Genomic DNA, 52,462 nt, shown 5'->3' with positions numbered 1-52,462 from the left:
GGACCCGGCGCTGGTCAACGCCTTCACCGCGGCCGGCGCGCCGGTGGCGTATCTCGACGCGCCGGAGTTCGCGAAGTTCTTCGAGGAAGACAGCGCGCGGCTGCTGCGCGCCGTCGCCCGCATCGGAAAGGTCGAATAGCGATGAAGTCGGAGGTCATCGACTGGCTGGCGACGCAGCAGGGCGCCATGCTCGAGACGCTGCGGGAGATGGTGGATACCGACGGCGGCAGCTACGACAAGGCGGGCGTCGACAAGGTCGGCGCCCAGGTCGCGCGCTTCATGGCGCAGCACGGCATCCCCGTCGAAACCCTGCCGCAGCAGAGGCACGGCGACTGCATCCGGGCTGTCCTGGATGACGGGTCCGGCGTCAGCGGCGGCAACACCCGGCAGAACATCCTGCTGATGGGCCATCGCGACACGGTGTTCCCGAAAGGCGAGCCGACGCGCCGGCCCTTCACCATCGAGGGCTCGCGCGCCTACGGTCCCGGCGTCGCCGACATGAAGGCGGGGCTGGTGATGAACATGTTCGTCCTGGCGGCCTTCCGGAAATTCGGCGGCGCGCCCGGCCCGCTGGTGGCGCTGTTCACCGGCGACGAGGAAATCGGCTCGCCGGAGGGCCGCCCGGTGATCGAGGCGGAGGCGAAGGCCGCGCGCGTGGTGTTCAACTCGGAACCCGGCCGTCCCAACGGCGGCATCGTCACCGGCCGCAAGGGCGGCGTCTTCATGGCCTTCGACGTGGAGGGCAAGGCGGCGCATTCCGGCGGCAACTTCGAGGCTGGCATCAGCGCCATCGGCGAACTCGCGGCCAAGGTCACCGCCATCCACGCGCTGACCGACCTGGCGCGCGGCATCACGCTGAATGTCGGGCTGATTTCCGGCGGGCAGAGCGTCAATACCGTGGCACCCTGGGCGCAGGGCCAGATCGACCTGCGCTATGTCGAACCGGCGGACCGGGAGGAGGTGATGGCGAAGATCCACGCCATCATTGAGAAGTCCTTCATCCCCGGCACGCGCAGCACGCTCGCCATCCGCGGCGAGTTCCGGCCGCTGACGCAATCCCCGGACTCGGCCCGGCTGTTCGCCAGCTACCGGGAGGCCGCGAAGGCGTCCGGCTTCGATCCCTCCGGCGAATTCTCCGGCGGCTGCGCCGACAGCGGCTTCACCGCGGCGATGGGCGCGCCGACGCTGTGTGCCGTCGGTCCGGTCGGCGGCAAGGCGCACACGCCGGAGGAGTATCTGGAGATCGACAGCCTGGTGCCGCGGGCGCAGGCCGTCGCACGCGCGATCCTGGCGCTCGGCCCGGCCTAATCCTCGATCCGTCGCCAGCCGTGCAGCAGCGCGCGGCTGGCGCGGTCGAAGGTGAATAGGTTGCCGCCGCCCTCGCCGGGCTGGTCCTCCGCCCGGCTGATCGGCACGCGCTTCAGGTGGCACAGCAGCAGCGCGCCGACGCCGCCATGCGCCACGATCGCGACGTGGCCCGGCGGCGCCTGCGCCAGCACCGCCTCCACGGCGGCCACGATCCGCGCCTGCGCATCCACCGCGCGTTCCCAGCCGCGCACGCTGTGCTCCGGCCGGGCGAAGAATTCATTCGCGGTCGCCTCGAACTCGGCCCGCACCAGGTAGCCCGTGGCGCTGCGATCGTTCTCGCCCAGCGCCTCCGCCTGGGAAAAGCCGAGCCCGAGATGCGCGGCCAGGATCGCCGCCATGTCGGTCGCCTTGCGCTCCGTGCTGCTGAACACGGCGCCGACCCCGGCGACCCAGGGCCGCGCCAGCATCGCCCGCGTCCGCGCCAGGCCGCGCGGCGAAAGGGGCCAATCCGGCACCGGCACTGCGGGGTCGATCGCGACCTCCGGATGCGTGATGAAGTGGACTTCCGCCATGGCGCCCGCGAAAATAGGTCCACCGTTCCTACAAGGATGACAGCGTGTCGCGAAGCCCCGACAGGATGCCCCCGGCCGATGCGCCGAAGCTGCGCACCATCGCCATGCCGGCCGATGCCAACCCCTCCGGCGACATCTTCGGCGGCTGGCTGATGGGGCTGATGGACCTGGCGGCCGGCAACGCCGCCGGGCGCCGCGCCCGCGGCCGGGTCGCGACCATCGCGGTGGAGGGCATGAAGTTCCACATGCCGGTGCTGGTCGGCGACGAGGTCAGCATCTTCGCCGAGGTCATCTCCGTCGGCCGCACCTCCATGCGCATCGATGTCGAGGCCTGGCGGCGGGAGCGGTCGGAGGAACAGATGTGCCTGGTGACGGAGGGCGTCTTCACCTTCGTCGCCATCGACGAGCACCGCAAGCCGCGCCCGGTCCCGACCCAATGATCCGGCACCACGTCATCCGCTGGTCCGAATGCGACGCCTACGGCCACGTCAACCACGCCGCCTACCTCACCCTGTTCGAGGATCTGCGCGTCGCGCACTGGCAGGAATTGACCGGCGCGAAGCTGGCGGCAAACACGCCCGGCCCGGTCGTGGCGCAGATCGAGGCGCGCTACCTGCGCGGCGTCGGCTTCAACGAGGCGGTCACGCTGACCTGTCGCACCGTCTCCTTCCGCCGCACCTCCTACATCCAGGACTATGCGCTGCTGCGGGACGGCGTCGAATGCTGCACCGCGCGCGCCGTCTGCGTCGTCACGCGCCAGGACAGCGGCGAGAAGGTGCCGCTGACCCCGGAATGGCGCGCCGCGCTGGAAGCGCAGGGCGCCGTGGCGGAGTAGGCGCTCAGCCCCGCCAGGGCCGCCGCTGCCACAGCCCCTGCAGCGTCGCGTGGTCCGCCCGCATCATGGCGCGGTAGTCCTGGCCCACCAGCGGCCGCAGCGGCAGGCCGGTGCGCTCGGCGTCGGCGAGCAGGGCCGGGTCGGCCAGCGCATCGCGGAACGCGGCTTCCAGCGCCAGGCGGATCTCATCCGGCAGGCCCGGTGGCGCGCCGATGCCGCGGGCGGAACCGCCGAGCACGTCGTAGCCCTGTTCCTTGAAGGTCGGCACCTCGCCGGTCGGGGCCCAGCGCTGCGGGCCGCCCTGCGCCAGGCAGCGGATGCGGCCTTCCTTCAGCAGCGTCACGCCCTCGCTCATGTTGAAGCTGCCGACGGGCAGGCTGCCGCCCAGCACGTCCCGCTGCACCGGCGCCGTGCCGTTGTAGGGCACGTGCAGCAGGCGCACGCCGGCGGCTTCCTCGAAGCCGAGTTGCAGCAGATGGTCGTCGGAGCCGATGCCGGCGGTGCCGACGCCGATGCCCTCCGGGTCGCGCCGCGCCGCCGCCTTCAGGTCGTCCAGCGTGCGCCAGGGGCTGTCGGCGCGCACCCAGAAGCCGCCCGGATCGTCGACCACATTGGCGATGTAGGTGAACTCCTCCGGCTTGTAGCGCGGGGTGCGTTCCACCGCGATCGCGTGCATCGCCGTGTTGGTCAGGGCGCCGAGCGTGTAGCCATCCGGCGCGGCGTTGAACAACGCCTCGAACCCGATCTGCCCGGCGGCGCCGGGGCGGTTGACGATGGCGAAGCGCGCGCCGCGCAGGCGCGGCGTCACGAAATGCACGATGGGGCGCACCATGTTGTCCACGCCGCCGCCGGGCGGGAAGGGGACGATGACCTCGATGGCGCGGTCGGCGGGCCAGGCGGCCTTGGCGACGCGCGGGGCGGCCAGCGTGGCGGCGGCGGCACCCAGCAGGATGCGGCGGGTGGTCATGGCGGGTCCCTCCCAGGACGATTTCGGGCAGCATGACGCCCGGCGCGGATCGACGCAAGTGTCTGATGTGGAAGCAGAAATCGTTCCATCAGGCGGAACGTACGAGGAGCAGCCCGCGGTTTCGTCAATGAAGGATTTACCAATCGGCGCCACAGACTGGGCGTCTTGGCCAGGTGCCGTGCGTCGGCCGCATCATGGCGGCAACGCAGGAGATCCCCGATGCCCCGCCGATCCGCCGCCCTTTTCGTGTTGCTGGCCCTGGCCATCGCCGGCCCCGCCGCGGCCGCCACCCCCTTCGCCTGCCGTGTCGGCCCGCAGGCCGATGACAGCTTCCTGCTCGCCGAGCGCTTCGAGATGGCGGTGCGGCCGGAGGCCGGGCGCACCGAATACCGGCTGCTGGTGCAGAACCCGCACCCGCATCCCGCCGCCGTGCTGACCGGCATCACGCTTCACGGCCTGGTCTCCTCGCCGGCGGAGCCGGTGCTGGTGCCCCCCGGCGGGCAGGCCTCGGTCCTCATCGGCTGGTTCCCGCACGACATGTCCGCCGGCCGCCGCGCCCCGCCGATGATCGAGGAGGTGCGCGCCGGAATGACCATCCCGTTCTGCGAGGTGCTGGCACCGGACCACGGCCATGTGGCGATGCCGACGGCACCCCGGCGCGGCGCCCTGCGGGGCTAGCCCGCCTCGCGGTCCCGGCGCGTCGCCTCCAGGTCGTCGGCGATGAAGGCGCGCAGGATCTCCACCAGGGGCTCGGAGCGGGTGAAGCCCAGGCCGGGGGCGCGGGTGGCGGCGAAGGCGGCGGGCCAGCCGGCGACGATCGCCTCGACCTCCGCATCCGGCACGCGGCGGGCGAGTGCGCGGGCCTCCGGCCCCGCCACCTCCTCCAGCGCCCGCAGCATGTCGGCGATGCTGGCGGACAGGCCGGGTGGGTTGATGCCGCGGTCGCGGCCGAGCGTCGCGCTGTCCAGCGCCGCGGCATGCGCCAGCCATTCCACCGCGCGGCGCGGCGAACAGATCCAGACGCGGAAATCCTCCGCCACCGGATACTGCGCCGGCAGGCCCAGCAGCGGCTCCCGCACCACGGCGGAGACGAAGGAACTGGCGGCACGGTTCGGCCGCCCGGGGCGCACCATCACCGTCGGCAGGCGGATGGACACCGCATCGAGGAAGCCGCGCCGCGTCGCATCCGCCAGCAGCAACTCGCCGATCGCCTTCTGCGCGCCGTAGCTGTTGGTCGGCATCTGCCGCCCCTCATCCGGCACCATCGCGTCCTGCCCGCCATCGAACGAGGCGACCGAGGAGGTGAAAACGACGCGGGGCGGTGCGGGCAGGCGGCGACACGCCGCGATGACCGCCTGCGTGCCCGCGATGTTGACCCGGATGCCGAGGTCGTAATCCGCCTCCGCCGCCGCGCTGACCACCGCGGCCAGGTGCACCACCAGGCCGGTGCCGGGCGGGATCGCCTCGGCCAGGGTCGCCGCGTCGGCCACGTCGCCGGCCAGGCAGCGCACCGGGAAGGGCGCCTCCAGCGGCGCCGGCTGGTGCAGGTCGAACAGGGTCAGGGCCGAGATCGGCCGCCCGCCGACCGCGCCATCGGCCGCGAAACGCGCCGCCAGCCGCCGGCCGAGAAACCCGCCGCCGCCCAGGATCGTGACCTGCATGCCCCATCTCCTCCACTTCGCGGCGGCAATCTGCCCGCCGGGCGGTGCGGCGCCAAGCCGCGCCGATTGCCGCCGGAGGGCCGCCGCGCCAATCTCCGCCGCATGATCCCCGAACGCCCCTTCCGCATGATGCTGAACCGCCGCCACGGCACCCCCGGCGTGGTGGTGCTGCCCGAGGGCGGCTTCCGCCGCGCCCGCGCCGAGATCACCAGCTGGCCCGGCTATGTGCCGACGCCCCTGGTGCCGCTGCCGGAGGTCGCCGTCGCAGCCCGCGTGGCCGAAGTGCAATGGAAGGACGAGGCCGAACGATTCGGCCTCGGCAGCTTCAAGGCGCTCGGCGGTGCCTATGCGGTGGCGCGGCTGCTGGTCGGCGAACTCGCCCGCCGCGGCGTCGCCAATGCCGTCACCACGGAGGAACTGGCGCAGGGCGCGCACCGGGACGCCGCCCGCGCCATCACCGTCACCTGTGCCACCGATGGCAACCACGGCCGCTCCGTCGCCTGGGGCGCGCAACGCTTCGGGGCGCGCTGCGTCATCTTCGTGCATGAGACCGTCAGCCAGGGCCGCCGCGACGCCATCGCGAAATACGGTGCGGAAATCCGCGTCGTCCCCGGCACCTATGACGATGCGGTGCGGGAGGCCGCGCGCACGGCGGAGGCGGAAAACTGGTTCGTCGTCTCCGACACCTCCTACGAGGGCTACACCGAAATCCCGCGCGACGTGATGCAGGGCTACCGCCTGATGGCGGAGGAGGCGGCGGAACAGATGCAAGGCAGCGCGCCCACCCACGCCTTCATCCAGGCCGGAGTCGGCGGCGTCGCCGCTGCGGTGGCCATCCAGCTTCGCGCCAGCTTCGGTCCGGATGTGAAGGTGGTGGTGGTGGAGCCCGAGAAGGCCGCCTGCCTGCTGGCCAGCGCCGAGGCCGGGGAGGCGGTCTCCGTGCCCGGTGACCTGGACACGCTGATGGCCGGCCTGGCCTGTGGCGAGCCGAGCCTGCTGGCCTGGCAGGAGCTGGAGCGCAGCGCCTACGCCTTCATCTCGGTGCCGGATGAAAGCGCGGTGGACGTGATGCGCCTGCTTGCCCGCCGCACGCCGAAGCTGGTGGCCGGCGAAAGCGCCACTGCCGGCCTTGCCGCGCTGCTGCTGGTGGCGGCCGAGCCGATGTCGCGCGCCATGCTGGGGCTGGACGCGCAAAGCCGGGTGCTGCTGTTCGGCACGGAGGGGGCGACGGATCCGGACCTCTACGCGAAGTTGGTAGACAAACCGGATTGACGTCGCATTGTTGCGTTGCGAAGCGGGAACCTCGGCCACGCCCCCGCGCTGGCCCTGTTCCTGACGACAACGGAGCTTCCCGCATGAACCGCCGCCAGCTTCTCGGCGCAACGGCTGCCGCCCTTGCCGCCCCCCTCGCACGGCCCGCCTTGGCCCAGGCCAACTGGCCGTCGCAGCCGATCCGACTCGTGGTCCCCTTCGCCGCCGGCGGCCCGACCGACATTCCCGCCCGCCTGTTCGCCGAGGAACTGGGCCGGGTCCTGCCGCAGCGCATCATCGTGGAAAACCGCACCGGCGCCGGCGTGGTGGTCGGCACCGATGTCGTCGCCAAGGCGAATGACAACCACACCTTCCTCTACACCACCGTGGCGCATGCCTCGCTGCGCGCGCTGTTCCCGCGCCTGCCCTTCGACCCGGTGGCGGATTTCGTGCCGGTGGCGCTGGTCGGCGTCATCCCGATGCTGATCACCGTCGGCAAGGATGTGCGCGCGACCAACCTGCGGGAACTCCAGGCGGCGCTGAAGGCAGATCCGGGCGGCATGACCTATGCCTCCTCCGGCAATGGCGGTGCGCTGCACCTGGCGACGGAACTGATGCTGCGCAGCATGGAGGCCCGCGCCCTGCACGTGCCCTATCGCGGCACCGCGGCCGCGATGCCGGACGTGCTGAACGGCACCATCCCGATCATCGTCGATGTCTCGACCAGCGCGCTGCCCTATGCCCAGCGCGGCGAGACCAAGGCGCTTGCGGTGATGGACAGCACGCGCCTGCCGCAGTTGCCGAATGTGCCGACGACCGCAGAGGCCGGCTTCCCGGGCCTCGAGGCCTTCACCTGGCACATGGTGATGGCGCCGCGGAACACGCCGGCGCAGGTGGTGCAGACGGTGAACCGCGCCTTCATGCAGGTGGCCGCCCAGGCTTCCGTGCAGCAGCGCCTGTCCGACCTCGCCATGCGGCTGGTCACCGACAGCACGCCGGACTCCGCCGCCGCCTGGCTGCGGGAGGAAACGGCGAAGTGGACCGGCCTGATCCAGGAAGCCAACATCCGGATCAACTGAGCCGAAGGGCCGGCGTCCGCCTCCAAGGTTGACGCCGGCCCTCGCTCTCCCAACACTGGTCCCATCCAGGAACGTAACGGGCCACCAGGGCCCGGGGGAGAGCATCACCATGACCAACCCGCCCTTCAGCCGCCGCACCCTTCTCGCCGCCGGCACCGGCCTGCTCGCGGCACCCGGCCTGATGCTGCGCCCCGCCGCGGCGCAGGCGGCCTGGCCGACGCAGCCGGTGCGCATGGTGGTGCCCTTCGCCGCCGGCGGCCCCACGGACGTGCCGGCCCGCCTGGTGGCGGAGGAGATGTCGAAGGCGCTGCCGAACCGCGTGGTGGTGGAAAACCGCACCGGCTCGGGCGTCGTCATCGGCACGGACACCGTGGCGAAGGGGCCGCAGGACGGCTCCATGCTGCTCTACACCACCGTCGCCCATTCGGTGACGCGGGCGATGTTCCCGAGCCTGCCCTTCGACCCGATCGCGGATTTCACGCCGATCGCGCTGGTCGGCCAGGTGCCGGTGATCCTGCTGGTGAACCCGAGCTTCCCGGCGCAGAACCTGCAGCAGTTCATCGCGGAGCTGCGCGCCAACCCCGGCAAGTACGACTACGCCTCCTCCGGCCAGGGCGGCGCGGTGCACCTGGCGACGGAGCTTTTCATGCACGCCGCCGGCGGGCTGAAGGCGAACCACGTTCCCTATCGCGGCTCCTCCGCCGCGCTGCCGGACGTGCTGTCGGGCCGGGTGCCGATGATCTTCGACATCGCCGCCTCGGCGCTGCCCTATGTGCGGTCCGGCCAGTTGCGGGCGCTCGGCATCAGCACCAAGGCGCGCTCCAGCCTGGCGCCGCAGATCCCGACCATGATCGAGCAGGGCGTCGCGGGCTACGAGGCCTATACCTGGCACATGGTGATGGCGCGCAGCGGCACGCCGGCGCCGGTGATCCAGGCGGTGAACCGCGCGGTGAACGCGGCGGTGAACCTGCCGCATGTGAAGGAACGCCTGACCGGCTTCGCCATGCAGGTGGTCACCGACAGCACGCCGGACTCCGCCGCCGCCTACCTGCGCAGCGAGATCGCGGTGTGGGAGCCGCTGGTGCGCGCGGCCGGCATCACCAGCGGCTGATCGGGCTGCCGGGCCGGGTCATTCGACCCAGTCCGGCGCCACCAGCAATCCGAGCAGTTCCACCAGGGCGCGCCGCTCCGGAGCGACCTTGGGCTCTGGCCACAGCAGGTTCAGCGTGCCGACGCAGGCGCCGCGCAGCAGCACCGGCACGTTGACGACGCTGCGCAGGCCGAGGCCCAGGATCAGCGCGTGGTCGTCGAAATGGTGCCGGATGGCCGCCTCGCCCTCGCCCACGAAGACTGCGCGCTCCAGCAGCACGATCCGGCCCCAAGGCGTGTCCCGCTTCGGCTTGGCGCCGCCGACGGGATAGGCGCCAGGGTCCGAACTGAACAGCCGCCGCACCGTCATCGCCGCCGCGTCGAAGCGCATCGCGGTAACCAGGCCCGGCCCGGTCGCCTGCCGCGCCACCTCTGCCGCCGCATGGAGAAGCGGCAGCTTCCCATCCTCCCGCGCCGCCGCCGCGAAACGGGCGGCCAGCACAGCGACCAGCTCAGGCACTGGTCATGCCGATGTTCAGCTCGCGGATCACCCGGCTCCACTTCGCGGCGTCCGCGGCCAGCACGCTGCCGAACTGCGCCGGCGACTGGTTCACCACCTCGACGCCGATCGCCGCCATGCGGTCGCGCACCTCCGGCTGCATCAGCGCCTTGTTGATCTCGCCGTTGATCTGCGCGACCAGATCGGCCGGCATGCCCTTCGGGCCGAGCGCGCCGTACCACACCGCCATCTCGTAGCCCGGCAGCGTCTCCGCCACCGTCGGCACCTCCGGCAGCAGGGTCGAGCGCCGGCCCTCGGTCACCGCCAGCAGCTTCAGGCGGCCGTCGCGGACATGCGGCAGGGTCTGGGTGCCGGCGCTGAAGAACAACTGCGTCTGCCCGCCCACCGTGTCCTGCACCGCCGGCGCGCCGCCGCGATAGGGCACGTGCACCATCTCGATCCCCGCCATGCGCGCGAACATCTCCGCGCACAGGTGGTTGGTGGAGCCGGGACCGGCCGAGGCATAGGCGATCTTGCCCGGATTGGCCTTGGCGTAGGCGATGAACTCCGGGACCGTGTTCGCCGGCACGCCGGGGTGGATCACCATGGTGTTCAGCACGAAGGCGAGCAGCGCGATGGGCGTGAAGTCATCCACGCCATGGAACGGCATGTTGTTGAACAGCGCGTCGTTCATCGCATGCGTGCTCATCGAGCCGAACAGCAGCGTGTAGCCATCCGGCCGCGCCCGCGCCACGGCGTTCGAGCCGATGTTGCCGGAGGCGCCGGAGCGGTTCTCGACCACGAAGGGCTGGCCGGTGGCGCGGCGCAGCGGCTCCGCGACCACGCGGGCCAGGATGTCCGTGGTGCCGCCGGCGGCCCAGGGCACGGTGATGGTCACCGGCCGGCTCGGGTAGCGGTCCTGCGCCCGCGCGGCCGGGATGCCGAGGGAGGCGGCCATGGCGGCGGTCAGGGCGGTGCGACGGGTGGTGGCGAAGCGCTCGGTCATGGGGCGGATCCTTTGTACGGAAATCAGGCGGCGCGGCGCGAGGAGGCGGTGCGGCCGCCGGCATCGGCGCTGGTGGCCTGGATGGCCTGGTGGACGGTCTGCAGATGGTCCCACATCGCCCGGTGGGCGGCGGCGGCGTCGCGGTCGGCAATGGCCGCCGCGATGGCCAGGTGCTGGGCGGCGGAGTGCTGGCGCAGCGCGGCATTGGCGATCAGCCCCCGCAGCCGGCCCCACTCGGTGCCGGCGCGGCAGGCCTCCAACTGCTCGAAGGCCTGGCGCAGCAGCGGGTTGTGGCAGGCGAACGCGACCGCCCGATGGAAGGCGGCGTCCCAGCGGCCCCAGCTTTCCTGGTCCTGCGTTTCGGCACCGCGCCGCGCGCAGCGGCGGATCGCCTCGATGTCGGTCGGCGCCGCCTTGATGGCGGCGAGCCCGGCCAGCGCCGGCTCCAGCGTGCGCCGCGCCTCCATCACCGCCTGCGGATCGCCGCCGACGGTGCGGAGACTGGCGGCGGGCGCCTCGCCGAGCCAGGTGCCCTGGCCGACGCCGCGCCACAGCCGGCCTTCGAGCTCCAGCGCCTGGAGCGCATTGCGCAGCGCGCGGCGGCTGAGGCCGAGCCTGGGGGCAAGGTCGCGCTCCGGCGGCACCCGGTCGCCGTCCCGCAGGCCCTCCGCCCGCAGGTAGTCCTCCAGCCTGGCGCGCGCTGCGCTATCCGTCTGCATGGGACCAGAGTAGTATTGGTACGCGCCGCTGTGAAGTACGTAACGCCCGTGGTGCGCAATGTGTGGAACCAATGTAAGATTGGTTCGGTAGGGAGCGCCATGTTCACCACCCGCCCGGAACTGCGCGGCACCTTCGGTGCCATCGCCACCACCCACTGGATCGCCAGCGCCGTCGGCATGTCCGTGCTGGAGCGTGGCGGCAACGCCTTCGATGCCGCCGCCGCCGCAGGCTTCGTGCTGCAGGTGGTGGAGCCGCATCTGAACGGGCCGGGCGGCGAGGTGCCCATCATCCTCAAGCGCCCGGACCAGGACCTGCCGCTGGTGATCTGCGGCCAGGGCCCGATGCCCATGGCGGCGACGCCGGAACGCTTTGCCGAACTGGGCCTGGCGCAGGTGCCCGGCACCGGGCTGCTGCCCTCCGTCGTGCCGGGCGCCTTCGACGCCTGGATGCTGCTGCTGCGCGACCACGGCACCTGGACCCCGCGCGCCGTGCTGGAAGCCGCCATCGGCTACGCCGAGGATGGATACCCCGTGCTGCCCCGCGTCGCCGCCAGCATCCTGCCGGCGCGCCATTTCTTCCCCGCCGAATGGCCCAGCTCCGCCGAGATCTGGCTGCCGGGTGGGGAGGTGCCGCGGCCGCGCAGCCTGCTGCGCACTCCCAGCCTCGCCGCCACCTACCGCCGCATCCTCGCCGAGGCCGAGGCGGCCGGCGCCGACCGGGAGGCGCAGATCGAGGCGGCGCGCGGCGCCTTCTACCGCGGCTTCGTGGCGGAGGCGGTGGACCGCTTCTACCGCACGGCGGAGCTGATGGATTCCTCCGGCCGCCGCCATGGCGGGCTGCTGACCGGCGACGACATGGCCCGCTACGCCGCCCGCACGGAGGCCACCACCAGCCGCGACTACCACGGCCTCACCGTGCACAAGACCGGCCCCTGGGGGCAGGGCCCGGTGCTGTTGCAGGCGCTGGCGCTGCTGGAGGGCTTCGACCTGGCCGCCATGGACCCGGCCGGCGAGCGCTTCGTGCACACCATCGTCGAGTGCATGAAGCTGGCCTATGCGGACCGGGAGGTGTTCTACGGCGACCCGGACGCAGTGGATGTGCCGCTCGATATCCTCCTGTCCGACGCCCATGCCGCGACGCGGCGCCGCCTGGTGACGGACCAGGCCAGCCTCGAACTGGTGCCCGGCGACCTGCCCGGTGCCGCGGCGCGGATGGCGGAGGTGATGGCGATGTCGGGTGCGGAAACCCCGGTCGGCCTCGGCCATGGCGAGCCGACCTTCGCGCCGCTGCCGGTGGAATGGGGCGACACCGTGCATCTCGACGTGGTGGACCGCTGGGGCAACATGGTCTCCGCCACGCCCTCCGGCGGCTGGCTGCAAAGCTCGCCCGCCGTGCCGGGGCTGGGCTTCGCGATCTCGACGCGCGGCCAGATGTGCTGGCTCGCGCCCGGGCATCCCAGCACGCTGCGCCCAGGGATGCGCCCGCGCACCACGCTGACGCCGACCCTGGTGACCCGCGACGGGGAGGGCTACCTCGCCATGGGCACGCCGGGCGGCGACCAGCAGGACCAGTGGACGCTGGCGGTGCTGCTGCGCCACCTGCATCATGGGCTGGATTTGCAGGCCGCCATCGACCAGCCGCTGTTCACCAGCCGGCACTTCCCGCAATCCTTCTACCCGCGCATCGCGGAACCAGGCCGCCTGCTGGTGGAGGAACGCTTCGGGCCGGAGGTGATCGGCGCCCTGCAACGCCGCGGCCACCTGGTGAAGGTGGAGGGACCCTGGTCGCTCGGCCGCGTCTGCGCCACCGGGCGCCGCGACGGGCAGGTGCTGGCGGCCGCCACGCCGCGCCTGATGCAGGCCTACGCCATCGCCCGATAGACCGCGCCTGCGAGGCTTTCTTTTCGCCGGCCGTATCCATCGGCGTCCAGCCGGCGAAGTGACGGCCGGAGGAGTGCCCGCATGACCCTGTCCCGCCGCCACCTGATCGCCGCCGCACCGCTGCTCGGCCTCACCGCCCCCGCTGTCGCGCAGGACGCGCCGCTGCGCTTCGCGGTCGGGCCGTTCCAGCCCACGGCCGGCGACACAAGGCGGGCCTACGAACCGTTCTTCGTCCACCTCGCCGCTTCCCTCGGACGCCCCTACCGGCTGACCGTCACCGCCGACTGGGCCGGCATCGCCGTGGCGCTGGCGACGGAACAGCTCGATGGCGCCTGGATGGGCCCCTGGGGCCTCGGCACCCGATGAGACTCTTTCGGCGGAAATCGCCGCGACGGGCGCGGAGGGCGTGCTCGCCGGCCATTGCGGCCTGCCCTTCACGCGCCTGGTCGGCGAGGCGCTGTGGCACAATGCCGGCGCCATCGGCATGCCCGCCGATGACGGCACGCCGCGCGCCTGGTTCTCGGTGCTGACGCCGCAGCCTGCGGGACTTCGCATCACGCATCACGCGCTGGACTACGACCATGCCGGCGCCGCCGCCGCGATGCGCGCGGCCGGGCTGGCGGAGGGCTACGCCGCCGCGCTGTGCAGCGGCCACTGGCCGTCCGAGGATGTGCTGCCGCCCGAGGAACGCGCGCAGCGCGGCCAGCGCCTGGCGCCGCCGGATGTCGTGTGGCCGGACCTCAGGCGCCGAGCCGCGTGATCGCCTCCGCGATCGCCGCATCGGCCGGGGCGATCACCACCTGGCGCAGCCCGGCCGGGTTGCCGGGCTGTGGCGGCGCCGGCTGCCACTGGCACAGGAAGGGGCGGGCGCGCTGGTTCTGGCCGCGCTCGTCGAACCGCACGCCCCAGCCGCAGGCGGTGGCACCCTCGGCGATGTCGGTGGCGAGGATCGCGGTGCGGATGCGTTCTGCCTCCGCGCCGCCGGCACGCGCTGCCTCCGTGCCGCCGGCACGCGCTGCCTCCGTGCCGCCGGCACGCGCTGCCTCCGTGCCGCCGGCACGCGCCGCCTCCGTGCCGCCGGCACGCGCCGCCTCCGTGCCGCCGGCCCGCGCCGCCTCCGTGCCGCTGGCACGCGCCATCGCATCCAGCACCACCCGCGTGCCGGTGAAGCAGGCCAGCCCGTGGCCGGACCGGGGCTCGGCGCCGTAGCGGCGCAGATAGGCCTCGGCGAAGGCGCGCGCGCCGCCGGCCATGCGCTCGTTCACGCCGGAAGGCGTCAGGTCGGCGCTCATCGCGCCGGTCAGGCCGGCGCCGATGCTGCGGCCGGTCTCGACCAGGCCGTAGCCATTGGCGGTGCCGATCACCATGCGGGGTCGCCAACCAACCTCCGCCAGGGCGCGGAACAGCAGCGCCTCGTCGCCCGGCGCGCCGGTGTGCAGGACCACCTCCGCATCCACCCCGCGCAGCCGCTGCACCAGGCCGTTGAGGTCCGTGGGCCGCGGCGCATAGGCGGCGCGCTGCACCTGGGTGAAGCCGAGCGCCGCGATGGCGCCCTGCTGTGCCGCGCCCACGGATTGCGACGCCGGCGCATCCTCATGCGCGATCGCCAGCCGCATCGAGGCCGGCGGCCGGCCGATGGCCTGGGCCAGCAGCGCCACGCCCGCCACCGCCGTCGCGGCGAAGTCCGTGGCGCTGGGGGAGATCCGGAACACCCAGCGGAAGCCGCGCTCCGTCACCGCATCGCCGAGCGCCGCCAGTTCGATGAACGGCACGCCGGCCAGTTCCGCGACCTGGGAGGCCGGCAGGGCGATCGAGGTGCCGAAGCTGCCGAGCAGCGCCGCGACGCGGCCCTCGCCGCGCGTCAGGCGCCTTGCCTCGTTGGTGGCGGTCGCCTCATCGGGCGCATCGGCGCGCAGCAGGCGCAGCGTGCGGCCAGCGACGCCGCCGGCGGCATTGCGCTCCTCCACCGCCAGTTCGACGCCGCGGAAGCACTCGTCGCCGAACAGGGCGAGCGGGCCGGTCAGGGGGAAGATGGCGCCGAGCCGGACCTCCGGTGGGGTCGCCTGCGCCAGTGCCTCGCCGAACTGCGCGGCCAGGGCGAAACCCGCGAGCCCGCCCACGGCACCTAGGCCGGCGCGGCGGCCGAATCCCTGCATCCTGCGCGCCTCCTTCGGGCTGCCGTGCCAAGTTTCCCACGTGGCAGGCCGCGCGCACAACCCCGTTCGGCGGTGGCGGCCGGCCTTGACGCGCGCCGCCGCCGCGTGGTCCCTCGGGCGCCGAGTGCAAGGAGCCTGCCATGTCCAGCCTGCCCGCCGAGATGACCCAGATCGACCATGGCCAGGGTGGCGGGCCGGAGGTTCTGGTGGTGGGACGCGGCCCGGTGCCGGCGCCGAAGCCGGACGAGGTGCTGATCCGCACGGAGGCCATCGGCGTCAACCGCCCCGACGTGGCGCAGCGCTCCGGCAGCTATCCGCCGCCGCCCGGTGCCAGCCCGCTGATCGGCCTGGAATGCGCCGGGGAGGTGGTTGCGGTGGGCGATGCCGTGCGCCGCTTCAAGCCGGGCGACAAGGTCTGCGCCCTGACCAATGGCGGCGCCTATGCCGAATACTGCGCGGCCCCGGAGGCCCAGGCGCTGCCCTGGCCCCGCGGCTTCGATGCGCTGCGCGCCGCGGCGCTGCCGGAGACCTACTTCACCGTCTGGGCCAACCTGTTCGGCCATGGAAGGCTGGCCGCGGGTGAATCCGTGCTGGTGCATGGCGGCACCTCCGGCATCGGCGTCACCGCCATCCAACTCGCCAAGGCCTTTGGCGCGACGGTCTATGCCACCGCCGGCAGCCCGGAGAAGGTGGCGGCCTGCCTGGAATTGGGCGCCGACGCCGCCATCGACTACCGCGCCGAGGATTTCGCCGCCCGAATCAAGGAACTGACCGGCGGCAAGGGGGTCGACGTGGTGCTCGACATGGTCGGCGCGCCGTATTTCGCGAAGAACATCCGCAGCCTGAAGCTGGATGGAAGGCTGGTGCTGATCGCCTTCCTGAACGGCCACGAGGCGGAGAAGGTCGACCTGCGCCCGATCATGGTGAAGCGCCTGACCGTCACCGGCAGCACCATGCGCCCGCGCACCACGGCGCAGAAGGGCGAGATCGCGCAGGCGCTGGAGGCCAAGGTGTGGCCGATGCTGGAAGCCGGCCAGGCGCAGCCGCGCATCTTCCGCACCTTCCCCCTGGCCCAGGCGGCGGAGGCGCATCGCCTGATGGAAAGCAGCGCGCATATCGGCAAGATCATGCTGACGGTCGGTTGAACCTCTGGTTCTTCTTCGCCGCGGCGCTGGTCCTGCTGGCGCTGTCCACCCGGCTGCGGGACCGCGGCTGGCGCCGGGCGGGGCAGGGGGCGGCGGTGCTGCTGGCGCTGGCCGGCACGCTGCTGCTGACCCGCCGCCCCGGCACCGCCTTCCCGCTGCCGGGCTCCCGTCCTCGCCCCTGGTACCAACCCTGAGGCCCCGTCCATGAACCTGCACTTTTCATGAACCTCCATCGCCTGCTGCTGCAACGCCACGCCCAGGGCCGCCCGGTGCGGGTCGCCGTGATCGGCGCCGGCAAGTTCGGCTCGATGTTCCTGCACCAGGCGCCGCGCACGCCGGGGTTGCACGTGCTCGGCATCGCGGACCTGTCCATCCCGCGCACACGCGCCAACCTCGCCCGCATCCACTGGTCCGAGGAAGCCGGTGCCGCGCCCGATGCCGCGACCGCCGCCCGCACCGCTGCCACCTGGCTGACCGAGGACAGCCTGGCGCTGATCGGCGACCCGCATGTCGAGGTGGTGGTGGAGGCCACCGGCGACCCGGCCGCCGGCCTGCGCCATGCCCGCCATGCCATCCGCAACGGCAAGCATGTGGTGATGGTCAACGTCGAGGCGGACGTGCTGGCCGGCCCGGTCCTGGCGCGGGAGGCCGCGGCGGCCGGGGTGGTGTATTCCATGGCCTATGGCGACCAGCCGGCCCTGGTGGCGGAGCTGGTGGACACCATCCGCACCGGCGGCTTCCAGGTGGTTGCCGCCGGCAAGGGCACCAAGTACCTGCCCGCCTACCACGCCAGCACGCCCGGGACGGTGTGGGACTTCTACGGCCTGACGGCGGACCAGGCGCGGGAGGGCGGGATGAACCCGCGCATGTTCAACTCCTTCCTCGATGGCACGAAGTCCGGCATCGAGGCCGCGGCCATCGCCAATGCCACCGGCCTCGCCCCGCCAGAGGATGGGCTCGCCTTCCCGCCCGCCGGCACCAGCCAGTTGCCGGACCTGCTGCGCCCGCACGACGAGGGCGGCATCCTGGCGCGCAAGGGTGTGGTGGAGGTGGTGTCCTCCCTGACCCGGGAGGGCACCGAGATCCCGGACAACCTCCGCTGGGGTGTCTATGTGGTGTTCGAGGGCGACACCGACTACGCGCGCCGCTGCTTCGCCGAATACGGCGTCGCCACCGATTCCACCGGACGCTACGCCGCGCTGTGGCGGCCCTACCATTTCATCGGGCTCGAACTCGGCGTCTCCGTCGCCTCCGCGGCCCTGCGCGGGGAGCCGACCGGCTGTTCGGAGCGCTGGGCCGCCGATTGCGTCGCCATCGCCAAGCGGGATTTGCGGGTTGGCGAGGTTCTGGACGGGGAGGGTGGCGCCACCGTCTGGGGCAGATGCATCCCCGCGGCACGGTCCCGCGCCCTCGGCGCCGTGCCGATCGGCCTGGCGCATGGCGTGACGCTGGCGCGCGCGGTGCCGCAAGGCGCGCTGGTGACCGAGGCCGACCTGCGGCCGCGGCCGGCGGGGGCGGAACAGGCGCTGGAGATGCGCGCCGCCTTGCAGACCGCGTCCAAAGATTGACGCTGTGTGAAATGTCAGCGTCCTGTGGCTCCGGCGGACTAGTCCCGGCGCGGCCCGGACGTTTAGGTTAAGCGCAATGCCCATGGCGTCCGCCTTCCGGCTGCTTTTCGCAGCCGTCATCCTGTTCGGCGGTGCCTGGCCCATCACCAAGGCTGCGCTCGCGGATGCGTCGCCGCTGTGGTTCGGCACCGGACGATCCGCCCTGGCGGCCCTCGGCGCCGCGATCCTGCTGGCGGCGCTCGGCCGGCTGCGGCTGCCGGCGGCCGAGGATCGCACGGCGGTGCTGTTCCTCGGCCTGTTCCAGCTGGGGGGCTTCTTCGCGCTGACCCACCTGGCGGTGGCGCTGGTGCCGGCCGGGCGCACGGCGGTGCTGTCCAACGTCGTGACCTACTGGCTGATCCCGCTTTCGGTGCTGGTGCTGGGGGAGAAGGTCTCCACCATGCGCTGGGTCGCCGCCGGGCTCGGGCTGGCCGGGGCGGGGGTGCTGATCGGGCCCTGGTCGGTGGATTGGTCCGACCGCAGCGTGCTGCTCGGCCATTTCATGCTGGTGCTGGCCGGGCTGCTCTGGACCATCGCCATCATCGCCTCCCGCAAATGGCCGCCGCGCACGCCAATGTTCGACCTGCTGCCCTGGTGCTTCGGCATCGGCGCGCTGATGCTGGCGCCCATGGCCCTGATCGTGGAACCGGAGGGCGGCGTCGGGCTGAGTTCCTGGCCGCACCTTCTCTATATCGGGCTGTTCGCCGCCCCGATCGGCACCTGGTGCGTGATCGAGGCCGGCCGCAAGCTGCCGGGTGCGGTCGCATCCGTCGGCTTCCTGATGGTGCCGGCCTTCGGCGTGCTGGTCTCCACGCTGTGGCTCGGCGAGCCGCTGGGCTGGGATGTGCTGGTGGGCGGCGGGCTGATCTTCGCCTCCGTCATCCTGGCGGCGCGCGGATGAGGCTCGTCGTCACCGAACAGGGCGAAGGCCCGCCGGTTGTGCTGCTGCACGGGCTGTTCGGCGCCGGGCAGAATTTCGGCACGGTGCAGAAGGCCCTGGCGGCGGAGGGCTTTCGGGTGCTGGCGCTGGACCTGCGCAACCACGGCGACAGCCCGCATGGGGCGGAGATGGGCTATGCCGCCATGGCCGGGGATGTGGCGGAGACGCTGCGGGCGGAGGGTGCCTGGCCCGCCGCCATCATCGGCCACTCCATGGGCGGCAAGGTCGCGATGGCGCTGGCGCTGGCCGAGCCCGAGGGTGTCTCCCGCCTGCTGGTCGCCGACATCGCCCCGGTCGCCTATCCGGCGCCGCAGTTCACCGCCTATCTCCACGCCATGCGCGCCCTGGACCTGCCGCCCGGCCTGACCCGCCGGCAGGCCGATGCGGCGCTGGCGCCTGCCGTGCCATCCGCGCCGCTGCGCGCCTTCCTGCTGCAGAACCTGTCCTTCGATCAGGACCCGCCACGCTGGCGCATCGGGCTGGAGAATATCGCGGGCGGCCTGGGCGACATCGGCGGCTGGCCGGACCTGCCCGGCCGGTACGAGGGACCGACGCTGGTGCTGGCCGGCGAGGCCTCGGACTACATCCAGCCCGAGCATTGGCCCGTCTTCCAGCGCCTGTTCCCCGCGGCGCGCCTCTCATCCATCAAGGCCGGCCACTGGCTGCATGCGGAGAATCCGCAGGCCTTCCTCGCCTCGGTGCGCCGCTTCCTTCAGCCATAGCCCAGCCGGACCAGGGTGATTTCCGGCGGCACCCCGACCCGCACCGGCAGGATCGAGGTGCCGAGCCCGCCGGACACCACCAGGTGCTTCGCCTCCTCCACCACATGCCCGTAGGCGTAGCGGTTGCCGTAGCGGGAGGGCACGTAGGGCGAGAAGCCGGCCAGCCGCACCTGCCCGCCATGGGTGTGCCCGCACAGCGTCAGCGCCACCCGGTTCGCCGGGACAGTCGGAAAAATGTCCGGCTCGTGGCACAGCAGGATCACCGGGTCCTGGTCCTGCACCGCGCCCAGCGTCCGCGCCAGGTCGTTGGCGCCGAGGAAGCGGCCGTCATCCGTCTCCCGGAACGCCCAGAGGCTGCCGCTGCCGGCGACCCAGAAGCCGCGGCCGCCGAAGCCGGTCTTCACCGCGGCATTGTGCAGCACGGAGATCCCGGCATCCGCCAGCACCCGCGCGGTGCGCGGCACGCCGCGGCGCAGGCGCTGCACCTGCGGGTCGTCCCACCAGTCATGGTTGCCGAGGATCGCGTGCACGCCATGTGGCGCGCGCAGGCCGCGCAGCACGGCGGCGGTCTCCTCCACCGGGATTCCGCGGGTGCCGAAGCCGCCGGCGCCGCGGTAGTCGCCGAGCAATACCACCAGGTCCGGGTTCAGCGCATTGGTGGCGGCGACGATCTCCGCCACCCGCTCCAGCGGCATCTGCGGTTCGCTCGCGTGCAGGTCCGCGAGTGCTGCGAGGGTGATGGGCCGCCCGGCCGGCCAGTTCGGCGGGTCCAGGCGGTACTCGGCAATCGCCAGCCGGTAGGCGGGTTCGATCCAGAAGCCGTACATCCCGGCGGCGCCACCCAGCACGGTCAGCCCGCCGAGGGTGGTCAGCAGGGCGCGACGGGTGGTCATCATCGGCGGGTCCGGTTGCAGGCTGGCGCGGGCGGCCAATCTGCCCGGGCATGATGAACGAGGAATTTCCGGCCGACCGGGCCGCCGCGCAGCGGCTGCTGGCCGAATTCGCCCCACGCATGGGAGCGGATTACGCCCGGGGGCGCAACAGTGACCCGGGCCCGGGCCGGCGCCGCGACGTCTCCCGCCTCTCGCCCGCGCTGCGCCATCGGCTGGTGACGGAGGCCGAGGTGGTGGGCACGGCGCTGGCGGTGCATGGGCCGGAGCGGGCGGAGAAGTTCATCCAGGAGGTGTTCTGGCGCAGCTACTGGAAGGGTTTTCTCGAGCTGCGGCCCGGCCTGTGGCGGGACTACCGCACGGCGCTGCACGCCGATCTTGCCCGGCTGGACGCCGATGCGGCCCTGCGCGGGCGCTACGAGGCGGCGGTCGCGGGCACCACCGGGATCGACGGCTTCGATGCCTGGGTGGCGGAGCTGCGGGAGTTGGGCTGGCTGCACAACCATGCCCGCATGTGGTTCGCCAGCATCTGGATCTTCACGCTCGGGCTGCCCTGGACGCTCGGCGCCGATCACTTCCTGCGCCATCTGCTGGATGGCGATGCGGCGTCCAACACGCTGTCCTGGCGCTGGGTCGCGGGCATCCAGACCCAGGGCAAGCATTATGTCGCCCGAGCCGAGAACATCGCCCGCTTCACCGGCGGCCGCTTCAACCCGGCGGGGCAGCTCGACGAGACCCCGCTGCCGCTGGAAGCGCCGCCGCTGCCGCCGATCCGGCCCCTGCCACCAGCTTCCGCGATGCCGGCAGGCCCGGTCGCGCTGCTGCTGCATGAGGACGACCTGCACCCGGAAAGCCTGCTGCCACTCGGCCTGCGCGTCGCGGCCCTTGCCGGCATCGCGGTGCCGGAGGCACGCTCGCCGCGTGGCTGCGCCCCGTTGGTCGCCCGCCATGTCCGCCAGGCGCTGGCCGATGGCCTCGGCCGCGCCGGCCGGCAGTTCGGCATGCCGGGCGAAGACTTGGCGCCGGAGGGCATTGCCGGATGGGCCGCCGGACACGGCCTGCCGGTGGTGGTGCCGCAGGCGCCGGTCGGCTGGACGGCGGATGCGCTGGCCGGCCTCGGCCTGCCGCTGCACATCATCCGCCGCGACTGGGACCAGCGCTGCTGGCCGCTGGCGACGCAGGGCTTCTTCAAGTTCCGGGAGCGGATTTCCGGGCTGATCGCGGCGATGCAGCCTTCGACCCCTTTGGAGCTTTCTTCGACGTCCCTTTCGGGACGACCTTCGGCTTGAGCTTCGCCGCATCCGCCGCGCGCCACAGATACCAGGCGGCGACGGAGCGCCAGGGCGCCCAGGCCTCCCCGATCGCGGCGAGGTCCTTCGGCTTCGGCTGCGTCTCCAGCCTGGCGGAAACCCGCCAGCCCTCCCGCACCCCGAAATCATCGACCGGCAGGACATCCGGACGGCCGAGCGTGAAGATCAGGAACATCTCCACCGTCCAGCGGCCGACGCCGCGGATGGCGACCAGGCGTTCGATCAGCGCCTCATCCGACAGTCGCGCCGCGACCTCGCTGGTCGGCACCAGCCCGCCCACCGCCTTTTCCGCGATGTCGCGGATGGCGGCGACCTTGTTGCCGGACAGCCCGCAGCCCCGCATCGCCTCCACCGGCGTCAGCAGCACCTGCGCGGGCGGCGGGAAGTCGTGCCCCGGATACAGCGCGATGAAGCGCCCGAGAATCGCCTCCGCCGCCTTCCCGTGCACCTGCTGGTGCGTAATGGCGCGGACCAACGCCTCGTAGGGCTCCCGCACCGCGGCCTCCAGCGTGCAGGGGCCGACCTTGCGGATCACGGCCTTCAGCACCGGGTCGCGCCGCAGATGGCGCAGCGCGACCGGCGGAGCGAAGGCGCCAGCCATCAGCGGAAGACCAGGTTCGGCAGCGCCATGGCGATCCATGGCACGTAGGTGATGATCATCAGGCAGGTGAAGATCACGCCGATGAACACCGGCAGGTAGCGCATCATCTTGTCGACGCTGGTGCCGGCGACCTGGGCGGCGGCGAACAGGTTCACGCCGAAGGGCGGCGTGATCATGCCCATCGCCAAATTCACCACCATGATGGTGCCGAAATGCACGCCATCCACGCCGAAGCGCGTCGCGGCTTCCTGCAGCAGCGGTGCCAGCACGATGATGGAGGCGCCGGTCTCGACGAACATGCCGATGAAGAACAGGAACATGTTCACCGCGAACAGGTACATGGCGGAGCTGTCGAAGGTCGCGACCAGCCAGGCCGCCGCGGCATCCGGCACGCCCTGGCGGTTCAGCAGCCAGGAGAACACGGCGGCGCAGGCGATGATGAACAGGATGACGCTGCTGCTGATCACCGACTTGCGGAAGATCGGCACCAGGTCGCGCGGCTTGATCTCGCGATGCAGGAACATGCCGACGATGATGGCGTAGGCCACGGCGACGACGCTGGCCTCGGTCGGCGTGGTGATGCCGCCATAGATGCCACCCAGCACCACCACCGGCATCAGCAGCGCGAAGCCGGCCTGCTTCGCCGCCACCAGGAAGGACAGGCGGCCGACGCCATCCTGCTTGCCCCAGCCCTTGATCCGGCACCACACCAGCACCGTCACCACCAGCGCGCCGGCAATCAGGATGCCCGGGCCAAGGCCGGCGATGAACAGCTCCGGGATGCTGGTCTGCGTCGTCACGCCATACAGGATCATCGGGATCGAGGGCGGGATGACCACGCCGAGTTCCGCCGAGGTCGCCTGCAAGGCGGCGGCGAAGGGCACCGGGTAGCCGGCGCGGACCAGGGCCGGGATCATGATGGCGCCGACCGCGAAGGTGGTGGCGACGGAACTGCCGCTGACCGCGGCGAAGATCATGCAGGTCACGACGCAGGTCGCCGGCAGCCCGCCCTGGATGCCACCGACGATCGACCGGGCAAATTCAACCAAGCGGCGGGAGATGCCGCCGACCTCCATCAGGTTGCCCGCCAGGATGAAGAACGGGATGGCGGCGAGCGGGAACTTGTCGAGCGAGACGAACAGCTGCTGCGCCGCCACGATCAGCGGGAAGGAGGTGAAGCCCTGGATGCCGACGATGGCGGCGACGCCGATGGCGATGGCGACCGGCACGCTGAGCGCGAACAGCACCAGCATGACGGTGAGCATGGTGAGGCTCATACGGCGGACTCCAGTTCGCTGTCGCGCCGGTCAAGGAAATGCGCCACCGCGCCCACCATGGCGAAGACCGCGCCCACCGGGATCGCGGCATAGCCCCAGGACATCGAGACCTCGAGCCCCGCCATCTCCTGGAACTTCACCCGCCCGGCCATCAGCCAGCCGAACCAGAACATCACGCCGAGCAGGGACAGGGTGCCGGCCAGCGACGCCGCCTCGATCGCGCGCCGCATGCCGCCGCGGGTCAGGCGGTGCGCCATGTCGATGGACACCACCGCGCCGGCGCGCAGCGCCACCGCCAGGCCGACGAAGGCCATCCAGATCAGCGCGGTGCGGACCAGCGCCTCCGACCAGATGGAGGGTGTTTCGGTCGCGAAGCGCGCCACCACCTGCCACAGCCCCGCGCCGAAGGCGACCACCAGCGCGCCGGCCGCGACCAGCGTGGCGAGGCCCGTGACATAGCGGTCGACCAGCAGGACGCCGTTGCGCAGCGCCGCGCGCGGACCGCCGTCGCCACTTCCGGCCCACAGCGCCAGCACCACCGTCAGCAGCGTCGCCGCGGCCGTGACCTGCAAGGGCAGCAGGTTCATCGCATTCATCGGAACGTCCCCTCGGACACGAAGAAGGGCGCGGGACAGGCCCGCGCCCCTTTCAAGGCGGCTCGGTCAGGCGTGGTTCAGTTGGCGCGCCAGTCGCGGATGCGGCGCAGCGTGGCGGCGTCCATCGTCCGCTCCCACTCGGCGAAGGCCGGCGCAAGGGCGGTCTGGAAGGCGGCGGTATCCACCTGCGTCACCACCGTCATGCCGCGGCTCCGCAGCGTGGCCACGCCGGACTGCTCATCGGCCGTCACGCGGTCCCGGTTCGCCTTCTGCGCGGCACGGGCGGCCTCGTTGAAATGCGCGCGGTCGGCGGCATTCAGGCGGTTCACTGCATCCGGGTTGCAGATCATGACGGAGGGCGAATAGACGTGGTTGGTCAGCGTCATGTAGCGCTGCACCTGGTTCAGGTTGTTCGCCACGATCACCGAGATCGGGTTCTCCTGCCCGTCGACCGTGCCCTGCTGCAGCGCCGGCACCAGTTCGGAGAACGCCATCGGCGTCGGCAGCGCGCCGAGCGTGGTGAAGGCGCGCATGTGCACCTGGTTTTCCATGGTGCGGACCTTCAGCCCGCGCAGGTCGGCCGGGGCGTTCACCTCGCGCCTGGAGTTGGTGAGGTGGCGGAAGCCGTTCTCGGTCCAGATCACGCCCATCAGGCCGCGCGCGGGGAAGCGCGCCAGCACCGCCTGGCCGATCTCGCTGTCCAGCACGCCGCGGGCATGGGCGGTGTCGCGGAACAGGAAGGGCACGTCGAAGATGCGGACTTCCGGCACGAAGTTGCCGACCGGGCCGGTGGAGGTGAACAGGCATTCGATGGTGCCGATCTGGGCACTCTCGATCATCTCGCGCTCGTTGTCGTTGCGCTGCGGCACCACGCGGAAGCGGCCGTTGGTCAGGCGCTCGAAGGCCTCCTTGAAGGCGGCGGCGCCGGCGCCGGTGTGGCTGTCCAGCGGCAGGGCGTGCTGCACGGTGAACTGCGTCTGCGCCGCGGCCGGGGCGGCACCGATGGTCAGGGCCAATGGGGCGAGCATCGGGGCGAGCAGTGCGGAAGCCAGGGCCAGGCGGCGGGACAAGGTCATGTGAAAGGCGTCTCCCCAATCCGGGCGGCCATTCGCGGCGCCCGTTAAGAGAAGTCGTATAGGAGACTCAGGGGTTGCGCTTCAACCCGGTCCGTTGCGCGGCCGGCCGATGGACGGCCAGCTTGAAGCGCGCCCGTGGTCGCGCCAGCTTCCACCATGCGCCTGGCTGCCAGCGCGGCCAGGGCGGAGGACCTGCCATGGACCCCAAGGAAAAGCTGATCCTCGACCTCGTGGGTTGGATCGCCGCAGCACCACGCCCCTATGCCGAGGTGATGGGAGGCTGGCGCACCTCCTGCCCCCGCGTGCCGGTGTGGGAGGATGCGACGGATCGCGGCCTGCTGGCCTGCGAGGCGCGGGATGGCGGCCTGTTCGTGGTGGCGACGACGGCCGGCCGCGCCGCGGTCAGCCCAGCAGCGCCACGCTGAGCCAGCCGACCAGCACCACGCCCACCAGCGACGGCAGCAGCAGCCGCCAGATCTGCGCCGGCCGCGTGCCATCCGCCAGCAGCCCGCAAATCAGCGCCGTGACGGCGAAGGACATCCCGGCCCCGGCGGCGCCGGCGAAGTTGTGCACCGCGGGTGCCAGCAGCGGCGGCAGCCCGGCCGCCTGGCCCAGCGCCGCCTGCACCGGCATCAGCGCGGCGTTCGAGCCGACATTGCTGCCGGTGACCAGGCCGGAGGCCAGCCCCAGCACCGGCACCGCATAGGGCGCGAGCGTGCCGAGGCTGTCCGCCGCCGCGACGGCCAGCGCGCCGGAGATGCCGGAGCCGGTCATCCAGCGCGCCAGCACCACATACAGCAGCATGGCCAGCGCCGGCCGGCGGGCGCGCAGCAGGGCGGACCACGCCCGCGCGCCACCCTGCGGATGCCGCAGCAGCAGGGCGCCGGCCACCAGCCACAGCACCACCGCCACATGCGTCAGCGGGAAGGCCGGCAGGTCCGCATAGGGCCGGAAGGCTGGCGCGCCGGCCCAGGCGCGGGCCAGCAGCAGCGCCGCCGTCAGGCCGAGATAGGGCGCCAGCGCCCGGCCCGCCCGGCGCCAGCCCGCGGCGTCGCGCGGCGGGTCCAGCCGCCACAACGCCAGCAGCAGCGGCAGGCCGGCGGCGAGGATGCCGACGACCTCGAACGGAAACAGCGCGTGCCCCGCCACCAGCAGCGCCGCGATGGCGGCCAGGAAGCCCATCTGCGCCAGCTTCTCGCCGGCTGGCACCGCCACCCCCGCCGCCGCGCAGAGCCGCCACAGCACCGGCCCCATCAGCAGCAGCCAGGCGGCGTTCGGCCAGGCCGTCAGCGCCGCCACATCCTGCGCCGGAAGCCCGATCAGCGCCGCGCCCAGCGCGGTGCCGGGGCCAAGCCCGCCCCAGGGCACCAGGGTCAGCGCCAGCAGCGCCATCGCACCGAGCGGCGCGCCCGCCAGACCCATGCCGCGCAGCGCGGACAGCGCGAAGACGGCGCCGACCGCGAAGCCGGTGACGCTTTCCATGAAGGCGCCCATCAGCAGCGTCGCGACGAAGATGCGCCGTGGCGTGGCGGCCTGCGCGGATTCCGCCGCCGGGCCGGCGACGGCGGCGTGGAACAGCAGGCCGCCGATCACCACGCCGATCGGCATCGCCGCCAGGAAGGCCCCGCGCAGCGTCTCCGCCACCAGGAAGGGCAGTGCCGGGCCATCGAGCGAGGCGAGCACCGCCGGCACCGTCGCGGCCAGCGCGGCCAGCACCGCCGGCACCGGCCCGGCGCGGCCGGACAGCAGCAGGCCCACCAGCAGCAGCAGCGGCGCCGCCTGCAGCAACAGCATCATCGACCTGTCCTTGTCCGTGGCGGCCCATCGCGCCACCCTGCGGCGGCATGTCGCCACCCCTGATCTACGCCGCCTATGGCAGCAACCTCGACCACGCGCGGATGCGCGGCCGCTGCCGTGGCGCGGAACCCGCCGGCAGCGCGCTGCTGCAAGGCTGGCGCCTGGTGCTGCGGCGCTACGCCGATATCGAGCCGGACCCGCAGGCCACGGTCCCCGTCGGCCTCTGGCGCATCCGCCTCGGCCACCTGCCGCGGCTGGACCGGTTCGAGGGCACGGCGCTCGGCATCTACGAGCGCCTTCGCGTGCCGTTGCCCGAGGGTGGCGAGGCCTGGATCTATGCCGGGCGCCGCCTGCGGCCCGGCCCGCCGGAGGCCTGGTATGTGGAGCATCTGCGGCGCGGCTACCGGGAGTTCGGCTTCTCGCCGGCGCCGCTGGACGTGGCGCTGGGCGCCTCCGGCTTCACCGGCTGAGCCCGACGCGCCAGTATCGATTCGCGCCGCGTGATGTACAGCGCGGAGCCCACGATCAGCGCCGTGCCCACCGCCAGCCACCAATCCGGCACCTCGGCGAACAGCAGCACGCCGGTCGCCGCCGCGAAGACCAGGCGGACATAGGAGATCGGCGCCAGCACGCTGGCATCCACCATCCGCAGCCCGGTGATCCACAACTGCATGGCAAACGGTCCGCACAGCCCGCACAGCACCAGCAGGCCAAGATTGCCCCAGCCCGGCCAGGCCAGCCCCGGCAGCGCCACCGGGAGCGACACGGCAACCGAGACCACGCCGATCCAGAACATGATCGTGCCGGTGCGCTCCGTGCGCGACAGCGACTTGGTGGTCAGCATGATGACGGCGCCCATCAGCGCCGAGAACAGCGAGGCCGCCAGCGGCAGCCCGATCTCCACCGCGCCCGCATCGCCCGGCCGGACGATGGCGACGACGCCGCCGAAGCCCACCAGCGTGGCGCTCCAGCGCCGCCAGCCCACCTTCTCCCCCAGCATCGGCCCGGCCAGCGCGGTGACGAACAGCACGGAGGTGAAGGACAGCACCGTCGCCGTGGCCAGCGGCAGGCCGGCGAAGGCCAGGTAGTAGGTGTACCAGGACACCACGGAGAGCAGGCCGCGGAACAGCTGCATCGGCAGCGCACCGGTACGCGGCAGCGAAGGGTCGCGCGCCAGCGCCGGCAGCGTCCAGGCGAGCTGTCCGATCGAGCGCGCCAGCACCATCGTCGCCAGCGGCACGCCCTCGATCGCCTTCACCAGCGTGGTTTCCAGGTTGAAGACGAAGCCGGCCGCGATGGCCAGCAGCGCGGCCTGGGTGAATCGGCTCAACGCCGCCGCGCCTCGGCGATGGTCACCACCATGGCGCCGCCGAGGATGATGGCGGCGCCGATCCAGCCGAACAGGTCCGGCACCTCCCCGAACAGGATCCAGCCCGCCGCGGCCACCACCACCAGGCGCAGGTACTGGAAGGGCGCGATGGCGGAGGCCTCGCCGTGGCGCAGCGCCTCCGTCACCAGCACGATGATGCCGGGCATCACCGTGGCGACCACCAGCATTAGTGCGACGTCGAGCACATCGAGCGGCACCCAGGCGCGGATCGCCAGCGGCAGCATGCCGCCGAAGGTCACGACGCCGACCCAGGCGAGCACCGTCATCGTCGAGTCGGTGCGGGTCAGGGCGCGGCTGGTCAGGGTGATGCCGCACCAGGCGATGGCCGCGCCGATGGCGGCCGCGGCGCCCAAGGCATCGATCTCCGCGCCCGGCCGCAGCATCACCGCGACGCCCAGCAGCCCCGCGATGGTGCCGAACCAGCGCCAGCGATCCACCCGTTCGCCCAGGATCGGCGCCGCCAGCAGCGTGGTGAACATCACGTTGGTGAAGGACAGCACCGTGCCGGTCGCCATGTCGAGCCGGCTGAAGGAATAGTAGTACAGCCCCCAGCAGACCAGCGAACTGGTGCCGCGCAGCAGGTGCATCGGCAGGCGGCGCGTGCGGAACACGGCAAGCCCGCTGCCGGCGATGCGCGGGGCGACCCACAGCAACTGCCCGAAGGCGCGGGATGCCAGTTGCAGCTCCACCGGGATGCCGCGCGTGGTCATCCAGCGGATCATCAGAACCTCCGCCGCAAACAGCAAGGCGGCGGCCGACATCAGCGCGGCGCCCTTCAGATTCCCACTTCGGTCCGGGCGCATTGACGCGGGGCTGGTCCTGTTTAGCCTGATGCACAGGGTGGGCTGGCACCGCCACGCGGCGCAAGGGCGCGGCGCATGCCAGGGGCGCATATCAGGGAGTGATGGCGATGGTGCAGGACCCGATCCTGGTCTGGGGCGCGGGCGCCATCGGCGGCACGGTGGGCGCGCATCTGGTGCAGGCCGGGCATCCGGTGGTGTTCTGCGACGTCGCGGCGGACCATGTCGCCGCCATCGCCGACCCGGCGCGCGGCCTGGTCATCGAGGGTCCGGTCGCGCAGCTTCGCATCACCGCGCCGGCCGCCACGCCGGAGGCGGTGCAGGGCGTCTTCCGGCGCGTCTTCCTGTGCGTGAAGACGCACGACACCGAAGCCGCCTGCCGGCAGTTGCTGCCGCATCTGGCACCCGATGGCTACGTGCTGTCGCTGCAGAACGGGTTGTGCGAGCGCGTCATCGCGGAGGTCTGCGGCACGGGGCGCACCCTCGGCGCCTTCGTCAATTTCGGTGCCGACTGGCTGGAGCCGGGGCGCATCCTCTACGGCAACCGCGGCGCCGTGGTGGTGGGCGAGCTCGATGGCACGACCACGCCACGCGTGCAGGCGCTGCATGCGCTGCTGCGCGAGACCTTCGAGCCGGACGCCGTGCTGACGCCCAACATCTGGGGCTATCTGTGGGGCAAGCTGGCCTATTCCAGCCTGCTCTACGCCCAGGGCCTGGCGGAGAAGGGCATCGCCGATACCTTGGCCCGCACCGAATTGCTGCCGCTGGTCCGCGCCCTGTGCGGCGAGGTGATTGCGGTCGCCCGCGCGGAAGGCGTGACGCCGCTCGGCTTCAACGGCTTCGCGCCGGACGCCTTCGGGCCGGGCGGGACGGAGGCGGCGGCGCGGCGCTCCATGCAGGCGATGGAGGCCTTCAACCGCCCCAACGCCAAGACCCATTCCGGCGTCTGGCGCGACCTGTGGGTGCGCCGCCGCGCGACGCCGGCGGATGCGCAGATCGGCGCGGTGCCACCGATCGGCCGCACGCATGGCCTGGCCTGGCCGACGCTGGAGCGCCTGATCGCCATGATCCACGACTGCGAGCGCGGCACGCGCCCGATGTCCGACGACAACCTGACGGAGTTGATGCGGTGAATATCCAATTCGAAGGCGTGGTGGTGGCCGTGACCGGCGCGGGGCACGGGTATGGCCGCGCCATCGCGCGCGGCTTTGCCCGGCTCGGCGCCCGGGTCTTCGCCTGCGACCTCTCGGCCGAGGAGCTGAAGGAGACGGCCGATTCGGAAGGCCAAATCACCACCGCCGCCTTCGACCTGACCGCCAAGGGCGCCGCCGCCGGTTGGATCCGCGATATCGAGTCGGCCAGCGGCGGGCCGGTCGGCGTGCTGGTCTGCAATGCCGGCGGCGTGCGCGGCCAGTCCAACCGCCCGATCGAGGAGGTGCCGGAGGAAGACTGGCACGCCATCTTCGACATCAACGCGCACAGCGCCTTCAACCTGGCCAAGGCGGTGGCGCCGGGCATGAAGCGGGCGAAGGCGGGGCGCATCGTCACCATCAGCAGCGGCGCCGGGCTGAAGGCCAGCCTCACCGGCATCCAGGCCTATTGCGCCAGCAAGCACGCGCTGGTCGGGCTGACCCGGCAATTGTCCCGCGAATTCGGCCCCTTCGGCATCACGGTGAATTCCGTGGCGCCCGGCTTCGCGCTGTCCAATCCCGCGACCATCCGGCAATACGAAAGCTACGGCGAAGCCGGCCAGAAGGCGCTGCTGGACCGCATCGCCATGCGCCGGTTGGGCGAGCCGGAGGATATCGCCAACGCCGTGATGTTCCTCGCCTCCGCCCAGGCGGGTTGGATCACCGGCCAGGTGCTGCCGGTGGATGGCGGCACCTGAGGCCGGCGCCTATCGCTGCCGCTGGCCCTGCTGGCGCGCCCGGTCGCGCGCCGCGGCCTCCGCCGCCTGCTGGCGCAGCCGCTGGGTCCGGGTCAGCGGCACGCCGTTGGTCGCGGTGGGGGAGGACAGGTCCTGCCGCATGTCCCAGGTCTGGCCATGCACCGCGCCGCCGGTCGGGCCGTTGATCGGCGAGCTCTGCGCCGCGGCCAGGCCCGGCGCGGACAGGACAAGGATCATCGCGAGTCGCAGCATTCCGGCAGCCCCATCTCAATTAAGCGGAGACTACCATAATTAGGGAACGTTTCGCCAATCTCAAGAAAGCCGCTCCAGCAGCCCCGCGAACAGCCGCGCCCGCGGCACCAGGCTGCCGATGGCGATGTGCTCGTCCAGCGTATGCGCCCCGGCCCCCGCCACGCCCAGCCCGTCCAGCGTCGGGATGCCCATCGCGCCGGTGAAGTTGCCGTCCGACCCGCCGCCGGAGGATTGGTGCGCGATGTCGAACCCCAGCCCCTGGGCGATCTCCCGCGCCAGCCCGTACAGCGCCATGGTGCCGGCATCCGGCTCCCACACCGGCCGCGTCACGCCGCGCTTCACCTCCAGCCCCACATCCGGCGCCGCCGCCTTCAGCGCCAGCATGCGCGTGACGCCGGCATCGAGGTCCGGCTGGCGCTTGGCCATGCTCAGCACCTCCGCGTCGCAATGCGTCGCCACGCAGTTCACCCACTGCCCGCCATGGATCACCCCGGCGGAGAAGGTGCAGTCCTCCGTCGTCATCGCCTCGATCGCCAGCACCTGGCGGCACATTTCGCGAATCGCGCTGCGGCCCTCGCCCAGGGTGCTGCCGGCATGGCTCGGGCGGCCGGTGGTCCGCAGACTGAAACGGGCGATGGCGTAGCGGCCGGTCACCACGCCGCCATCCGGCCGCGCCGGTTCCGGCACCAGCACGTAGCGGGCACGCGACGCCTCGGCCTCGATCAGGTCGCGGGTGGAGGGGCTGCCCACTTCCTCGTCCGGCGTCAGCAGGAAGGTGACGGGCAGGGGGGTGGCGCGGCCGGCGCGGCGCAGCTGGCGCAGGGCCTCCACCGCCAGGTAGGTGCCGCCCTTCATGTCGAAGATGCCCGGGCCCCAGCAGGTGCCCCCCTCCCGCCGCCAGGGCAGCTTCGCCAAGGTGCCGACGGGGTGGACCGTGTCCAGGTGGGCCAGCACCAGGATGCCGGGCGTGGTGTCGCCGGACGGATGCGGGAAGCGGGCGCGGACGCAGTCGCCGAAGCCCATGCGGCCAGCGATGCGCTCCACCCGCGCGCCCATCAGCGCCAGGTCGCGGCCGGCCAGGTCCATCATGCGGTTCACGGCGGCGGCGTCGAAGGTGGGGCTTTCGCATTCCACCCAGCGGCGCAGGCCCTCCAGCATCGACTCCGCGTCGAAGGACAAATCCATGGGGGCGGCGGTCAGGCTCGGGGCGTCCATTGGCATGCAGTCTCCGGCAAGGGGTGCAGCCTGCGGGAAGGCCGGCCCGGAACGCAAGATGGCGGCTTCGCCGTGGGCTGATAGTATTGCCGCCATGAGCGATAGCCACACCCCCACGATCGGCACCCCGCGATCCCGCCTGGTGCCCCAGGCCGGCCCCGCCGCCTGGCGTGCCGCCGACCTCCGCCCTTCCGACTGGATGATCCCGGTGGGGTCGGAGGATGTGGTGGAACTGGAACAGGCCCTGGCCGCCCTGGGCGGTCGCGCGCCGGCCACCGCGGCGGAGGCGCCGCTGCCCCGCCTCGGCGCCGTGCTGCGCGGCGCCGGCGCGCGGCTCGATACCGGCCGCGGCTTCGTGCTTCTGCGCGGCCTGACGCTGGACCGCCTGGGCGATGCCCTGGCCGAACCGTTGCTGATGGCACTCGGCACCCATCTCGGCCGCCCGCTGCCGGGGGAGGGTGGCGCGGTGCAACGGCAATCCAGCCCCGCCGGCAGTGCGCTCCGCTGGCGCTTCCATGCCGATGCAGCGGATGTCGTAGCGCTGCTGGTGCTGCGCCAGCCGCCGGATGGCGACCCGGCCATGCTGGTCGCCGCCGCCACCGTGCACAACGAGATGATGAAGCGCGACCGCGCGGCGCTCGAGATCCTGCACCGGCCGTTGCCGCATGCCGCACCGGGCGGCGCGGTGCTGGACCTGCCGGTGTTCAGCACCGCCTCCGGCGCCTTTGTCGGCCGCTATTCCCGCGATGCCATCGATGCGGCGCAGCGCCAGCCGGAGACGCCGCGCCTGACCGGTGCGCAGATGCAGGCGCTGGAGTTGCTGGACGGCATCTGTGCCGAGCCCGGCCTGGCCCTGCGGCTGGATGTGCGGCCGGGCGACGTGCTGCTGTTCAACCCGTTGCAGGTCTGGAAGCGGCGCCCCGAGGCCCTGGAGGATCCCGCCGACGGCGAGGCGCCCGCGACGCGGGAGGCGCTGCGCCTGCTGCTGCTGACCGAAACCTCCCGCGCCCTGCCGCAGGGCCTGCTGGCGCTGAGCACCGGCCGGCCGGAGGATGCGGCGCCCGATGCCGCCGCCACCCTTCCCGCCGCCGGTGCCACCATGGTCGGTGGCTGAGCCGATGCGCATCCTGGTGGTGAATGCCAACACGACGGAGGCGATCACCGAGGCCTGCGTCGCCGCCGCCCGTGCCATCGCGGCGCCGGGCACCGAGATCATCGGCGCAACGCCCGCCTTCGGCCCGGCGGTGATCTCGACCCGCGTGGAAAACGCCATCGCCGCGCATGCGCTGCTGGCGACGCTGGCGGAGCATGCCGGCCAGGTCGAGGCCGCGATCCTCGCCGTCAGCCACGACACGGCTCTGGAGGCGGCGCGGCAGATGATGCCCTGCCCGGTGATCGGCATGACGGAAGCCGCCTGCCTCACCGCCTGCCTGCTCGGCGGTCATTTCGGCGTGCTGACGCTGGGGCAGGCGCGGCCCTATGAGGAACTGGTCGCGCGGCATGGCCTGACCAGCCGCTGCGGCGAGGTGCGCGGCCTGCCGCTGACGCCGCAGGAGTCGCTGCGCGACCCGGCGGCGGCGCGCACCCTGGTGCTGGAGGCCGCAGCCGAGATGGCGGCGCGCTGCGATTCGGTGGTGCTGGCCGGCGCGGCGCTGGCCGGCATGGCGGCGGAGTTGCAGGACCGCGCGATGGTGCCGCTGCTGGACGGCATCGTCTGCGCCGTGAAGCTGGCCGAGTCGCTCGTGCCGCTCGGCCTGCCGAAGCCGCGCGCCGGCAGCTACGCGGCACCAAGGGGGCGGGAGGCGCTGGGCCTGTCGCCGGCGCTGACGCGGCTTCTGCAAGGCGGCTGAAACTTCCTCCTCCACAGGACGTTGCCACGTCGTCACGGAGGGTTCGGCATGCGGCTGGGTGGTGGGCGCGAAAGCGGCAATGTCGAGGATCGGCGCGGCCGCAGGGTCGGGCGCGGTGGGCTGGCGGTCGGCGGCGGGCTTGGCGGCGTGGTGCTGGTGGTGCTGGCGCTGCTATTCGGAATCGACCCGTCCGTCATCCTCCAGGGCGACCCCGGGCTTCAGCAATCGCAGGTACAGCAGCGCCAGGTGGAACCCGGCGCGCCGGCGCAGGATGACGGTGCGCGCTTCGTCCGCCGCGTCCTCGCCGAGACCGAGGATGTCTGGACCCCGCTGTTCCGCGAAGTCGGCCGCAGCTACGAGGCACCGACCCTCGTGCTGTTCACCGGCGCCGTGCAGAGCGCCTGCGGCACCGCGCAATCCGCCGTCGGGCCGTTCTATTGCCCGGCCGACCGGCAGGTCTACATCGACCTCGATTTCCTGGCCGAGATGCAGCGCCGGCTGAATGCGCCCGGTGACTTCGCCGCCGCCTACGTGATCGCGCATGAGGTCGGCCACCATGTGCAGAACCTGCTCGGCGTGCTGCCGCGCGTGCAGCAGCTGCGCCAGCGCGCCGGGGAGGCCGATGGCAACGCCCTTCAGGTGCGCGTCGAATTGCAGGCGGATTGCCTGGCCGGGCTGTGGGCGCGCCGGGCGCAGGATGCGCGGCAGATCCTGGAGGAAGGCGACATCGAGGAAGGCCTCGGCGCCGCCGCCGCGGTGGGCGACGACCGCATGCAGCGCCGCGCCGGCGGCCAGGTGCAGCCAGACAGCTTCACCCATGGCAGCTCCGCCCAGCGCGTCCGCTGGTTCCGCGCCGGCCTGCAGCAGGGCACGCTGGAAGCCTGCGACACCTTCGCGGCGGAGCGCATCTGAGCCTAAAGCGGCGAGGCCTGGGGCGCAGCCGCGTTCATCAGCTTGATGACGGCTGCGGTCAGGCGGGCAGGCTCGAAGGGTTTGATGAGGCAGGACAGACGATCGCGATCGCACATCGCGCTCAGGTTTTCTTCCTCGCCTGTCATCACCAGGATATTCGCGTCCGGCCATCTTCGGCGCAGTTCGGCCACGAGCTTCAGGCCGTTCATGCCGGGACCCAGCTGCACATCCGTCACGGTCACGGTGGGCGATGCGGGGTCGTTGCATACGGCGGATAACGCTGCCTCCGCACAGTGCAAGCCGAGGACTTGCAGTCCGGCCTCGCTCAGCTCGTCTTCGAGTGTTCCGCGAAGCAGTTCGTTGTCTTCGATCAAGAGGACGTCCATGGTCCTGGCTCGCTTTCAGCTCCTGTGGGATGGTCCGAGAAGCAGAAGGCCAACAGCCGGCCCGTCGATGAAGTTCGTTAACGGAAGTCACTGCGGTCCCTAAAAATTCAGAAATAACTTCATCGTGATAACATATGTTATAATACAAGCGACTTTATTACAACATATTTCTGCGCTTTGATGTCTTAAATAATCGGGGTATCTTTATTTTAATGTTACGCTAGTAATATTCGTAGTCAGACATGAATAGTTGTAAACTGATCCGGTTTCATTGTGGGTTCCCAGGTCTTGTCCATGAACACCTTCGATGAGCAGCCTGGCCGTCCTTCCTCGGCGTGTTCTGCTTTGTTGCCCTTGCCGGCTGGCCTGAGCGTCAACAGTCACTAGACTGGCTCGATGCCGAAGATCGCTGTCGCCCGCCTCTGGTTCGAGGGCAATTCCTTCACGCCGGTGCCTACGGGGCCGGATGCGCTGCGCTCCCGTGAGTGGGTCGCGGGCGATGCGGCGCTGGCGCGCTATGCCGGCACCGGCACGGAACTCGGCGGGTTGGCGGCCTTCCTGGCGGCACGGCCTGACTGGCGGGCGACGATCCTGCGCTGCACCTCCGCCCAGCCCGGCGGGCCGCTGACGACCGAGGCCTTCGAGGGCTGGCTGTCGGAAGTCCTGTCAGGGCTGGCGGCCGGCGCGCCATGGGATGGCGTGTATCAGTCCCTGCACGGCGCCTGCGTGGCGGCGCACGAACCGGCCGCCGACCTCGCCATCATCCGCCGGGTCCGTGCCGCGATCGGCGATACCCCGCTGACGGCCAGCTTTGACTTCCACGGCAACATGGCGCCCGAGATCGCGACGCTGCTGGATGGCGCCAGCGTCTATCGCAGCTACCCCCACATCGACATGGACGCGACGGCGCTGCGGGCCCTGGCGCTGCTGGAACGCCGCATCGGCGGGCAGCACCTGCATGGCGCCATCGCCAAGCTGCCGGTCGTGCTGCACTCCTTCCACATGCGCAGCGCCGCCGGTCCGATGGCGGAGGTCTGGGCCGAGGCCGCAGCGCTGGAGGATGCGACGGTGCTGGAGGCCGCGCCCTTCGGCGGCTTCTCCTGGGGCGACACGCCCCATGCCGGACCCTGCGGCATGGCCTGGGCGACCACGGCGGAGGCCGCATCGCGTGCGGCGCAGGCGGTGGCGGATTCCATCGCCGCGCGCCTGCCGCGCTTCGCCGTGACGCTGCCGGGGCCGGAGGCGGCGCTGGCCACGGCGCTCGCCGCGCCGCCCGGCCTGGTGGCGCTGCTCGACCCGGCGGACAACCCGCTGTCCGGCGGCGTCGCCGACACGCCGGAAATGCTGCGCGTGCTGGTGCAGGCCGGCCCGCCGGTGCCCACCGTCTTCGCCTTCCTGCACGACGTGGCAGTGGTGGAAGCGGCGCGCGCGGCGGGGCAGGGCGCGCGAATCGATGTGGCCCTGGGCGGGCAGACCACCACGAAATTCGGCCCGCCGGTCGCCGTCACCGCGGTGGTGGAACGCCTGACGGAGGGCCGCTTCGTCAATGAGGGACCAATGGAACGCGGTGCCCCCGTCGACCTCGGCGCCACCGCCGTGCTGCGCGTGGGCGAGACCCTCCGCATTATCGTCACCAGCCGCAAGGAGGCGGCTGTGGACCCGGCCTTCTTCGCGCTGCACGGCATCGACCTGGATGCGACGCGGCTGCTGGCCAACAAGGCAAAGAACCATTTCCGCGCGGCCTTCGCCGGGCGCTGCGTCGCCATCGTCGAATGCGACTGCCCCGGCCCGGCGGCGCTGGACCTCGCCGCGCTGCCGTTCCGGCATGTGCCGGCGGCGTGGCGGGGCTAAAGCAGCCGCGCCACCGCGTGCAGGTCCGGCGCGATGCCGACGCACAGCGCGGAAATCTCGTCCGTCGCCTCCAGCAGGTCCGGCACCATCACCGTCATCATCCCGGCGGCCGCCGCGGACCGCACGCCGTTGTGCGAATCCTCCAGCGCCAGGCACAGCGCCGGCGCCACGCCAAGGCGCGCCGCCGCCAGCAGGTAGGGATCCGGCGCCGGCTTGCCGCGGGCGTAGTCGCCCTGCGCGACGATGTGGTGGAAGCGCCCCGCCAGCCCATGCGCCGCCAGGTGATGCGCGGCGGTGGCGTGGGCGGAGGAGGTGGCGATGGCGCGCGGCAGGCCGAGCGCATCCAGCCGGTCCAGCAGCGCGACCACGCCGGGCTTGAGGAACTGCCGGTGCAGGGCCAGCGCCTCGAAATACCGCACCCACTCGTCGCGGAAGGCCTCCACGGCGAAGGCTTCGCCGAAGGCCGCCAGCAGCAGGGCGCGGTTGCGCGGCCAGGGGTTGCCGATGAGCGACAGGAACAGCGCTGGCGTCATGGCCCGCCCGGCCTCCGCCGCCGCCGCGAAGATCGCCTCCCGGTACAGCGTCTCCGTGTCGAAGATCAGCCCGTCCATGTCGAAGACGAGCGCGGCCGGCCTGCGCGGCAGCGCGAAGGCCGTCAGGGTGTCGTCAGTCAAGCCGCGCGCCGGACAGGCGCACCACCTCGCGCCACTTGTCGTTCTCGGCGGCGATGAAGGCGGCGAATTCCGTCGGGCCGAGCGGGTTGGGCTCGGCGCCGAAGCTGCGCTGGCGTTCCACTACCTCCGGATTGCGGGAGATCTCGGCGATGGCGCTGGCGTAGCGGGCCAGGATCGGCGCCGGCACCCGCGCCGGCGCCTGCACGCCGAACCAGGCCACCGCCTCGAAATCCGGGATGCCGGCCTGCTGCACCGTCGGCACCTCCGGCACCGCGAACCAGCGGTCCCGGCTGGTCACCGCCAGGATGCGGATGCGGCCGTCCCGCGCGTGCTGGAGGTAGGCCGGCAGGTTGTCCACGGCGACCTGCAAGGTGCCGGACAGCAGGTCCGGCACCACGCCGCCGGTACCGCGATAGGGCACATGCGTCATCTCGAAGCCGCCGCGCACCTTCAGGTACTCGCCGGACAGATGACCGGAGGTGCCGTTGCCCGGCGTGCCGAAATTCAGCCGGCCCGGGTTCGCCTTGGCATAGGCAACCAGCTCCCCCAGGGTCCGCGCCGGCACCGACTCATGCACCATGATGCCGTTGGCGACGAGGTTGACCAGCGCCACCGCGGACAGGTCCTCCGGCTTGAAGGGCATGCGGCTGTAGAGGAACTGGTTGATGCTGGCGGTGCCGATCGTGCACATCAGCAGCGTGTGCCCGTCCGGATCGGCCTTCGCCACGATGTCGGCGCCGAGGTTGCCGCCGGCGCCGGCGCGATTGTCCACCACCACCGGCTGGCCGAGCATCGGCGTCAGGCGTTCCGCCAGCAGCCGCGCCGTCAGGTCCGTCGCGCCGCCGCCCTGGAACGGCACCACCAGTCGTACGGGGCGGGAGGGTGCCCAGGGCGCCTGGGCACCGGCGGCAACGGCGGGAAGCGCCAGGGCGGCGCCGAGCACGGCGCGGCGGGTGATGGTCATGGAGGGCTCCTCACTGTCCTGGCCGTGCTGTATGGCGGCACGGTGCGGGGGCACAAGTCCCGCGCCGGCGCACCCTGTTCCACGCGCGCGCCGGAGCGGCGCAGGCTACTCCACGCGCGCGCCGCTGCGGCGCACGACCTCACCCCACTTCGTGATCTCCGCCTTGACGAAGGCATCGAAGGTCTCCGGGCTGGTGCCGCCATCCGGCGTCAGGTTCGGCGCCATGCCGCCGAGATCGGCCAGGCGGCGCTGCATGTCGGGCTCGCGGATGATGACGTTCATCTCGTCCGAGATGCGCTTCACGATATGCGCCGGGGTGCGCGCGGGCGCCTGCACGCCGAACCAGGCGGTGGCCTCGACCCCCGGAAGGCCGGCTTCCGCCGTGGTCGGCACCTCCGGCATCGCCGGGCTGCGTTCCTTCGTCGTCACCGCCAGCGGCCGCAGCCGGCCGTCGCGCAGGTGCCCGATGACGGACGGCAAATTGTCCACGCCGACCTCGACGCGGCCTGCGATGATCTCCTGCAGCATCGGCCCGGCGCCGCGGAACGGCACATGCGTCATGTCGATTCCGGCCTCCAGCTTCAGCAGCTCCCCGGTCATGTGCAGGGATGTGCCGGCGCCGGAGGAGCCGTGGTTCAGCACGCCGGGCCGCGCCTTGGCGTAGGCGACCAGTTCGGCCAGCGTCCGCACGGGAAGCTGCGGGTTGACGAAGATGGCATTCGGCACCCGCAGCATCAGCGCCACCGCGGCCAGATCCTCCGGCTTCACCGGCATCCGCGCGCCATACAGCGCGTAGTTGATGGCGCCGCCGCTGATCGTCTGCATCAGCAGGGTCAGGCCATCGGGTTCCGCCTTGGCGACCACGTCGTTGCCGATGTTGCCGCCGGCGCCGGGGCGGTTTTCCACCACCACCTGGGTGCCCAGTCGCCGGCCCAGCGGCTCCGACAGCAGGCGGGCCGCGATGTCCGTGGTGCCGGCCGGCGGGAAGCCGACGATGAGGCGGATCGGGCGCCCCGGCGCCCAGGCCTGGGCGCGGGCAAGACCGGGCAGGAATACGGGGGCGGCGAGGCTGGCGCCCAGGATGGCGCGGCGGCTGGGTGACATGGTCCGAAAATCCTCCGATGCAGGGCGCGGAAACTTCTGCTCCGCTCTGCCGCTTGCAGCGTGTTCCTGCCGCATTCGAGGCGCAGCTTGCAAGCTGGCGGGTTGCAAGCTGCCCGGTAAATCGCTGACGTTGGGTCGATTCCCCTGGACGTTGCCGACTCGGAATGCGGGGGAGGGAAAGGTCGGTCCATGCGGTTCTTGCGTCTGTACATGCGGGTTCTCCGGCTGCTGGGTCCGGATCGATGGATCGCCTACGGGCTGGCTTTCGCCTCCCTGGCCCTGGCCGGCCTGTCGTTCCTGGAGCCGGTGCTGTTCGGCCGGGTCATCGACCTGCTGGCACGGTCCGAGCGCATGTCCGCCGCCTCCCTGTGGGCGGAGGCCCTGGCGTTGCTGGTGCTGTGGGCGGCGGTCGGGCTCTCGGCCATCGGCGCCAACGTCGCCACATCGCTGCTGTCGGACCGCATGGCGCACCGCAACCGCCTGACCATCATGGCGCGCTACTTCGAACACGTGATGTCCCTGCCGTTGTCGTTTCACGGCGACACCCAATCCGGCCGGCTGATGAAGGTGATGCTGGTGGGGTCGGACAATCTGTTCGGCCTTTGGCTGTCCTTCTTCCGCGAGCACCTGACCACCTTCATCGCCGCCCTCGTGCTGCTGCCGCTGACCCTGGTGATGAACTGGCGGCTCGGCCTGCTGCTGATCGTGCTGGTCGCGCTGTTCGCCATCGTCTCGGCCTGGGTGATCCAGAAGACCGAGGTGGCGCAGGGCGAGGTGGAGTCGCTGCAATCGCGCCTGGCCGGCAATGCGCAGGATGCGCTGTCCAACGTCGTGGTGGTGCAGTCCTTCTCCCGGCTCGCGTCCGAGACGCGGCTGTTCGGCGACATCGTGCGCCAGGTGCTGGACCATCAGTTCCCGGTGCTGAACTGGTGGGCCGTGGTCGCCGTGCTGACGCGGGCGGCGTCGACCATCACCGTCATCGCCATCTTCGTGCTCGGCACCGTGCTGCATGTGCGGGGCGAGGCGTCGGTGGGCGAGATCGTGTCCTTCATGGGCTTCGCCACGCTGCTGATCAGCCGGCTCGAGGGCGCGGTCGGGTTCGTCTCCCGCCTGGTGTTCCAGATGCCGTCGCTGGAGGAATTCTTCGCCGTCCTCGACGCGCGATCCTCGGTGCCGGAAAAGCCGGCGGCGCTGACGCTGGCGCGGGCCGAGGGCGCGGTGCGGTTCGAGAAGGTCGGCTTCGCCTATCCGGGTGGGCCCTCCATCCTGAAGGATGTGGACCTGGACGCGCCGCCAGGCCGCACCATCGCCCTGGTTGGCCAGACCGGCGCCGGCAAATCCACCGCCATGGCCCTGCTGCAACGGCTGTGGGATCCGTCCGAGGGGCGCATCACGCTGGATGGGCATGACCTGCGCGACCTGACGCTGGACAGCCTGCGCCGCAACGTCGGCGTGGTGTTCCAGGAGAGCCTGCTGTTCAACCGCACCATCCGCGCCAACCTGCTGATCGGCCGCCCCGATGCGACGCAGGAGGATCTCGAACGCTGCTGCCGGATGGCAGAGGCGCATGACTTCATCACCGCCAAGCCGCAGGGCTACGACACGCTGGTCGGCGAGCGTGGCACGCAGCTGTCCGGCGGCCAGCGCCAGCGCCTGGCCATCGCGCGGGCGCTGCTGAAGGACCCGCCGGTGCTCATATTGGATGAGGCGACCAGCGCGCTGGATGCGGCGACGGAGGCCCGGGTGCAGCGCGCGCTCCGCGCCCTGATGTCCGGCCGCACCACCTTCGTCATCGCCCACCGCCTGTCCACGGTCCGCGACGCCGAGGAGATCCTGGTGTTCGAGCAGGGGCACGTGGTCGAGCGCGGCAGTTTCGCCGAACTCGTGGCGCTGGAGGGGCGCTTCGCGGAGCTGGTGCGGACGCAGCTCACCGGGGCGGAAGCGGCCGCGGCATGAACCGGCGCGGCCACTCCTTGGAATGTGATCCGTAACGGTTGCATCCGAGGGCTGGCGGGCGCGTTGCAGGCATCGGAACGCCTGTCGCCAAGGAAGCCCGCCATGCCCGCCGAACCGGCCCGCCTGCGTGCCATCGACCCATCGCCCGCGCCGCAGCGCCGGCGCGACCCGTTCAGCCCGCCGGCCGGCGTGCCGCAGTCCCGCCCCATCGCCAAGCCGGAAGAAGGCGAACGCAGGGGCGAGGGCCTGGCCGCGATCGGGTCCTTCCTGGTGATCATCGGCGCCGCCGCGCTGGTCGCCTGGCTGCTGTGTCTGGCCTTCGGCTGAACGTCCCGCGCATCCTGCCGGCCTGGGGTGGTTGCAGGATCGGAGGATGCGATGGACGACAGGCCGGTGATGCTTGTGACGGGCGCCGGGCGCGGCATCGGCGCCGCGGTGGCGCGGCTGGCGGCCGCCCGCGGGTACGACCTCGTGCTGACATGGCGCCACGGGCAGGCGGCCGCGGAGGCCACGGCGGCGGCCTGCCGCGCGGCCGGCGCCGCGGTCGAGCTCGTCCTGGCCGATGCCGGCGACCCGGCCGCCAATGCCCGTTGCTTCGCCGCGCTGGATTCCCGCTTCGGCCGGCTGGATGCGCTGGTGGCCAATGCCGGCATCACCGGCCCGGCCTCCGACTTCCTCGATTCCATGGATGCCACATGGGCCGAGGTGTTCCGCGTCAACGTGCTCGGCCTGGCCGCCACCTGCCGGGAGGCGGCGCGGCGCATGGCGACGGGCCGTGGCGGGCGCGGCGGCGGCATCGTCGCGCTGTCCTCCCGCGCCGCCGGGATCGGCTCCGCCTTCGAATTCATCCACTACGCCGCCACCAAGGGGGCGGTCGATTCCATGGTCGCGGGCCTGTCCAAGGAACTGGCGGGGCAGGGCATCCGGGTAAATGCTGTGGCGCCGGGCATGATCGACACCGACATCCACGCCAGCGCCGGCATCCCGGATCGCATCGGCCGCATCGTGCCCCATATCCCGCTGCGCCGCATGGGCACGCCGGGGGAGGTGGCGGAGGCGGTGCTGTTCCTGCTCTCGCCCGCCAGCGCCTATGTCACCGGCGCGGTCCTGCCGGTCGGTGGCGGGCGCTGAGGCGGAACACTTCGGCGGGAGATGAATCCGGTTCGGGTCCGAACTTCGCCTGGCGCGTTTGCAACCCGGACCCCCCTTTGGTATTTCATGCGCATGGACATCGCCCGCCGGCCGCTCCTCGCCGCAGCCTTCGCCTTCGCCGCGGCGCCCGCCGCGGCCCAGGTCCTGCGCCCCGCCATCCCGCCTGTCCCCACGTCGGTCCCACCGGCGAGCGGCCTGACGGCCGGGGAGGCGCTGCTTCGCCTCGTCGACCGCCTGCTGCGGCTCGAGGAGGACGGGCTGGACCCGCGCCACTACAACATCCCGGACAGCACGCTCGCCGCGAGTGACCCCGCCGCCTGGCGCGCCGCCCTGCATGTCTCGGCGGCGCTCGCGCTGCAGGACCTCGTTGCGGGCCGGGTGCGGGAGATGCCGGGGCGGGCCGACCTGCGGCGCAACGCCGCGACGCTGAACCTCGATGCCTGGATGGCGGAACTGGCGACCACGCCCGACCCGGCCGGCCTGCTGGAGCGTGCGGCGATGCTGCCGCGCGGCGCCGCGGCGCTGAAGGCGGAACTCGCCCGGCAGCGCGGCATCGCCGCGAATGGCGAATGGGCGCAGGTCCCCGGCACCGCCACGATCGACCCCGGCATGGTGGATGCGGAAAGGGTGCCGCTGCTGCGCGCCCGGCTGGCGGCGGAGGATCCGATCCTCGCCGCCGCGCCCGATCTCGGCCCGCTGTACGACCCGGTGCTGGAGGCCGCGGTGCGCCGCTGGCAGGCGGCGAACGGGCTCGAGGTCGATGGCCGGGTCGGCCCGATCAGCATCGGCCTGCTGAACCGCCCGATCGGCGCGCGCATCGACCAGCTTCGCGTCGCGCTCGACATGCGCCGCGGCGCACCGACGCCGCCGGCCGAGCGCCGCGTCGAGGTCAACGTGCCGGATTTCCGGCTGCAGGTGATGGAGGGGGACCGGGAAATCCTGGCCATGGCCGTGATCGTCGGCCGGCCGGACCGCGCCACGCCGATGCTGAACGTCCGCCTGACCGCCTTGCAGTTCAACCCGCCCTGGGGCGTGCCGGAGCGCAATGCGCGGGAGGATCTGCTGCCGCGCTTCCGGCGCGACCCGCAGGCGATGATGGAGCGCGGCTTCCGGGTGTTCACCGTGGTCGGCGGGGAACGGGTGGAGATCGACCCGCGGACCATCGACTGGTCCAGCATCAGCGGCCAGCGCTTCCCGTATTTCGTGCGGCAGGACGCCGGCGATTCCAGCGCCCTCGGCCGGCTGAAGTTCATCATGCCGAACAACGACGACATCTTCCTGCACGACACGCCCGACCGGCATCTGTTCCGCCGGCCCGACCGCGCCTTCTCCTCCGGCTGCATCCGCCTGGCGGACCCGGACGCGCTGATGGCGACGGTGTTGCAGGGCACCGCGGGCTGGGACCTGGCGCGGGCGAACCGGGCGCTCGCTAGCCGCGGCACCAGCGTGGTCACGCTCGGCCGCAGCCTGCCGCTGCGGCTGCACTACACCACCACGGTGATCGAGGCCGACGGAAGGGTGCGCATCCGGCCCGACATCTACCGGCTGGATGCCGCCTACGCCCGTGCCATGGCGCTGCCCAACCGCGCCGCCATGGCGAGCGTCGCGCGGATGCAGCAGGTAACGGCGCGCTGATGGCCCTGGTGTTCGGCTGCCCCTGCTGCCAGCCCGGCGCGGACCTGCCGGAAGGCTTCGTGCCGGATCATCCGGTGGCGCGGCGCGGCGTGCTGATCGCGGCACTCGCGGGACTTGGCGCCAGCGTCGCCGGCCCGGTGCTGGCGCAGGGCGCGACGCGCAGCCTGCGGGTGCGGCGCCAGGTGACGGGCGACAGCTTCAGCGGCGTCTATTTCCGGAACGGCCGCTACGACCGCCCGGCGCTGCGCCAGTTGGACTACGTGTTCCGCGACCTGTCCAAGGCCGAGACCACGCCGATGGACCCGCGCCTGTTCGACGTGATGTCCACCGTCGCCAACCGGATGGACAGCGACGAGCACTACGAGGTCATCAGCGGCTACCGTACGCCGGAGACCAACGCGCAGAACGCCAGCCGCAGCCGCCGCGTCTCCCAGGTCTCGCTGCACATGTCGGGCATGGCGGCGGATTGCCGGCTGCCGGACCGCAACAGCCGGGAAATGGCACGGCTGGCGGCGGAGCTGCGGCTCGGCGGTGTCGGGCTCTATACCAGCAACGGCTTCGTCCACCTGGATTGCGGGCCGGTCCGCCGCTGGTAGGTTCCGCCGCTGGTGATCAGGCGGCCAGCACCACCCCGGTGGTCTCGGCCGCGCGGCGAAACCCCTCCTCGATCGACTGCGCCAGGGCATCCACCGCCGGCACGCCCACGCCGGAATGGTGGCGCAGCAGCAGGATGCCCATGTCCGGCAGCGGCGGCAGGCCCTCCAGCTCGCCCAGCCAGGCGAGCCCCTCCGGCAGGGTCGTCGGCGTGCTGACGGTGAGCGCGAGCCCGGCCAGGGCGACGGTGAAGCAGCCGGTCTGCGTCGCGGAATTGTAGGTCACCCGGCTGCTCCGCCCGGCCTTGTGGAGCGCCGCGAGCGCCGCTTTGCGCCAGGCGCATGCGAATTCGGGCCGCGAGGGGTGCATGTTGGGCCGCGACAGCGCCAGCGGCAGCGGGTCCCGCCGGTGCAACCCATGCGTCGGGCTGCCGACCCAGCGCAGCGGCCCGCGCCAGACCCGCTGCGCCGCGACGCCCGGCGGTTCCTGCCCCTCGCTGACCAGGGTCAGGTCAAGATGCCCCTGGCGGAACTGCTCCACCAGTACATCCGAATTCAGGCAGGTGACGTCGAGTTCGACCGCCGGATGCGCCTCGGCGAAGCGCGCCAGGATGCCCGGCAGCCAGTTCAGCGCGTAGTCGTCCGGGGTGCCGAGCCGCACCGAGCCGACCATCGGCGGCGCGCGGAAATTGCCGACGATCTCGTCGTTCAGCGCCAGCAGCGCGCGGGCGCGGTCCAGCAGCCAGGCGCCCTGCGGCGTCGGCTGCACGCCCTTCGAGGTGCGCACCAGCAGAGGCTGGCCCAGCACCTGTTCCAGCCGGCGGATCTGCATGGACACCGCGGACTGCGTCCGCCCCACCCGGTCCGCCGCGCGGGTGAAGGACCGCCCCTCCGCGATCAGCACGAAGGCGCGCAGCAGGTCGGGGTCCAGGCCGGGGGGCAGGGGAGGCATCAGGGGAGCATCAAGGATGATGATGCGCCACGTCAAGATTACTCGTTTTACTGATGTGGGTTCCGCACCGATGTTGCATCCCGATGGTCCATCAGAAGGAACCTCAGCGATGTCCGGCTTCCTGCTTTCCCCCGGCGCCCTGCGTCAGCCCGGCCAGGCCGGGTTCCGCCGCGACGTCCCGCAGCAGCACGGCGGCACCTGGCTCGACTGGCTGGCGGTCACGCTGCGGGTCGTCACCACGCGCCGGCAACTGGCGCAGATGGATGACCGGATGCTGAAGGATATCGGCATCACCCGGTCCGAGGCGCTGCTCGAATCCGAGCGCGCGCCCTGGGACATCGGCCTGCCACCCGGCACGAGGTAGGGCAGAGGCGCGTCAGTCGTCCTCGCCCAGCGGCCGGATCTCGACCCGCGCCAGCCCGGCGCCGCGCATGCCGAGTTCCTCGGCGATGCGCGGCGAGACGTCGATGATGCGGCCACGGATATGCGGGCCGCGATCCTCGATGACGACGCGCCGGCTCTCGCCGGTGTTCAGGTTGGTGACCATCGCCTCGGTGCCCAGCGGCAGGGTGCGGTGGGCTGCGGAGTTGGAGCGGGGGTTGAAACGCTCGCCATTGGCCATGGTGCGGCCGGTGAAGCGGTGCGGGTGGTAATAGGAAGCGATTCCGCGTTGCGGTGCGAAGTCATGCGCCTCGGCGGTGGGCGCGGCGGGCACGGAAAGGCCGGTCAGGACCAGGGCGAGCGCCATGGGGAGAGGCAGCGGCAACAAGCGCATCCAGCTCTTCGGCAAGATCAGTCCTCCTTCACGCCGTCCCGCAAGGGGGCGGCCTGGGCGGCACCTGTGCTGTCATGTGCGACAGGTTCAGCGGGCTCCGGGTCTGTGCCTGGAGCCCGGGGTGCCGGTAATTGTCGGAGCGGCGCACCGGGGGGTGTGACGCTGGGGGGTCGCCCGCCATGCCTGGGCGGACGGTCCATGAGCCGCAGGGACCGCGGAGCGGTCAAGTTCTACCTTGGCCCTGCTCCGGACTCCGGTGCGATCCGCTCGGATTCGGCCATCGCCTCGGCGATGGATAGGATGAAAACCTCACGCTCCTCACGATTGCGTGTCATTCCGCCAAGGTCGATGCCGGTGAGGGCGGCGAGCAGCGGGGCCATGCCGGGCCGCAGAAGGGCCGTCACCAACCCCCGCAGGCGGCCCTGGCCGTCCAATGCGGGACCGCCGGAGTACCCCATCAGCGCGCCCATCCAAGCCGTCATGCCGCGCCCGGTCCCGGCCAGCAGCGCATCCGGCAGGTGGACGATGCCGTGCGCCAGCGCCGGCCCCGCATTCGGCGCACCGAGGGCGACCAGCAACTCGCCCGCGGCGACGGGGCCGGCCTCGATCGGGACCGGGAGGAAATGCCCGGGCGCGACGCCGAGCACCGCCAGGTCCATGACCCGGCTGCGCGCGAGCACCACCGCCGCAACGGGCGGACCGCCATCGCCGCGCTGCGCCTGCACCCGGGACAGGCCTTCGGGCAGTGTATGCGCGTTGGTCAGCAGCCTGCCAGACGCGACCGCCACGGCCGAGCCGAGCGGCAGGCCATGCGCCGAAATCGCCGCGAAGCCGCGCACCGCGCCAGCGGCCGCGGTGGAGCGCGCTTCCTCGCCTGGCAGTCGCGCACATGCGCCGAGGCCGACGGCCAGCACCAGCAGGGGCAGGAAACGCCACGCGCGGCCTCGCATCTCGGGGTTTTCCATCCAACGCCGGGCCGTTTCTGGCATGCCGCGGGTGAAGACCGCCTGAATGACCTGCCATTGAATATTTGCGAATGACTCGCAATTGCGGTATCCCGGACACCGACAGGCAGGAGCGATTCCATGGCGACAACCGGCCTCCCCAACTGGCCCTGGAGCAATGCGGAGGCGGATGCCCTGCCGCCGGCCGAGCGCCTGGCGATCGATGCCACCCGCGCCTGGGCCGCCGCCGCCCGCCGCGGGGAGCCGGCGCTGCTGGCGCTGCGGCACCTGCTCTCGACCGAGGATGCCGGCGCCGCGGCCGAGCCGCTCGATGCGCTGCTCCGCACCCTGGCGCAGCACCCGCTGACCGTGGGCTGCCCGCTCTGCCCGCGCCTGGTGGGAGAGGAGCCGGCCCTGCTGCTGGCCATGGCCTGCGCCCAGCGCGGCCCACGGCGGGAGGCGCTGGCCTTCCTGCTGCGCCGCCTGCCACCGCCGCAGGCCTATGCCGCCACGGCCGCCGCCATCGCCTTCGGCTGCGCCTTCCGCCGCGCCGGCCTGCGCCTGGGCGACCCCTGGTCGAACTGACCCGCGCGCCCAGATGCTGCCGCGGCGCCATCCGGCTAGGATGCGGTCCCGCGCCTGGGAAAGGACATGGACCGCCGAATCTGGCTGCTGACCTGGGCCCAATTCGCCTCGGCCACCGGTGCCTATGCCTTCACCGGATTGATCGCGCGGCTGGGCGAGGATCTCGGCGTCGGCCTGGCCACCGCCGGGCAGCTCGCTGCCATCTATGCCCTGACCTTCGCCATCGCCGGCCCGCCGATCGCGGCCCTGACGGCGCGGGTGGACCGCCGGACGCTGCTGACCATCGGCCTCGGCCTGATCGGGGCGCTGAACCTGGCCACCGCGCTGGTGCCGGATTTCGGCACGGCGCTGGCGCTGCGCGTGGCCACGGCGCTGGCCGCGAGCCTGGTGCTGCCGGCGGTCGCGGCCTCCATGCTGGTGCCGGTGGAACAGCGCGGGCGGGCCATCGCCACCGTGATGGCGGGGCTGACCCTGGCCTTCTCCCTTGGCATTCCCTTGGGCACCGCGATCGGCGGCGCGGCCGGCTGGCGCGGCACCTTCGTCTTCTCCGGCCTTCTGGCGCTGAGTGCGGCGCTGGCGGTGCGCATCGGGCTGCCGGCGCTGCCGAGCACGGATCGCGGTGGCGCCGGGTCGCTCGGCATCGCGTTGAAGCCCGCCATCCTGCGGGTGCTGGGGACCAGCTGGCTCGCCTTCGCCGGGCTGTTCTGCATCGCCGCCTATCTTGGCCCGATCGTCACGGCGACCACGGGCATCGAGGGGTCGGGCATCGGCGCCATCCAGGTCTTCGTCGGGCTCGGCAGCATCCTGGGCATCTGGTTCGGCGGCCGGCTGGCCGAATCGGGCGGCGCGCGGGTGCCGGTGCGGCTGTTCCTGGTGCTGGCGGCGGCCCTGGTCGGCTATTCGCTGCTGCTCGGGCTGCCGCCGGCCTTCTGGCACGCGGTGCCGCTGAGCCTGCTGGTCTTTGCCGGATCGGCTTCGCTGTTCGCGCTGGCGCCGCTGGTGCAGGCCCGGCTGATGGGCCTGGCGCCGCAGGACCGTTCCGTGGCGCTGGCGCTGAACGGCGCGGTGATCTTCGCGGGGCAGGGGACCGGGGCCGCCTATGGCGGGGCGATCATCGCCGGCTGGGGCCTGGGCTGGACCGGGCTGGCCGGATCCATGCTGGCGCTGGCCGGGGCGGTGCTGGCGGTGCGGGCCTTCGCCAGGCCAGCGGCCAAAGCCACGTCCTGACGTTTCGGTGCTTGATCGGCGCGGCGCGTCATGCGGCAATGGAAAAAATCACGGGAGACGTGACTCCATGAAGCGCCGCACGTTGCTGATCGCGCCCTTGGCCACGCCGCTGATCCTGCCCGGACTCGGCCGCGCGCAGGAAGCCTGGCCGAACCGGCCGGTCCGGATCATCGTGCCATTCCCGCCCGGCGGCTCGAACGACACGGTGGCGCGCATCCTGCAGCCGAAGCTGACGGAACTGCTCGGGCGGCCCGTGGTGGTGGAGAACCGGGCCGGTGCCTCGGGCTCGGTCGGATCCTCGGAAACCGCGCGCGCGGCGCCGGATGGCTACACCTGGCTGCTGGCCAACGACACGCTGGCGACGAATGAGACGCTGATGCAAATGCCCTATCGGGTGATGCAGGCGTTTTCCTTCTGCACCCTGGTCGGCACCTGCCCCTACGCGCTGGTGACCCACCCGAGCACGCCGTTCCAGACCTTCGCCCAGATGGCGGAGGCGGCAAAGGCACGACCACGGACCTTGAACTACGCGACGACGGGCGTCGGCAGCGGCGCCCATATCGCAACCGTGCTGCTGCAGCAGCGTGGCGGCTTCAGCCTGGAACACGTGCCCTATCGCGGCGGCGGCCCGGCGCTGCAGGACAGCCTGGCGGGCCATGTGCCGCTGTTCATGTCCAATATCGTGATCATCCTGCCGCATATCCGCGCCGGCGCCCTGCGCCCGCTGGGCCTGACCCAGCAGACCGACAGCCGCTTCCTGCCCGGCGTGGTGCCCTTCACCCGCCTGGGTTTCCCGGACTTCGAGGCGTTGACCTACTGGCAGCTCGTCGGTCCCGCCGGCATCCCGATGCCGATCCTGGAGCGCATGCAGCAGGCGGTGAAGCAGGTTCTGGGCGAGGCCAACGTCCAGGCCCGCATGGCCGAGCAGGGCGCCGAGATCGTCGGCTCCACCCCGGCCGAGACCGAAGCCTTCGTGCGCGCCGAGATCGAGAAATGGGGCGCCGTGATCCGCGACAACAACATCCGCGCCGATAGCTGATGTCTTTTCGGGGCTTGGCGAGAGGAGGGCCGCGCCCCTAGGGTCGCGCGTCGAAATTCGGGAGGAAAACTGCAAATGATGCAGCGTCGGACATTGATGGGCGCGGTGGCAGCCGGCTTGGCGGCCCCATCCATCGTGGCAGCGCAGGGCGCCTGGCCGAACAGGCCGATCCGCCTGATCGTGCCCTGGGCGCCGGGTGGGTCGACCGATACCGTCGCGCGGCTGTTCCAGCCGCGGCTGGCCGCCATTCTTGGCCAGCCGGTGGTGATCGAGAACCGCGGCGGCGCCTCGGGCTCCATCGGCGCCTCCGAAATGGCCCGCGCGCCGTCGGATGGCAGCGCCTGGATGCTGGCCTATGACAACGAGGCGCCGAACCAGACCCTGCTGCGCCTGAACTACAAGACCATGGAGGACCTTCTGCCGGTGAGCCTGGTGGCGACCGGGCCGCTGGTGATGACGGCGCACAGCTCCACCCCCTTCCAGAACTTCGAGGAGGTGGTGGCCGCGGCGAAGCGGAACCCGGACGCGCTGAACTACGCGACCTCCGGCGTCGGCGGCCTGGCGCATATCTCGACCACGCTGTTGCAGCAGCGCAGCGGCTTCAAGCTGACCCACGTGCCCTACCGCGGCGGCGGCCCGGCCGTGACGGCCGCGGTGGCGAACGAAATTCCGCTGTTCATGACCAACGTGGTCATCGTCTCCCAGCACATCCGGGCCGGGACGCTGCGGCCGCTTGGGGTGACGACGCGGGGCGAGACTCGGCATGTGCCGGGCACCCGGTCCTTCGCGCAGCAGGGGTTCGGGGATTTCGAGGCGCCGACCTGGTGGGCCTTCTTCGGTCGCGCCGGCACGCCGCAGCCGATCGTCGACCGCATGCATGCGGCGCTGAAGGAGGCGCTGGCCGATCCGAACGTGAAGGCGCGGATCGAGGAACAGGGCTGCGACATCGTCGCCTCCGACCCGGCCGAGGCACGGCGCTTCGTCGGCGCCGAGATCGAGCGCTGGGCGGCCGTCATCCGGGACAACAACATCCAGATGGACAGCTGACGCTTTTTCCCAGGAAAAATGCAGATCGATGACAGGGGGCGGCCTGCAGGGGCCGCCCCTTTTGCGTCGCAAGGCGAGGGTTTGCCTGGGTTTCCGGGGTGTCCGGCCGGGTGCGGCGGGTCATTTGACAGGAGGCGGCCCCGCCACTAGAAAGCGCCCACCGACGACGAGGCGGCCACTTGAAAGCGACCGGGTTTCCCGCTAGCTTCCATGGCCCGCCGAGGCGGAGGTAACGGGTTCACCAAGCTGACGCTTCTCACGAGGCGCCGGCCGATTGGGCCCACCGC

59 protein-coding genes (1 of these 59 cut by a window edge) are annotated in these 52,462 nt (G+C 72.0%); 35 read left to right on the top strand and 24 right to left on the bottom strand.

Annotated elements, in window-relative coordinates; genetic code table 11:
- Both ACFHPP_RS22965 and ACFHPP_RS22960 read left to right on the top strand, forming a co-directional pair.
- Positions 1-139 carry the 3' end of a Bug family tripartite tricarboxylate transporter substrate binding protein gene (locus ACFHPP_RS22965; RefSeq protein WP_437165570.1) on the top strand. 833 nt of this gene lie to the left of the window's left edge, so 139 of the gene's 972 nt are visible here — the last part of the coding sequence; the start codon falls outside the window, past its left edge; its stop codon occupies positions 137-139.
- Positions 140-141: 2 nt separating this feature from the next.
- Positions 142-1,308, top strand: a complete 1,167-nt coding sequence (locus tag ACFHPP_RS22960; RefSeq protein ID WP_437165569.1) for a M20 family metallopeptidase — start codon at positions 142-144, stop codon at positions 1,306-1,308.
- Here the strand turns inward: ACFHPP_RS22960 and ACFHPP_RS22955 are convergent.
- Positions 1,305-1,880, bottom strand: coding sequence for a histidine phosphatase family protein (locus tag ACFHPP_RS22955; protein WP_437165568.1), 576 nt, complete (start codon positions 1,878-1,880; stop codon positions 1,305-1,307). The genes ACFHPP_RS22960 and ACFHPP_RS22955 overlap by 4 nt on opposite strands.
- Positions 1,881-1,945: 65 nt before the next feature.
- On the opposite strand from ACFHPP_RS22955, the gene ACFHPP_RS22950 reads away from it, so the two are divergent.
- Together ACFHPP_RS22950 and ACFHPP_RS22945 are read left to right on the top strand one after the other, a co-directional pair.
- A complete protein-coding gene (locus ACFHPP_RS22950) occupies positions 1,946-2,320 on the top strand; it encodes an acyl-CoA thioesterase (RefSeq protein ID WP_437165592.1) in 375 nt (124 codons plus the stop codon).
- Positions 2,317-2,715, top strand: a complete 399-nt coding sequence (locus ACFHPP_RS22945) for an acyl-CoA thioesterase (protein WP_437165567.1) — start codon at positions 2,317-2,319, stop codon at positions 2,713-2,715. The genes ACFHPP_RS22950 and ACFHPP_RS22945 overlap by 4 nt, the downstream gene beginning before the upstream one ends.
- Before the next feature lie 4 nt (positions 2,716-2,719).
- Here ACFHPP_RS22945 and ACFHPP_RS22940 read toward each other — a convergent pair whose 3' ends face one another.
- Positions 2,720-3,682: a tripartite tricarboxylate transporter substrate binding protein gene (locus tag ACFHPP_RS22940; protein ID WP_437165566.1), complete on the bottom strand. Its 963-nt coding sequence runs from the start codon at positions 3,680-3,682 to the stop codon at positions 2,720-2,722.
- A gap of 219 nt (positions 3,683-3,901) precedes the next feature.
- Here ACFHPP_RS22940 and ACFHPP_RS22935 point away from each other — a divergent pair, with 219 nt between their 5' ends.
- On the top strand, positions 3,902-4,360 hold the full coding sequence (locus ACFHPP_RS22935; protein ID WP_437165565.1) for a hypothetical protein: 459 nt from the start codon (positions 3,902-3,904) through the stop codon (positions 4,358-4,360).
- Here the strand turns inward: ACFHPP_RS22935 and denD are convergent.
- The gene (gene denD / locus ACFHPP_RS22930; protein ID WP_437165564.1) at positions 4,357-5,343 is read right to left on the bottom strand and encodes a D-erythronate dehydrogenase; all 987 of its coding nucleotides are present in this window, start codon (positions 5,341-5,343) and stop codon (positions 4,357-4,359) included. The genes ACFHPP_RS22935 and denD overlap by 4 nt on opposite strands.
- A gap of 102 nt (positions 5,344-5,445) precedes the next feature.
- Between denD and ACFHPP_RS22925 the strand changes: the two genes are divergently transcribed.
- The 3 genes from ACFHPP_RS22925 to ACFHPP_RS22915 all read left to right on the top strand — a co-directional run bounded on the left by ACFHPP_RS22925 (position 5,446) and on the right by ACFHPP_RS22915 (position 8,784).
- A complete protein-coding gene (locus ACFHPP_RS22925; RefSeq protein ID WP_437165563.1) occupies positions 5,446-6,615 on the top strand; it encodes a diaminopropionate ammonia-lyase in 1,170 nt (389 codons plus the stop codon).
- 83 nt (positions 6,616-6,698) lie between these two features.
- Positions 6,699-7,673, top strand: a complete 975-nt coding sequence (locus tag ACFHPP_RS22920) for a Bug family tripartite tricarboxylate transporter substrate binding protein (protein ID WP_437165562.1) — start codon at positions 6,699-6,701, stop codon at positions 7,671-7,673.
- Positions 7,674-7,782: 109 nt separating this feature from the next.
- Positions 7,783-8,784, top strand: a complete 1,002-nt coding sequence (locus tag ACFHPP_RS22915) for a Bug family tripartite tricarboxylate transporter substrate binding protein (RefSeq protein WP_437165561.1) — start codon at positions 7,783-7,785, stop codon at positions 8,782-8,784.
- Positions 8,785-8,802: 18 nt separating this feature from the next.
- Here ACFHPP_RS22915 and ACFHPP_RS22910 read toward each other — a convergent pair whose 3' ends face one another.
- The 3 genes from ACFHPP_RS22910 to ACFHPP_RS22900 are packed head-to-tail and all read right to left on the bottom strand — an operon-like array spanning position 8,803 to position 10,986.
- The gene (locus ACFHPP_RS22910; RefSeq protein ID WP_437165560.1) at positions 8,803-9,282 is read right to left on the bottom strand and encodes a GAF domain-containing protein; all 480 of its coding nucleotides are present in this window, start codon (positions 9,280-9,282) and stop codon (positions 8,803-8,805) included.
- Entirely contained in the window at positions 9,275-10,267 is a 993-nt protein-coding gene (locus tag ACFHPP_RS22905) for a Bug family tripartite tricarboxylate transporter substrate binding protein (RefSeq protein WP_437165559.1), read from the bottom strand. The genes ACFHPP_RS22910 and ACFHPP_RS22905 overlap by 8 nt, the downstream gene beginning before the upstream one ends.
- Before the next feature lie 23 nt (positions 10,268-10,290).
- The gene (locus ACFHPP_RS22900; protein WP_437165558.1) at positions 10,291-10,986 is read right to left on the bottom strand and encodes a FadR/GntR family transcriptional regulator; all 696 of its coding nucleotides are present in this window, start codon (positions 10,984-10,986) and stop codon (positions 10,291-10,293) included.
- A 99-nt stretch (positions 10,987-11,085) separates the two neighbouring features.
- Here ACFHPP_RS22900 and ACFHPP_RS22895 point away from each other — a divergent pair, with 99 nt between their 5' ends.
- The 3 genes from ACFHPP_RS22895 (at position 11,086) to ACFHPP_RS22885 (ending at position 13,627) form a co-directional block, all read left to right on the top strand.
- On the top strand, positions 11,086-12,867 hold the full coding sequence (locus ACFHPP_RS22895) for a gamma-glutamyltransferase family protein (protein ID WP_437165557.1): 1,782 nt from the start codon (positions 11,086-11,088) through the stop codon (positions 12,865-12,867).
- A gap of 81 nt (positions 12,868-12,948) precedes the next feature.
- Positions 12,949-13,233 (top strand): PhnD/SsuA/transferrin family substrate-binding protein, encoded by a 285-nt coding sequence (locus ACFHPP_RS22890; protein ID WP_437165556.1) that lies wholly within the window; start codon positions 12,949-12,951, stop codon positions 13,231-13,233.
- Positions 13,193-13,627, top strand: a complete 435-nt coding sequence (locus tag ACFHPP_RS22885; protein WP_437165555.1) for a hypothetical protein — start codon at positions 13,193-13,195, stop codon at positions 13,625-13,627. Before ACFHPP_RS22890 ends, ACFHPP_RS22885 begins: the two co-directional genes overlap by 41 nt.
- Here the strand turns inward: ACFHPP_RS22885 and ACFHPP_RS22880 are convergent.
- On the bottom strand, positions 13,608-15,023 hold the full coding sequence (locus ACFHPP_RS22880; RefSeq protein ID WP_437165554.1) for an ABC transporter substrate-binding protein: 1,416 nt from the start codon (positions 15,021-15,023) through the stop codon (positions 13,608-13,610). The genes ACFHPP_RS22885 and ACFHPP_RS22880 overlap by 20 nt on opposite strands.
- 140 nt (positions 15,024-15,163) lie before the next feature.
- Here ACFHPP_RS22880 and ACFHPP_RS22875 point away from each other — a divergent pair, with 140 nt between their 5' ends.
- From ACFHPP_RS22875 to ACFHPP_RS22855, 5 genes are all read left to right on the top strand, one after another.
- Positions 15,164-16,168, top strand: a complete 1,005-nt coding sequence (locus tag ACFHPP_RS22875; RefSeq protein WP_437165553.1) for an NAD(P)H-quinone oxidoreductase — start codon at positions 15,164-15,166, stop codon at positions 16,166-16,168.
- Positions 16,165-16,362 (top strand): hypothetical protein, encoded by a 198-nt coding sequence (locus ACFHPP_RS22870; RefSeq protein ID WP_437165552.1) that lies wholly within the window; start codon positions 16,165-16,167, stop codon positions 16,360-16,362. The genes ACFHPP_RS22875 and ACFHPP_RS22870 overlap by 4 nt, the downstream gene beginning before the upstream one ends.
- Before the next feature lie 27 nt (positions 16,363-16,389).
- Positions 16,390-17,736: an NAD(P)H-dependent oxidoreductase gene (locus ACFHPP_RS22865; RefSeq protein WP_437165551.1), complete on the top strand. Its 1,347-nt coding sequence runs from the start codon at positions 16,390-16,392 to the stop codon at positions 17,734-17,736.
- A 76-nt stretch (positions 17,737-17,812) separates the two neighbouring features.
- Positions 17,813-18,676 carry a DMT family transporter gene (locus ACFHPP_RS22860; RefSeq protein ID WP_437165550.1) on the top strand — a complete coding sequence of 288 codons (864 nt, stop codon included), beginning with the start codon at positions 17,813-17,815 and terminating at the stop codon, positions 18,674-18,676.
- Positions 18,673-19,437: an alpha/beta fold hydrolase gene (locus ACFHPP_RS22855; protein ID WP_437165549.1), complete on the top strand. Its 765-nt coding sequence runs from the start codon at positions 18,673-18,675 to the stop codon at positions 19,435-19,437. The genes ACFHPP_RS22860 and ACFHPP_RS22855 overlap by 4 nt, the downstream gene beginning before the upstream one ends.
- Here ACFHPP_RS22855 and ACFHPP_RS22850 read toward each other — a convergent pair.
- Positions 19,428-20,333 (bottom strand): metallophosphoesterase, encoded by a 906-nt coding sequence (locus ACFHPP_RS22850; protein WP_437165548.1) that lies wholly within the window; start codon positions 20,331-20,333, stop codon positions 19,428-19,430. The two genes, ACFHPP_RS22855 and ACFHPP_RS22850, sit on opposite strands and share 10 nt — an antisense overlap.
- Before the next feature lie 47 nt (positions 20,334-20,380).
- Between ACFHPP_RS22850 and ACFHPP_RS22845 the strand changes: the two genes are divergently transcribed.
- Entirely contained in the window at positions 20,381-21,616 is a 1,236-nt protein-coding gene (locus tag ACFHPP_RS22845; RefSeq protein ID WP_437165547.1) for an FAD-binding domain-containing protein, read from the top strand.
- Here the strand turns inward: ACFHPP_RS22845 and ACFHPP_RS22840 are convergent.
- The 4 genes from ACFHPP_RS22840 to ACFHPP_RS22825 all read right to left on the bottom strand — a co-directional run bounded on the left by ACFHPP_RS22840 (position 21,516) and on the right by ACFHPP_RS22825 (position 25,187).
- Positions 21,516-22,238: a DNA-3-methyladenine glycosylase family protein gene (locus tag ACFHPP_RS22840; protein WP_437165546.1), complete on the bottom strand. Its 723-nt coding sequence runs from the start codon at positions 22,236-22,238 to the stop codon at positions 21,516-21,518. The two genes, ACFHPP_RS22845 and ACFHPP_RS22840, sit on opposite strands and share 101 nt — an antisense overlap.
- The gene (locus ACFHPP_RS22835; RefSeq protein WP_437165545.1) at positions 22,238-23,515 is read right to left on the bottom strand and encodes a TRAP transporter large permease; all 1,278 of its coding nucleotides are present in this window, start codon (positions 23,513-23,515) and stop codon (positions 22,238-22,240) included. Before ACFHPP_RS22835 ends, ACFHPP_RS22840 begins: the two co-directional genes overlap by 1 nt.
- On the bottom strand, positions 23,512-24,111 hold the full coding sequence (locus ACFHPP_RS22830; RefSeq protein ID WP_437165544.1) for a TRAP transporter small permease: 600 nt from the start codon (positions 24,109-24,111) through the stop codon (positions 23,512-23,514). Before ACFHPP_RS22830 ends, ACFHPP_RS22835 begins: the two co-directional genes overlap by 4 nt.
- A gap of 77 nt (positions 24,112-24,188) precedes the next feature.
- Positions 24,189-25,187: a DctP family TRAP transporter solute-binding subunit gene (locus ACFHPP_RS22825; RefSeq protein WP_437165543.1), complete on the bottom strand. Its 999-nt coding sequence runs from the start codon at positions 25,185-25,187 to the stop codon at positions 24,189-24,191.
- 197 nt (positions 25,188-25,384) lie between these two features.
- Here ACFHPP_RS22825 and ACFHPP_RS22820 point away from each other — a divergent pair, with 197 nt between their 5' ends.
- Complete coding sequence (locus ACFHPP_RS22820; protein ID WP_437165542.1) at positions 25,385-25,612, top strand: hypothetical protein; 228 nt, start codon at positions 25,385-25,387, stop codon at positions 25,610-25,612.
- Here ACFHPP_RS22820 and ACFHPP_RS22815 read toward each other — a convergent pair.
- Positions 25,590-26,984, bottom strand: coding sequence for an L-lactate permease (locus ACFHPP_RS22815; RefSeq protein ID WP_437165541.1), 1,395 nt, complete (start codon positions 26,982-26,984; stop codon positions 25,590-25,592). The two genes, ACFHPP_RS22820 and ACFHPP_RS22815, sit on opposite strands and share 23 nt — an antisense overlap.
- 47 nt (positions 26,985-27,031) lie before the next feature.
- On the opposite strand from ACFHPP_RS22815, the gene ACFHPP_RS22810 reads away from it, so the two are divergent.
- Positions 27,032-27,454 (top strand): gamma-glutamylcyclotransferase family protein, encoded by a 423-nt coding sequence (locus ACFHPP_RS22810; protein ID WP_437165540.1) that lies wholly within the window; start codon positions 27,032-27,034, stop codon positions 27,452-27,454.
- On the opposite strand, the gene ACFHPP_RS22805 is transcribed toward ACFHPP_RS22810, so the two are convergent.
- Entirely contained in the window at positions 27,385-28,314 is a 930-nt protein-coding gene (locus ACFHPP_RS22805) for a DMT family transporter (protein WP_437165539.1), read from the bottom strand. The two genes, ACFHPP_RS22810 and ACFHPP_RS22805, sit on opposite strands and share 70 nt — an antisense overlap.
- Positions 28,311-29,177, bottom strand: a complete 867-nt coding sequence (locus ACFHPP_RS22800) for a DMT family transporter (RefSeq protein ID WP_437165538.1) — start codon at positions 29,175-29,177, stop codon at positions 28,311-28,313. Before ACFHPP_RS22800 ends, ACFHPP_RS22805 begins: the two co-directional genes overlap by 4 nt.
- A 101-nt stretch (positions 29,178-29,278) precedes the next feature.
- On the opposite strand from ACFHPP_RS22800, the gene ACFHPP_RS22795 reads away from it, so the two are divergent.
- Both ACFHPP_RS22795 and ACFHPP_RS22790 read left to right on the top strand, forming a co-directional pair.
- Positions 29,279-30,307, top strand: coding sequence for a ketopantoate reductase family protein (locus ACFHPP_RS22795; protein WP_437165537.1), 1,029 nt, complete (start codon positions 29,279-29,281; stop codon positions 30,305-30,307).
- On the top strand, positions 30,304-31,062 hold the full coding sequence (locus tag ACFHPP_RS22790) for an SDR family NAD(P)-dependent oxidoreductase (RefSeq protein WP_437165536.1): 759 nt from the start codon (positions 30,304-30,306) through the stop codon (positions 31,060-31,062). Before ACFHPP_RS22795 ends, ACFHPP_RS22790 begins: the two co-directional genes overlap by 4 nt.
- Positions 31,063-31,071: 9 nt before the next feature.
- On the opposite strand, the gene ACFHPP_RS22785 is transcribed toward ACFHPP_RS22790, so the two are convergent.
- Entirely contained in the window at positions 31,072-31,314 is a 243-nt protein-coding gene (locus ACFHPP_RS22785) for a hypothetical protein (protein WP_437165535.1), read from the bottom strand.
- Between the two features lie 60 nt (positions 31,315-31,374).
- Positions 31,375-32,535, bottom strand: a complete 1,161-nt coding sequence (locus ACFHPP_RS22780; RefSeq protein WP_437165534.1) for a M20/M25/M40 family metallo-hydrolase — start codon at positions 32,533-32,535, stop codon at positions 31,375-31,377.
- 88 nt (positions 32,536-32,623) lie between these two features.
- On the opposite strand from ACFHPP_RS22780, the gene ACFHPP_RS22775 reads away from it, so the two are divergent.
- From ACFHPP_RS22775 to ypfJ, 3 genes are read left to right on the top strand one after another with little or no spacing between them, the layout of a single operon-like run.
- Positions 32,624-33,643 carry a TauD/TfdA family dioxygenase gene (locus tag ACFHPP_RS22775; RefSeq protein ID WP_437165533.1) on the top strand — a complete coding sequence of 340 codons (1,020 nt, stop codon included), beginning with the start codon at positions 32,624-32,626 and terminating at the stop codon, positions 33,641-33,643.
- Positions 33,594-34,379: an aspartate/glutamate racemase family protein gene (locus tag ACFHPP_RS22770; RefSeq protein ID WP_437165532.1), complete on the top strand. Its 786-nt coding sequence runs from the start codon at positions 33,594-33,596 to the stop codon at positions 34,377-34,379. The genes ACFHPP_RS22775 and ACFHPP_RS22770 overlap by 50 nt, the downstream gene beginning before the upstream one ends.
- A gap of 48 nt (positions 34,380-34,427) precedes the next feature.
- Entirely contained in the window at positions 34,428-35,291 is an 864-nt protein-coding gene (ypfJ, locus tag ACFHPP_RS22765) for a KPN_02809 family neutral zinc metallopeptidase (RefSeq protein ID WP_437165531.1), read from the top strand.
- Positions 35,292-35,293: 2 nt separating this feature from the next.
- Here ypfJ and ACFHPP_RS22760 read toward each other — a convergent pair whose 3' ends face one another.
- A complete protein-coding gene (locus ACFHPP_RS22760; protein ID WP_437165530.1) occupies positions 35,294-35,677 on the bottom strand; it encodes a response regulator in 384 nt (127 codons plus the stop codon).
- 396 nt (positions 35,678-36,073) lie between these two features.
- Here ACFHPP_RS22760 and ACFHPP_RS22755 point away from each other — a divergent pair, with 396 nt between their 5' ends.
- Complete coding sequence (locus ACFHPP_RS22755) at positions 36,074-37,528, top strand: M81 family metallopeptidase (RefSeq protein ID WP_437165529.1); 1,455 nt, start codon at positions 36,074-36,076, stop codon at positions 37,526-37,528.
- Here the strand turns inward: ACFHPP_RS22755 and ACFHPP_RS22750 are convergent.
- From ACFHPP_RS22750 to ACFHPP_RS22740, 3 genes are all read right to left on the bottom strand, one after another.
- Positions 37,525-38,202 (bottom strand): HAD family hydrolase, encoded by a 678-nt coding sequence (locus ACFHPP_RS22750; RefSeq protein WP_437165528.1) that lies wholly within the window; start codon positions 38,200-38,202, stop codon positions 37,525-37,527. The two genes, ACFHPP_RS22755 and ACFHPP_RS22750, sit on opposite strands and share 4 nt — an antisense overlap.
- Positions 38,195-39,166, bottom strand: a complete 972-nt coding sequence (locus ACFHPP_RS22745) for a Bug family tripartite tricarboxylate transporter substrate binding protein (protein ID WP_437165527.1) — start codon at positions 39,164-39,166, stop codon at positions 38,195-38,197. The genes ACFHPP_RS22750 and ACFHPP_RS22745 overlap by 8 nt, the downstream gene beginning before the upstream one ends.
- 105 nt (positions 39,167-39,271) lie before the next feature.
- The gene (locus ACFHPP_RS22740) at positions 39,272-40,270 is read right to left on the bottom strand and encodes a Bug family tripartite tricarboxylate transporter substrate binding protein (RefSeq protein WP_437165526.1); all 999 of its coding nucleotides are present in this window, start codon (positions 40,268-40,270) and stop codon (positions 39,272-39,274) included.
- Positions 40,271-40,459: 189 nt separating this feature from the next.
- On the opposite strand from ACFHPP_RS22740, the gene ACFHPP_RS22735 reads away from it, so the two are divergent.
- The 5 genes from ACFHPP_RS22735 to ACFHPP_RS22715 all read left to right on the top strand — a co-directional run bounded on the left by ACFHPP_RS22735 (position 40,460) and on the right by ACFHPP_RS22715 (position 45,609).
- Positions 40,460-42,226: a glucan ABC transporter ATP-binding protein/ permease gene (locus ACFHPP_RS22735; protein ID WP_437165525.1), complete on the top strand. Its 1,767-nt coding sequence runs from the start codon at positions 40,460-40,462 to the stop codon at positions 42,224-42,226.
- A 102-nt stretch (positions 42,227-42,328) separates the two neighbouring features.
- Entirely contained in the window at positions 42,329-42,553 is a 225-nt protein-coding gene (locus ACFHPP_RS22730; protein ID WP_437165524.1) for a hypothetical protein, read from the top strand.
- A gap of 51 nt (positions 42,554-42,604) precedes the next feature.
- Entirely contained in the window at positions 42,605-43,357 is a 753-nt protein-coding gene (locus tag ACFHPP_RS22725; RefSeq protein ID WP_437165523.1) for an SDR family oxidoreductase, read from the top strand.
- Between the two features lie 93 nt (positions 43,358-43,450).
- Positions 43,451-45,013: a L,D-transpeptidase family protein gene (locus tag ACFHPP_RS22720; RefSeq protein WP_437165522.1), complete on the top strand. Its 1,563-nt coding sequence runs from the start codon at positions 43,451-43,453 to the stop codon at positions 45,011-45,013.
- The gene (locus tag ACFHPP_RS22715) at positions 45,013-45,609 is read left to right on the top strand and encodes a DUF882 domain-containing protein (RefSeq protein WP_437165521.1); all 597 of its coding nucleotides are present in this window, start codon (positions 45,013-45,015) and stop codon (positions 45,607-45,609) included. The genes ACFHPP_RS22720 and ACFHPP_RS22715 overlap by 1 nt, the downstream gene beginning before the upstream one ends.
- Positions 45,610-45,625: 16 nt before the next feature.
- On the opposite strand, the gene ACFHPP_RS22710 is transcribed toward ACFHPP_RS22715, so the two are convergent.
- On the bottom strand, positions 45,626-46,558 hold the full coding sequence (locus tag ACFHPP_RS22710) for a LysR family transcriptional regulator (protein WP_437165520.1): 933 nt from the start codon (positions 46,556-46,558) through the stop codon (positions 45,626-45,628).
- Between the two features lie 109 nt (positions 46,559-46,667).
- On the opposite strand from ACFHPP_RS22710, the gene ACFHPP_RS22705 reads away from it, so the two are divergent.
- Positions 46,668-46,922: a DUF1127 domain-containing protein gene (locus tag ACFHPP_RS22705; protein WP_437165519.1), complete on the top strand. Its 255-nt coding sequence runs from the start codon at positions 46,668-46,670 to the stop codon at positions 46,920-46,922.
- 12 nt (positions 46,923-46,934) lie between these two features.
- Here ACFHPP_RS22705 and ACFHPP_RS22700 read toward each other — a convergent pair whose 3' ends face one another.
- Together ACFHPP_RS22700 and ACFHPP_RS22695 are read right to left on the bottom strand one after the other, a co-directional pair.
- Positions 46,935-47,324 (bottom strand): septal ring lytic transglycosylase RlpA family protein, encoded by a 390-nt coding sequence (locus ACFHPP_RS22700; RefSeq protein ID WP_437165518.1) that lies wholly within the window; start codon positions 47,322-47,324, stop codon positions 46,935-46,937.
- A gap of 239 nt (positions 47,325-47,563) precedes the next feature.
- Positions 47,564-48,283: a trypsin-like peptidase domain-containing protein gene (locus ACFHPP_RS22695; RefSeq protein WP_437165517.1), complete on the bottom strand. Its 720-nt coding sequence runs from the start codon at positions 48,281-48,283 to the stop codon at positions 47,564-47,566.
- 135 nt (positions 48,284-48,418) lie between these two features.
- Here ACFHPP_RS22695 and ACFHPP_RS22690 point away from each other — a divergent pair, with 135 nt between their 5' ends.
- The 4 genes from ACFHPP_RS22690 (at position 48,419) to ACFHPP_RS22675 (ending at position 52,175) form a co-directional block, all read left to right on the top strand.
- Positions 48,419-48,862, top strand: coding sequence for a hypothetical protein (locus tag ACFHPP_RS22690; RefSeq protein WP_437165516.1), 444 nt, complete (start codon positions 48,419-48,421; stop codon positions 48,860-48,862).
- Between the two features lie 66 nt (positions 48,863-48,928).
- On the top strand, positions 48,929-50,089 hold the full coding sequence (locus tag ACFHPP_RS22685; protein WP_437165515.1) for an MFS transporter: 1,161 nt from the start codon (positions 48,929-48,931) through the stop codon (positions 50,087-50,089).
- Between the two features lie 67 nt (positions 50,090-50,156).
- The gene (locus ACFHPP_RS22680) at positions 50,157-51,128 is read left to right on the top strand and encodes a Bug family tripartite tricarboxylate transporter substrate binding protein (protein ID WP_437165514.1); all 972 of its coding nucleotides are present in this window, start codon (positions 50,157-50,159) and stop codon (positions 51,126-51,128) included.
- A 75-nt stretch (positions 51,129-51,203) separates the two neighbouring features.
- Positions 51,204-52,175: a Bug family tripartite tricarboxylate transporter substrate binding protein gene (locus tag ACFHPP_RS22675; protein ID WP_437165513.1), complete on the top strand. Its 972-nt coding sequence runs from the start codon at positions 51,204-51,206 to the stop codon at positions 52,173-52,175.
- Positions 52,176-52,462 lie beyond the last annotated feature (287 nt).

The sequence above is a fragment of the Falsiroseomonas sp. E2-1-a20 genome (assembly GCF_051433195.1).
In the GTDB taxonomy this organism is placed as follows: Bacteria; Pseudomonadota; Alphaproteobacteria; order Acetobacterales; family Acetobacteraceae; genus Falsiroseomonas.
Note: the sequence above shows the minus strand (reverse complement) of the source record. Positions and strands in the feature narration are given on the sequence as shown.

Bases quoted from the DNA above. Each gene is read 5' to 3' on its own strand.
- ACFHPP_RS22960 (WP_437165569.1), top strand. From the start codon at position 142: ATGAAGTCGGAGGTCATCGACTGGCTGGCGACGCAGCAGGGCGCCATG.
- ACFHPP_RS22955 (WP_437165568.1), bottom strand. From the start codon at position 1,880: ATGGCGGAAGTCCACTTCATCACGCATCCGGAGGTCGCGATCGACCCC.
- ACFHPP_RS22950 (WP_437165592.1), top strand. From the start codon at position 1,946: ATGCCCCCGGCCGATGCGCCGAAGCTGCGCACCATCGCCATGCCGGCC.
- ACFHPP_RS22945 (WP_437165567.1), top strand. From the start codon at position 2,317: ATGATCCGGCACCACGTCATCCGCTGGTCCGAATGCGACGCCTACGGC.
- ACFHPP_RS22940 (WP_437165566.1), bottom strand. From the start codon at position 3,682: ATGACCACCCGCCGCATCCTGCTGGGTGCCGCCGCCGCCACGCTGGCC.
- ACFHPP_RS22935 (WP_437165565.1), top strand. From the start codon at position 3,902: ATGCCCCGCCGATCCGCCGCCCTTTTCGTGTTGCTGGCCCTGGCCATC.
- denD (WP_437165564.1), bottom strand. From the start codon at position 5,343: ATGCAGGTCACGATCCTGGGCGGCGGCGGGTTTCTCGGCCGGCGGCTG.
- ACFHPP_RS22925 (WP_437165563.1), top strand. From the start codon at position 5,446: ATGATCCCCGAACGCCCCTTCCGCATGATGCTGAACCGCCGCCACGGC.
- ACFHPP_RS22920 (WP_437165562.1), top strand. From the start codon at position 6,699: ATGAACCGCCGCCAGCTTCTCGGCGCAACGGCTGCCGCCCTTGCCGCC.
- ACFHPP_RS22915 (WP_437165561.1), top strand. From the start codon at position 7,783: ATGACCAACCCGCCCTTCAGCCGCCGCACCCTTCTCGCCGCCGGCACC.
- ACFHPP_RS22905 (WP_437165559.1), bottom strand. From the start codon at position 10,267: ATGACCGAGCGCTTCGCCACCACCCGTCGCACCGCCCTGACCGCCGCC.
- ACFHPP_RS22900 (WP_437165558.1), bottom strand. From the start codon at position 10,986: ATGCAGACGGATAGCGCAGCGCGCGCCAGGCTGGAGGACTACCTGCGG.
- ACFHPP_RS22895 (WP_437165557.1), top strand. From the start codon at position 11,086: ATGTTCACCACCCGCCCGGAACTGCGCGGCACCTTCGGTGCCATCGCC.
- ACFHPP_RS22890 (WP_437165556.1), top strand. From the start codon at position 12,949: ATGACCCTGTCCCGCCGCCACCTGATCGCCGCCGCACCGCTGCTCGGC.
- ACFHPP_RS22885 (WP_437165555.1), top strand. From the start codon at position 13,193: ATGGCGCCTGGATGGGCCCCTGGGGCCTCGGCACCCGATGAGACTCTT.
- ACFHPP_RS22880 (WP_437165554.1), bottom strand. From the start codon at position 15,023: ATGCAGGGATTCGGCCGCCGCGCCGGCCTAGGTGCCGTGGGCGGGCTC.
- ACFHPP_RS22875 (WP_437165553.1), top strand. From the start codon at position 15,164: ATGTCCAGCCTGCCCGCCGAGATGACCCAGATCGACCATGGCCAGGGT.
- ACFHPP_RS22865 (WP_437165551.1), top strand. From the start codon at position 16,390: ATGAACCTCCATCGCCTGCTGCTGCAACGCCACGCCCAGGGCCGCCCG.
- ACFHPP_RS22860 (WP_437165550.1), top strand. From the start codon at position 17,813: ATGCCCATGGCGTCCGCCTTCCGGCTGCTTTTCGCAGCCGTCATCCTG.
- ACFHPP_RS22855 (WP_437165549.1), top strand. From the start codon at position 18,673: ATGAGGCTCGTCGTCACCGAACAGGGCGAAGGCCCGCCGGTTGTGCTG.
- ACFHPP_RS22850 (WP_437165548.1), bottom strand. From the start codon at position 20,333: ATGATGACCACCCGTCGCGCCCTGCTGACCACCCTCGGCGGGCTGACC.
- ACFHPP_RS22845 (WP_437165547.1), top strand. From the start codon at position 20,381: ATGATGAACGAGGAATTTCCGGCCGACCGGGCCGCCGCGCAGCGGCTG.
- ACFHPP_RS22840 (WP_437165546.1), bottom strand. From the start codon at position 22,238: ATGGCTGGCGCCTTCGCTCCGCCGGTCGCGCTGCGCCATCTGCGGCGC.
- ACFHPP_RS22835 (WP_437165545.1), bottom strand. From the start codon at position 23,515: ATGAGCCTCACCATGCTCACCGTCATGCTGGTGCTGTTCGCGCTCAGC.
- ACFHPP_RS22830 (WP_437165544.1), bottom strand. From the start codon at position 24,111: ATGAATGCGATGAACCTGCTGCCCTTGCAGGTCACGGCCGCGGCGACG.
- ACFHPP_RS22825 (WP_437165543.1), bottom strand. From the start codon at position 25,187: ATGACCTTGTCCCGCCGCCTGGCCCTGGCTTCCGCACTGCTCGCCCCG.
- ACFHPP_RS22820 (WP_437165542.1), top strand. From the start codon at position 25,385: ATGGACCCCAAGGAAAAGCTGATCCTCGACCTCGTGGGTTGGATCGCC.
- ACFHPP_RS22815 (WP_437165541.1), bottom strand. From the start codon at position 26,984: ATGATGCTGTTGCTGCAGGCGGCGCCGCTGCTGCTGCTGGTGGGCCTG.
- ACFHPP_RS22810 (WP_437165540.1), top strand. From the start codon at position 27,032: ATGTCGCCACCCCTGATCTACGCCGCCTATGGCAGCAACCTCGACCAC.
- ACFHPP_RS22800 (WP_437165538.1), bottom strand. From the start codon at position 29,177: ATGCGCCCGGACCGAAGTGGGAATCTGAAGGGCGCCGCGCTGATGTCG.
- ACFHPP_RS22795 (WP_437165537.1), top strand. From the start codon at position 29,279: ATGGCGATGGTGCAGGACCCGATCCTGGTCTGGGGCGCGGGCGCCATC.
- ACFHPP_RS22785 (WP_437165535.1), bottom strand. From the start codon at position 31,314: ATGCTGCGACTCGCGATGATCCTTGTCCTGTCCGCGCCGGGCCTGGCC.
- ACFHPP_RS22780 (WP_437165534.1), bottom strand. From the start codon at position 32,535: ATGCCAATGGACGCCCCGAGCCTGACCGCCGCCCCCATGGATTTGTCC.
- ACFHPP_RS22775 (WP_437165533.1), top strand. From the start codon at position 32,624: ATGAGCGATAGCCACACCCCCACGATCGGCACCCCGCGATCCCGCCTG.
- ACFHPP_RS22770 (WP_437165532.1), top strand. From the start codon at position 33,594: ATGCCGCCGCCACCCTTCCCGCCGCCGGTGCCACCATGGTCGGTGGCT.
- ypfJ (WP_437165531.1), top strand. From the start codon at position 34,428: ATGCGGCTGGGTGGTGGGCGCGAAAGCGGCAATGTCGAGGATCGGCGC.
- ACFHPP_RS22760 (WP_437165530.1), bottom strand. From the start codon at position 35,677: ATGGACGTCCTCTTGATCGAAGACAACGAACTGCTTCGCGGAACACTC.
- ACFHPP_RS22755 (WP_437165529.1), top strand. From the start codon at position 36,074: ATGCCGAAGATCGCTGTCGCCCGCCTCTGGTTCGAGGGCAATTCCTTC.
- ACFHPP_RS22745 (WP_437165527.1), bottom strand. From the start codon at position 39,166: ATGACCATCACCCGCCGCGCCGTGCTCGGCGCCGCCCTGGCGCTTCCC.
- ACFHPP_RS22740 (WP_437165526.1), bottom strand. From the start codon at position 40,270: ATGTCACCCAGCCGCCGCGCCATCCTGGGCGCCAGCCTCGCCGCCCCC.
- ACFHPP_RS22735 (WP_437165525.1), top strand. From the start codon at position 40,460: ATGCGGTTCTTGCGTCTGTACATGCGGGTTCTCCGGCTGCTGGGTCCG.
- ACFHPP_RS22730 (WP_437165524.1), top strand. From the start codon at position 42,329: ATGCCCGCCGAACCGGCCCGCCTGCGTGCCATCGACCCATCGCCCGCG.
- ACFHPP_RS22725 (WP_437165523.1), top strand. From the start codon at position 42,605: ATGGACGACAGGCCGGTGATGCTTGTGACGGGCGCCGGGCGCGGCATC.
- ACFHPP_RS22720 (WP_437165522.1), top strand. From the start codon at position 43,451: ATGGACATCGCCCGCCGGCCGCTCCTCGCCGCAGCCTTCGCCTTCGCC.
- ACFHPP_RS22715 (WP_437165521.1), top strand. From the start codon at position 45,013: ATGGCCCTGGTGTTCGGCTGCCCCTGCTGCCAGCCCGGCGCGGACCTG.
- ACFHPP_RS22710 (WP_437165520.1), bottom strand. From the start codon at position 46,558: ATGCCTCCCCTGCCCCCCGGCCTGGACCCCGACCTGCTGCGCGCCTTC.
- ACFHPP_RS22705 (WP_437165519.1), top strand. From the start codon at position 46,668: ATGTCCGGCTTCCTGCTTTCCCCCGGCGCCCTGCGTCAGCCCGGCCAG.
- ACFHPP_RS22695 (WP_437165517.1), bottom strand. From the start codon at position 48,283: ATGCGAGGCCGCGCGTGGCGTTTCCTGCCCCTGCTGGTGCTGGCCGTC.
- ACFHPP_RS22690 (WP_437165516.1), top strand. From the start codon at position 48,419: ATGGCGACAACCGGCCTCCCCAACTGGCCCTGGAGCAATGCGGAGGCG.
- ACFHPP_RS22685 (WP_437165515.1), top strand. From the start codon at position 48,929: ATGGACCGCCGAATCTGGCTGCTGACCTGGGCCCAATTCGCCTCGGCC.
- ACFHPP_RS22680 (WP_437165514.1), top strand. From the start codon at position 50,157: ATGAAGCGCCGCACGTTGCTGATCGCGCCCTTGGCCACGCCGCTGATC.
- ACFHPP_RS22675 (WP_437165513.1), top strand. From the start codon at position 51,204: ATGATGCAGCGTCGGACATTGATGGGCGCGGTGGCAGCCGGCTTGGCG.